A 57671-nucleotide genomic window follows, 5' to 3' on the forward strand; every position below is an offset into this window, starting at 1 on the left:
GGCCGACGTGGGCAACGAGGCCCAGTTTGTCGGAGCGCTGGAGCAGACTGCAAAAAAGCATGGCAGCCTGGACATTCTGGTCAACAACGCCATGGCCTACACCTGGGGTGGCATCGATGGCATGACCACGGCCGACTGGCATGCCAATTTTTCCACCTCGGTGGACGGCACTTTCTGGGGAACGCGTACTGCGCTGAAGCTGATGGGGCCCAAGGGTGGTTCCATCGTCAATATCAGCTCCATCTGCGGCACGCTGGGCACACCTTTTATGTCGGGTTACTCGGCAGCCAAGGCGGCCATCATCAACTTTTCGCGTGCAGCGGCTGCCGAAGGTGCTGCAGCAGGCATCCGCGTGAACGTGGTGATCCCGGCGGTGGTGGAAACGCCTGCCACGGCCGGCATGCTGGCTGATGAGGCATCGCGCAAGAACACCGAAAAACTCATTCCCATGGGGCGCGTGGGTCAGTCCGGCGAGCTGGCGAATGCCGTGCTGTTTCTGGCCAGCGACGAGGCCAGCTATGTGACAGGTGCCGCCTTGCCCGTGGATGGCGGCCGTTCCGCGGTGCTGGTGACGGCACTGTAAGAAAGAGGCTGAAGAGATGAGTGAACCCGTGAATCAGTGGCCACAAACGCTGGAAGAGCGTATCGACAGGCTGGAGTCGCTGGATGCGATTCGTCAACTGGCTGGCAAGTATTCCCTGTCGCTGGACATGCGTGACATGGACGCCCATGTGAACCTGTTCGCTCCCGATATCAAGGTGGGCAAGGAAAAAGTGGGGCGTGCGCACTTCATGGCCTGGCAGGACAGCACGCTGCGTGACCAGTTCACGGGCACCTCGCACCATCTGGGGCAGCACATCATCGAGTTCGTGGACAAGGATCACGCCACCGGCGTGGTCTACTCAAAGAACGAGCATGAGTGCGGTGCCGAGTGGGTCATCATGCAGATGCTGTACTGGGACGACTACGAGCGCATTGACGGCCAGTGGTTCTTCCGTCGCCGTCTGCCCTGTTACTGGTATGCCACCGACCTGAACAAGCCGCCGATTGGCGACATGAAGATGCGCTGGCCCGGCCGCGAGCCTTATCACGGAGCCTTTCACGACCTGTTCCCGAGCTGGAAGGAATTCTGGGCCAACCGCCCCGAAAAGGACGAGCTGCCCCAGGTGGCTGCACCCGCGCCGCTGGAGCAGTTCCTCAAGACCATGCGCCGTGGTACCCCCGCGCCGCGCATGCGTGTGCGCTAAGGAGCCGGAATGAGTCAAACGCTTTTCACGCCCACACAGCTGGGCAAGATCGTCCTGCAAAACCGCGTGGTCATGGCCCCCATGACGCGTAATCGCGCCGATGCCGATGGCACGCCCACCGACATCATGGCCGAGCACTATGGCCAGCGCGCTGATGCCGGCCTGATCGTGGCTGAAGGGGCCTGGCCCGAGGTCACGGGTCAAGCCTACTGTCGTCAGCCCGGCATCGAAACTGCTGCTCATGTGCGCGGCTGGCGCCGTGTGACGGACGCCGTGCATGCGCGTGGCGGATCCATTGTGCTGCAGATCATGCACTCCGGTCGTATCGGCAGCAGCCATATCAAACCCGCTGGTGTGCGTTCCGTATCGGCGTCCGCCATTCAGGCTCAGGGCAAGATCTGGACCGATGCGGCAGGCATGCAGGATTTCGACCAGCCCCAGGCATTGACCACCGAAGAAGTGCGCACGGCGATTGCCGAGCATGCTGCAGCTGCTCGGCGCGCCATGGATGCGGGCTTTGACGGCGTCGAGCTGCATGGCACCAGCGGTTATCTGAGTCTGCAGTTCCTGCACTCCAGTACCAATCAGCGTACCGATGAATATGGTGGCAACGCCAGCAGTCGCTCACGTTTCGCTGTGGAATGCCTGGGCGCCATGGGGGAGGCCATCGGCATCGATCGCGTGGGGCTGCGCCTGAACCCCGGCAACACCTTCAATGACACGGCGGATGAAAACTCCGCGGCAACCCATGCCGAGCTGATGCGTCAGGCCGCCAAGCTGGGCATTGCCTATCTGCATGTGATGCGTGCGGTCTTCGATCCTTCAATCGATGCCTTCAAGCTGGCGCGTGAGAACTTTGGCGAGAACCTGATTCTCAACGATGGCTTTGATGCGCAAAGCGCCGAAGCCGCGTTGCAGGCAGGCGAGGGCAAGGCGGTATCTTTTGCGCGGCATTTCATCGCCAACCCCGATCTTGTGCAGCGCATGCGCCAGGGCCTGCCTCTGGCCAGATTTGACCGCAACACGCTCTACACCCCCGGTGCCAGGGGCTACAACGACTATGCGTCTGCAGAAGAAGTGCAGACCGTCTGATCCATCAAGAAACTGAGTTCATCGTGTTGGCCGCATTCCCGTATGGGGGTGCGGCCTTTTTTTGTACTGCGGGTTTTCACGGCTGTCGCAAGGGTGTCGGATCGGCCTGTTTCAAAAGGCTGAAAGCAATCTAGTCTATTCCGCTGAACTACATGCTGATTCTTGTATGAGTGCTATTAAATTTGGGTAGTGAAGCGGCAAATCGTTAGTCTCAATGGACGATGTTTGCAAAGGCTCTCCTCTTCAGAATCCTCTGCATCACTAAAGGATTTGGGTTGGAGGCCCCGACATCATGATGGAAATACGTGGACTAGCGTACGTTGTTGCCGAGAGCTCTGATTTGGATCGCTGGGTCAACTACGCACGTGACGTGCTTGGCATGATGCCGAGCACCACTGCCGATGGCGATCTGCTGATCAAGATGGATGAGCGTCAGTTTCGCTTCCAGGTTCAGCCTGGCAGCAATGACAAATACTCCGCATCCGGTTGGGAAGTGGCCAACAAGCAAGCCTTCGAGCAGGCGCTCAAGGTGCTGCAGGCCGCTGATGTGCACTACGAAATGGGCAGCTCCGAACTGTGTGCCAAGCGCCATGTGCAGGAGTTGGCCATCGTGATGGATCCGTCTGGAAACCGTCATGAGATCGTCTGGGGCTTCAAGTCCGACTTCAGCCATTTCGCATCGCCCCAGGGTGTTTCGCGCTTCATCACCGGTGACTATGGTCTGGGCCACACCGTGCTGCCTGCTCCCGACTTTGACAAGACCGTGGCCTTTGTGCGCAATGTGTTGGGCTTTGGCCTCTCGGATATTTACAACTTCAAGCCCGCAGGCGATGCCGGTCCCACGGTCCGAATCCACTTCTTCCACTGCGCCAACGCTCGTCACCACAGCCTGGCGCTGGCCGAATTTCCTTCTCCCTCGGGTTGCGTGCACGTGATGGTGGAGGTGGACAACATGCCCGAAGTGGGCCGTGCCATGGACCGCATGCAAAAGAGCCAGGTCAAGCTCTCGGCCACTCTGGGTCAGCACACCAACGACAAGATGATCTCGTTCTACATGAAGACGCCCTCCAACTTCGACCTGGAGTTCGGCTATGGCGGCGCCATCATCGACTGGGAACATCACATCACGCACGAGTTCACGACCGTAAGCCTCTGGGGGCACGACTTCAGCGTGGGCCGCCCTGAAAACAACTGATAGGAGGCTTGGAGACATGGCCAATAAATTGATGACAGCGAAGGACGTTGTGGCATCCATCAAGGACGGCATGACGATCGGAATTGGTGGCTGGGGGCCCCGGCGCAAGCCCATGGCCCTGGTGCGCGAGCTGCTGCGCAGCCCCGTCAAGGACCTGACCGTGGTGGCCTATGGCGGTGCCGATGTGGGCATGCTGTGTGCGGCAGGCAAGGTCAAGAAGTTGATCTTCGCCTTCGTGTCGCTGGACTTCATCCCGCTGGAGCCGTACTTTCGCAAGGCCCGCCAGAGTGGTGAGATCGAGGTCATGGAAATTGACGAAGGTCATATGGTGCTGGGCCTGAAGGCTGCCGGCATGCGTATTCCCTACATTCCCACCCGAGTCGGTCTGGGCACCGATGTGCTCAAGCACAACAGCTCCATTCGCCTTATCGAATCGCCCTACGACGGCAAGGAGTGGGTGGCGATGCCCGCCATCAATCTGGATGTGGCCCTGCTGCACGTGGATCGCGCGGACTCTCGCGGTGTCTGCCAGATTGCCGGGCCCGATATCTATATGGACGACCTGTTTGCGCGAGCCGCAACCAATACGTTTGTGAGCTGCGACGAACTGGTCGAGTCCAGCAGCTTCGATTCGGAGCAAGCCGCGCGCCTGGTGTTCTGGGAGCGCTCTGAAACCACGGGTGTCGTGCATCTGCCCGGCGGTGCTCACCCATCGTCTTGTGCTCCTCTGTATGGCTTTGATGTCAAGCACTTCAAGGAATACGCGGCCAGCAGCAAGGAAGAGGGCGGCTGGAGCAGCTACCAGCAGAAATACGTGCAGTGCACGGAGCAGGAATATCTGGAAAAAGTGGGTGGCATGGAAGCAATCAAGCGCCTGCCCTTGCCCGTGTTCTGAGGAGGCACAGAGATGAGTGAAATTGCATTGGTAGATCGCGTCATCTGCGCCGCGGCACGTGCCTGGGAAAACGACGGCGAGGTGTTGGCCACCGGCATTGGCCTGGTGCCACGTCTGGCGGCTTCGCTGTGCATGCGTTCCATCAACACCGATCTGATGATGACGGACTCCGAAGCCTGGGTGGTCAATGAGCCCGTGCCCGTAGGTCCACGAGGTGAATACAAGATCAAGCGTGAAAGCTGGATGGGTTTCTCGCGCATCTTCGACAACGTCTGGGGAGGCAAGCGCCACGCCATGGTGGGCCCCGTGCAGGTGGACCGCTTCGGTCAGGGCAATATCTCCATGGTGGGCAGCGACTACGCTCGTCCCAAGTCCATGATGCTGGGGGTGCGCGGCTTCCCCGGCAACTCGATCAACCACGCGAATTCCTTCTTTGTGCCCAACCACAGCACCAAGGTGTTTGTCCCGGGTGAGGTCGATGCCGTGGGCAGCGTAGGCTACAACCCTGCGCGCTTGGCCAAGGGCTGGACGCTAGAGGAGACCACCGACATTCGCTTCATCTTCACCAATCTGTGTGTGATGGACTTTGGCGGACCCAGTCATCAAGTGCGCCTTGTGTCGCTGCATCCCGGCGTGACGGCGGTGCAGGTCAAGGAGGCCACGGGCTTTCCGATCCATGTTCCCGAGAACGTGGGAGTGACACCTGATCCCACGCCCGAGCAACTGGCCTTGCTGGCTCAGCTCGATCCGCACAATCTGCGCGCTACGGCCATGGGAGTCTGATATGGATGATGCATCCAGCGAATTTGTGACACGCGAGGACAAAGCCGTCTATGAAACGGACGAGCCCGTTCTCTACAGCGTGGACAACGGCATTGCCACGGTCACCATGAATCGGCCCACGTTCAACAACGTGCAGAACTCGCAGATGACCTATGCGCTGGATGCTGCATTCCGCAAGGCGACCGATGACGATAGCGTCAAGGTCATCGTGCTGCGCGGCGAAGGCAAGCACTTCAGTGCGGGTCACGATATCGGCACGCCCGGCCGAGACATCAACAAGTCCTTTGACCGTGCACACCTGTGGTGGGATCACACCAACAAGCCCGGCGGCGAGCAGCTGTTTGCCCGCGAGCAGGAGGTCTACCTGGGCATGTGCCGACGCTGGCGCGAGATCCCCAAACCCATGATTGCCATGGTGCAGGGGGCATGCGTGGCGGGCGGTCTGATGCTGGCCTGGGTCTGCGACCTGATCGTGGCCAGCGACGATGCGTTTTTCCAGGATCCCGTGGTGCGCATGGGAATCCCCGGTGTGGAGTACTTCGCCCACGCTCACGAACTGCATCCGCGTATTGCCAAGGAGTTCCTGCTGCTGGGCGAGCGCATGCCGGCAGAGCGCGCCTATCAGATGGGCATGGTCAACCGCGTGGTTCCGCGTGCCGAGCTCGAGGACCAGGTCTATGCCATGGCCCAGCGCATGGCGGCTCAGCCGCGTCTGGGCCTGGCACTGACCAAGATGGTCGTCAACAAGGCTGAAGAGCTGCAGGGGCTGCGTTCCACCATGGACATGGCTTTTGGCTACCACCACTTTGCTCACGCGCACAGTCAGGCGATGGGCATGGGGCAACTGGGCGGCCAGGATGCCAGGTCCATGGCAAAGGCCAATAAAGAAGAGTCAAAGGCATGAGCAATATGAACGATATGGGCAGTCTGCGCACTCCTATCTGCGACCTGCTGGGGTGCCGCTACCCCGTCATCCAGACGGCCATGGGCTATGTGGCGGGCGCTGATCTGGTGATAGGTACTACCAACGCCGGCGGCTTCGGCTTTCTGGCCGGCGCCACCATTCCCGCCGACAGGATCGAAGCCGAAATTCTGCGTGTCAAGCGCGAGACCGACGACCAACCTTTCGGGCTGAACTTTCACATGTTTCAGCCCAATGCCCAGCAACTGCTGGATCTGGCCGTGAAGTACCGTCTGCGTGCGGTGAGCTACGGCCGTGGTCCGGACAAGAAGGTGATAGGCCGTCTGCGCGATGCCGGCATCGTCTGCATGCCCACAGTGGGAGCCCTGAAGCATGCTCAGAAGGCGATCGAGATGGGCGCCAATGCCATCACTGTGCAGGGCGGTGAAGGGGGAGGCCATACCGGCAGCGTTCCCACCACGGTGCTGCTGCCTCAGGTAGTGGATGCGGTCGAGGTGCCCGTGATTGCCGCAGGCGGCTTTTATGACGGCCGTGGCCTGCTGGCTGCTCTGGCCTATGGCGCATCGGGTATTGCCATGGGCACGCGGTTTCTGATGACCAGTGATTCCAAGGTGCCCGCCGCCACGCTGCAGCGCTATCTGGCTGCAAGGGATGCGGAAAAGATCTCCATCTCGCATCTGGTCGATGGCATGCCCCAGCGCATGATTCCCAATGAATACCTGGCCATGCTCGAAAAAGCCAGCCCCATGAAGCGCTTGCGCATCGCCCTGGGTCTGGCATTGCAGTGGAAGGCCGAGACCGGCATGACCACGGGTCAGGCCTTGAGCATCTTCATGAAGGCCATGCGCGAAGACTCGTCTTCCGTCGCACAGACCGTGATGGCTGCCAACGCCCCCATGTTGCTGCAGCGCTCCATGGTCGATGGCAATCCCGCAGAGGGCGTGATGTCTGCCGGCCAGGTGGCCGCGCTGATTGGCCGGCTCGACAGCTGCGAGGAAGTGATAGGCGGCATTGTCCGCCAGGCCATGGACCGTCGCAACGCATTGAACGCATTGACTCCCGCATAACAACAAGCCAACGAGACCGGATATGTCCACTCAACAATTTCACTCCAATATTCATGACAACGGCGTGGCGGAGCTGGTGATAGACCGTGCTCCCGTGAATGCCTTGAATGCAGCCGGCTGGAATGGCCTGGCCCGGGAAATCCAGGCGCTGGGCGACAGGCCCGAGGTGCGCGTGATCGTCATCCGTGCCGAAAACCGTGGTTTCTGCGCGGGTGTGGACATCAAGGAGCTGGCGACCAACGACAAGCTCATCATCGACGTGAACGCAGGCAACTACGCCACGTTCAAGGCCGTGCACCTGAACAAGGTACCCGTCATCACCGCCGTGCACGGCTTTGTGCTGGGCGGCGGCATCGGTATCTGCGGGGCATCGGACATCGTGATCGCCGCGGAAGACGCCACTTTCGGCCTGCCTGAAGTGGACCGCGGAGCCATGGGTGGTGCCGCCCATCTGCAGCGCATGTTCGGCGTGCAGAAGACTCGCTATCTGTTCTTTACGGGCGAGATGATCGCTGCGGCAGAAGCCCTGCGCCTGGGTGCCATCGAGCGTGTTGTTCCCCGTGAGCAGCTGCGCGACGTCGCCATGGAGATCGCCAACAAGATTGCCGCCAAGAGCCCCGCCATGATCCGCATCGCCAAGGAGGCGCTGACCGGCATCGAAGACGGCAATCTCGAAGACAAATACCGCTGGGAGCAGGGATTCACCCTGCAAGCCTATATGAGTCCAGATTCCGCCGAGACGCGCAGCGCCTTTGTGGAAAAGCGCGACGCCAAATTCTGAGCATCACTAGCGCGAAGAGGAGACAACCATGGATTTGACATACACCCCAGCGCAGAAGACCTTCCGTGCCCAGGTACGTGAATGGCTCAAGAACAATGTGCCCAAGGAACGACTGCAGAGCTATGACACTCGAGAGGGTTTCGAGCAGCACCGCCAGTGGGAAGCCAAGCTGGCCAGCGCTGGCTACAGCGCCGTGACCTGGCCCAAGGACCTGGGCGGCAGCGGCTGCGACCTGACCGAATGGCTGATCTTTGAAGAAGAGTACTGGGCAGCCGATGCGCCATCCCGCGTGAACCAGAACGGCATTCTGCTGCTGGGCTCCACGCTGATGGAATTCGGCACGCCCGAGCAGAAAGCCCGCTTTCTGCCCCGTATGGCCCGCTGCGACGATATGTGGGCCCAGGGTTGGTCCGAGCCCAACGCCGGCTCGGACATGGCTGCCATCAGCAGCCGCGCCACACGCATGGGTGACAAGTTCATTCTGAACGGTCAGAAAATCTGGTCTACCCGTGCGATCTTTGCCGACTGGGTGTTCGGCCTGTTCCGCAGTGATCCGACATCAAGCCGCCATCATGGTCTGAGCTACATACTGGTGCCCTTGAATACGCCCGGCATCACCGTGCGTCCCATTCGTGCCATCAATGGCCGTGAGCACTTTGCCGAAATCTTTTTCGACGATGTCGAAGTACCCGTGGAGAACCTGCTGGGTGCAGAAGGCAAAGGCTGGCATGTGGCGATGGCGACGGCCGGCTTTGAGCGCGGCCTGCTGCTGCGCTCTCCCGCCCGCTATCAGCGCAGTGCGCAGAAGCTGGTGGACCTGTATCTGCGCAATCAGGTCGAGGCCGACCGCGATCACTCCATTCGCGATGCCGTGCTGCGTGCCTGGCAGGGGGCGGAGGCATACACGCTGTCTTCCTATCACACGGTGGGCCGCCTGAACAAGGGCGCACAGATTGGCGCCGAAGCCAGCACCAACAAGATTGTCTGGTCCGAGCTGGACATCATGATTCACGAAACCGCGATGCGCATTCTGGGCGCGCGTGCCGAGCTCATCGATGACGTCGAGGCCAACGAATGGCTGGAAGGTTTCCTGTTCTCGCAGGCAGGTCCCATCTACGCGGGCAGCAACGAGATCCAGCGCAACATCATCGCTCAGCGCATGCTGGGTCTGCCCAAATCCTGATCGGCAGGGAGACAACCATGGACTTCACCTTTACCGAAGATCAGATCGCATTCCGTGACTCGATCAGCCGCTTTTTGATGACCGAAGCAGCCCCCGAGCTGCTGCGCGACATCTGGGAAACTCCGACCGGTCGCAGCCCCGAGTTGTGGGCCAAGATTGCAGAACAAGGCCTGATGGGCCTGTCCGCTCCCGAAGCCGATGGCGGCATGGGCATGGCCGATGTGGACTGGGCACTGCTGCTGCAGGAAGTGGGCTATTACGCTCTGCCCGATTCCCTGAGCGACACCGCCTATGTGGCCGTGGGCATGCTGTGTGCATTGCCGCAAGGACATGAGAGCCGTGTCTGGCTGTCCAGGATTGCCGAAGGCAGCTGCCGCGTGGCCGTGGGCCATCCCGTCAACCTCAATGTGGCGGACGCGGCATTGGCCGATGTGCTGTTGCTGCCCCATGCCACGGCCACCGGCCTGGAGCTGCACCTGGTCAGGCCTGCACAGTGCGAGATCACGGCGCTGAACAGTATCGACTCTTCGCGCCGTCTGTCACGGGTACGCTGGACGGCATCCGATGCCACCCGTTTGCTCGACGGCACTCAGGGTCAGAAGGTCTGGGACACTGCCGGCGAGCGCGGTGCAATCGCCGCAGCTGCCCAGATGCTGGGCCAGGCTCAGCGCATGCTGGATCTCTCGGTGGACTATGTGGCGCAGCGCAAGCAGTTCGACAAGGTCATAGGCAGCTTTCAGGCCGTGCAGCACCACCTGTCGGACATCGTCACCAAGATCGAGTTTGCCAAACCTGTGCTCTACCGTGCCTTCTATGCGCTGCAGCACGGTGAACCCGATCTGGCCGTGCGTATCTCGCACGCCAAGCTCCAGTGCAGTGAAGCGAGCTGGTTTGCGGCACGCAACAGTCTGCAGGTGCATGGCGCCATGGGCTACACCTGGGAAGTCGATCTGCAGATGTTCATGAAGCGCGCCTGGGTGCTGGACGCTGCCTGGGGCGACAAGGCATACCACGCGGCCCGCCTGACTCAGGGCTTGCTGCGCAGTCCCAATGCCCCGGTGGGCCCCGGATCGACTTTTGATCGAGAAATCGATTCATGTGCCTCCTGCTCTGCGCAAGGTGCTATTAAGAACGTTGCGGAAGAGGTGACTGCATGAGCGCCCAGGCTTATATCGTTGATGCGCTGCGCTCTCCTACCGGAAAGCGCAAGGGCTCTCTTGCCACTGTGCACGGTGCCGATCTCGGCGCCCATGTGATCAAAGCGCTGGTCGAGCGCAACGACATTCCCGCAGCCGATTACGACGACGTGATCTTTGGCTGCGTGGACACCATAGGTTCTCTGGCTGGCGACATTGCCCGGACGTCCTGGCTGGCAGCCGGCATGCCCTTGAACGTGCCAGGCACCACGATTGATCGCCAGTGCGGCTCGTCCCAGCAAGCCATTCATTTTGCGGCCCAGGCCGTGATGAGTGGCACGCAGGACGTGGTGCTGGCCGGTGGCGTGCAGACCATGACCGCCATTCCCATTTCCTCGGCCATGCTCGCCGGTCAGCCCCTGGGCTTTACTACGCCGTTCGCCGAGAGCAAAGGCTGGCAGGCGCGTTTCGGTAACGCACCCGTCAATCAGTTCTATGCCGCCCAGCGTATTGCCGACCACTGGGGCGTGAGTCGTGCCGACATGGAAGTATTTGCCAAGGAAAGCCACGACCGCGCTTTGAATGCGATCGCCGAGGGCCGCTTCGACCGTGAAATCATCCCCTTTGGCGCTTTCAGGATGGATGAGACAGCTCGCCTCTCGACTCTGGAGAAGATGGCCACGCTGGAGCCGGTGGACCCCGACTATCCCTCCATCACTGCAGCCGTCTCAAGCTCCACCTGCGATGCGGCGGCTGCCGTGCTGGTGGTGTCCGAAGCAGCGCTCAAGCGCTACAACCTCAAGCCACGCGCCCGCATTCACCATATGAGCGTGCGCGCCGATGACCCCATCTGGCACCTGACCGCGCCGATTCCAGCCACGGAATATGCGCTCAAGAAGGCGGGCATGACCATGTCCGACATCGACCTGGTCGAGATCAACGAGGCCTTTGCTTCCGTGGTCATGGCGTGGCTCAAGGAGACCGGCTACGACCATGCCAGGACCAACGTCAACGGTGGTGCGATTGCGCTCGGTCATCCACTGGGAGCCTCAGGCGCCAAGCTCATGACCACGCTGCTGCACGAGCTGGAGCGCACCGGCGGGCGCTACGGCTTGCAGACCATGTGCGAAGGTGGAGGACAGGCCAATGTGACCATCATCGAGAGACTCTGACGGCAGACATGCAGGCACCCCTGGGTGCCTGTATTGCGTTGGAGATCCGGTGTTGGCAGCTTAGCAAGTCATCCACAAAAATATCAACGGAGACAAAGACATGCAAGACAAAGCGACGGATTCAGATCGCAGAGCATTCCTGACAGGAGCAACTGCCACGGCGGCAGCGCTGGGTCTGCCAGCAGCGCAAGCTCAAGTCGGCACCAGGACCGTTGCGCAGGCCGATGCCATCACCATGGCAGCGCAGATGCGCAAAGGCGATGTCACGCCGCTGGAGGCTCTTGATGCCGCCATTGCGCGCGTTGAAGCCTTGCCCAAGCTCAATGCCGTGGTCATCAAAGACTACGAACTGGCCCGCGAGCATGCCAAGAAGCTCTCGACCATGGGCCGCGATGCACGCAAACAGGCGACTGACAAAGCTCCGCTGTGGGGTCTGCCATTTGTGCTCAAGGACCTGGGTCTAAGCATGGCAGGAACCGTGACCAGCAATGGTTGCCGCTTCTTCAAGGATGCTGTCGCTTCGCAGGACTCCACGCTGGTGATGCGCTACAAGGCAGCGGGTCTCAACATCTTTGGCAAGACGGCATCTCCCGAGTTCGGCATGACGACTACCACGGAGTCAAAGCTTTACGGCGCCACGCCCAACCCCTGGAACACCGGGCATACCACGGGCGGTTCTTCCGGTGGGACTGCAGCTGTGGTGGCGGCCGGCATTCTGCCCGTGGGTCATGCCAGCGATGGTGGCGGCTCCATCCGCATACCGGCCGCACATTGCGGCCTGTTCGGACTCAAGCCCAGTCGTGGACGTGTGCCTGCAGGGCCAGGAGCGTTGGATGGCGCAACAGGTTTGTCGGTGAACCACGTCATCAGCCGCAGCGTGCGCGACACTGCCTTGCTGCTGGACTTGAGTGCTGGGCCCGAGTTCGGCTCGCGAGTGCGACCTCCCTCTGATGTTTCTCGGGGCTACCTTGAAGCGATGCACCAGCCCGAGCGCAAGCTGCGTATTGCCGTCTGGCGCAAGAACTACTTCGGGATTCCCGTGCATGCCGAATGCCTGGAGGCTGTGGACAAAGCGGCCAAGGCCTGCGAGGCCGTGGGGCATTTTGTTGAAGAGGCCATGCCGGAGCTGCCGGTGAACGAAATTTTTGGCGGTATGGGTGCAGGTATGTCGGCAGGTCTGCTCAGCGCCATTGAATACCGTGAAAAGCAGCTGGGCCGCGCTGTGCGCGAAGACGAGATGGAGCCGCTGAACTGGGCTGCGTTGCAGGCCGCGAAGAAGGCCTCGGCGCTGGATCTGTACCGTGGCCGCGCAGGCTTCGACAAGGCGGGGCAATTGATCGATGCATTCCTGTCCAGGTACGACCTGATTCTGACGCCCACCACCGTGGTGCCTGCACAGAAACTGGGTGCGCTGCGACTCGATCAGCCTTATGAAAGCTATGCCGCCGAGGCCATGAATTCCTCCGCGTTTACCTCGCTGTTCAACATCAGCGGTCATCCGGCCATGTCCGTGCCGCTGCACTGGACGGCAGACCACCTCCCTGTGGGGGCCCACTTTGTCGCACCGTTTGGTGGCGAAGGCCGCTTGCTGCGTCTGGCGGCGCAGCTGGAGCAAGCCTTGCCATGGGCACATCGCGTGCCGGACCTGTCTGCACTCAAGGCTTGAATGTCCAGCAACAAGAAGGAGGAGAGCATGGAATCAGTGAATCAAGGTGTGGATCGTCGTGGCTTTATTCAGGGCGCAGGTGCCGTGGCCGCAGCAACAGCCATGCCGGCAATGGCTGCACAGAAGAAAAATGAGGTGACGGCGGTGGATGGCTACGCCTGGGCAGAACAGATCCGCCGGGGTGATATCACGCCGCTGGAAGCGCTGGAAGCGGCGATTGCACGTACGGAGGCCTTGCCCAAGCTCAATGCAGTGGTCATCAAGGACTACGATCTGGCACGTGATCAGGCCAGGCAGATGTCGGCTCTGGGCAGCGCTGCACGTGCCGAAGCCACAGCCAGGGCGTCCATGTGGGGCGTGCCCTTTCTGCTCAAGGATCTGAACCAGTATCTGAAGGGAACGGTCACAACCAACGGCTGCCGCTTTTTCAAGGGGGCCGTGGCAGAGTACGACAGCACCCTGGTGGCACGCTACAAGGCGGCCGGTCTCAATATCTTTGGCAAGACCGCATCGCCCGAGTTCGGCCAGACGCCCACGACCGAGTCCTTGCTCTACGGCAAGTCGCCCAATCCATGGAATGCTGCCCACACGACGGGCGGTTCCTCGGGTGGTGCGGCATCGGTGGTTGCCGCAGGCATTGTGCCCGTGGCCCATGCCAGCGATGGAGGCGGCTCCATTCGCATTCCCGCTTCGCACTGCGGCCTGTTTGGCCTCAAGCCCAGCCGCGGCCGTCTGCCCGCCGGTCCGGCCTATATGGAAGGCTGGATGGGCTTGTCCATGAACCATGTCATCAGTCGCAGCGTGCGCGACAGCGCTCACCTGCTCGATCTGACGCAGGGGCGCGAGCCGGGCTCGCGCACCGTGCCGCCGCGCGACGTGGAGGGCAGCTATCTGGACGCCCTCAAGCAGGCACCCAGGAAGCTCAGGATCGCCGTCTGGTCCAGGAACTACTTTGGCATTCCCGTGCATGCGGACTGTCAGGCTGCGGTGGACAAGGCCATCAAGGCCTGCCTGGCGCTGGGACATGAAATCGTGGAGGACATGCCGGAGTTGCCTGTGGCTGAGGTGTTCTCGGGCCTGGGCGTGGTGACATCCGTGGGCATGATGGCCAGCATCCGCGCCCGCGAAAAGCTGCTGGGTCGCGTCGTGCGCCAGGATGAGGTAGAGCAGATGGACTGGCTGTATCTGGAAAAGGCCAAGTCCTATACCGCCGAGCAGATGCTGATGGCGCGTACCAACTTCGATACGGCCGGCCAGATTCTGGACCGATTCTTTCTGAAGTACGACCTGATTCTGACCCCGGTGATGGCTGTGCCGCCACCGCTGTTGGGCGTGCTGACGCTGGACCAGCCTTATGACTCATTCGCGCGCGAAGCCGTCAAGGCTTCGCCCTATACCGCGCTTTTCAATATGACAGGCCAGCCTGCCATGTCCGTGCCCATGCACTGGACCAGGGACAACTTGCCTGTGGGCGCGCACTTTGCTGCACCGTTCGGCCGCGAAGGGCGTTTGTTGGCGCTGGCCGCGCAGCTGGAGCAAGCCGTTCCCTGGGCACATCGTCAGCCTGATCTGTCGGTTTTCAAAGCGTAATTTCAAAAAGGCAGACGGCCATGAGGTTGTCTGCATTGCAAGCAAAAGGGGAAAGAAATGGGTATTTGCAACCAGAGAACCGTCGTCATCACCGGTGCAGGCGGTGGCCTGGGCCGCGCTTATGCGCTGGCCTTCGCACAAGAAGGTGCAAATGTGGTGATCAACGACATCCGTGCCGAAGCCGCCCAGGCCGTGGCCGAGGAAGTCAAGGCCGCTGGTGGCAAGGCGCTGGCCAACACCGGTGACATCACCACTGTGGCCGGAGCGCAATCGATTCTCGATGCGGCACTGGCCGCCTTTGGCGATGTGCAGGTCATCGTCAACAACGCGGGCGTGTTGCGCGACCGCATGTTCCTGAGCCTGTCCGAAGAGGACTGGGATATGGTCATGCGCGTGCATCTGCGCGGACATTTCTGCATGGCCAAGGTGTTTGGCGGCTACTGGCGCGATCAGAAGAAGGCCGGCAAGGACGTGGATGCACGCATCATCAACACCAGCTCGGGCGCGGGCCTGCAAGGCTCCATAGGCCAGAGCAACTATGCCGCAGCCAAGGCCGGCATCGCCGGTCTGACACTGGTGCAGGCCGCGGAGCTGGCGCGCTACGGCATCACCGCCAACTGTCTGGCACCTGCTGCGCGCACCTCCATGACCGAAGGCGCCATGCCCGATATGGTCAAGAAGCCCGAATCAGGTTTCGACGTCTGGGACCCCATGAACGTGGCCTCCATCGTCGTCTGGCTGGGCAGCGCGCAGTCCAGGCATGTGACGGGCCGCTGCTTTGAAGCCAAGGGCGGCGAGCTGTCCGTGGCCGACGGCTGGTTCACCGGCAAGATTAATGACAAGCAGGCGCGCTGGGAGCCTGCCGAGCTGTCAGGTGTGGTCGATCAGCTGATCGCCGAGGGCAAGGCCCCTCAGAAGGTCTACGGGACCTAAGCAGAAGAATCAGCCGGGGCATGGGCCCGGCCTTCCCATTCGATGAAGAACTCAGGACGCGAGCCATCATGGATTTAAGTCTGAACGAAGAACAAAAAATGATCGCCGAGAGCGCCGCGGTGTTTCTGCAGGAAAAATGCAGCACGGCGCAGGTGCGCAAGGTTTCTGAAACCGAGGGCGGGCTGGACCGTGCCCTGTGGCAGGAAGTGCTGGACATGGGCTGGTGCAGCGTGGCCCTGCCCGAAGCCGCAGGTGGCATGGGTCTGGGCTGGCGCGAGCTGGTTCTGCTTCAGGAGCAGATGGGTTATCACCTGGCCTGCGTGCCGTTTTTTGACGCTGTCGTCGCAGTGACGCCGTTGTGGCAAGCGTTGAGCCAGACCGGGCAGAGCCTGGGTGTGGTGGAGCGCCTGGCGGCCTCGGGCCGGATCTGCGTGCTGGGCATGACGGTGCGTGGCGAACTGACCGCGACCGCGACCGTGAAGCTCGAAGGCGATGAGCTGGTGCTCAATGGCCAGTGGAGTCAGGTGGGATCAGGAGCACATGCCGATGTGTTCCTGCTGCCCGCTACCCTGCCTTGCGGCTCGCTGGGCCTGCTGGAGGTGCACGCCAAGGAAGAAGGTTTGAGCGTGCAGGCGCTGACTACGGTGGACGCCACACGCAGCAGTGCCGATGTCATGGCCGTTAATGTGAGATTGACTGGCGCTGCCGTGCTGATGCATGGCGAGGCGCTCAGGAGCCTGTGGGCGCAGACCCGCAATCTGGCGGCCATCGGTTTGGCGGCTGAACAAGTCGGTGTGGCCGAGCGCGCGCTGAACCTGGCCGTGGAATACACCAAGGAGCGTCAGCAGTTCGGCAAGGCCGTGGGCAGTTTTCAGGGCGTCAAGCACCGGGCAGCGCAGATGCTGGTGAAGGTGGAGACCGCTCGTTCTGCTGTCTATGCAGCAGCTTTCATAGCTGATAGCGCCGATGTCACAAGCGATCTGAGCTACTTCGCGGCTCAAGCTCGCACAGATGCAACGGAGGCTGCTCTCTTTTCCACGCGCGAAAGCATTCAGTTGCACGGCGGAGTGGGATTCACCTGGGAGTTTGATCCGCATCTGTTCTTCCGCCGCGCGCAGGCATCCAGCCAGCGCATGGGCACGGTGGAGCAGTGGCGCGAGCTGGTGGCTGCGCGTTTGTTGGACGAGAGCGTGACGGAGGCAGCATGAAGATGCAGGAGTCGGAAATCAATGAAGCCTTTCGCGCTGAAGTGCGTGAATGGATGGCGCAACATCTGACAGGGCGGTTCGCCCCGCTCAAACATTCCAGCGGTCTGGGTGCCGAAGGTTATGACGCGCAACTGGCCAAGGAATGGGAGCAGGAGCTGGCCAAGGGCGGCTGGACCGGCCTGGGCTGGGGGACCCGGTACGGCGGCCGCAACGTCCCGCTGGCCCAGCAGGTCATCTTCCACGAGGAGTATGTGCGCTGCGGCGGTCCCGGCCGCATCGGTCATATCGGCGAGACCCTGCTGGCCCCCACGCTGATGGCTTTTGGCACGCCAGAGCAGAAACAGCGTTTTCTGCCCGGCATTCTGGCCGGTACCGACTATTGGGCTCAGGGCTACTCCGAGCCCGGTGCGGGCTCCGACCTGGCGGGCATTCGTACCAAAGCCCATCGTGATGCGGCCACGGGCGAGTGGGTGATCAACGGTCAGAAGGTCTGGACTTCCTGGGCTCATGAGTCCGAATGGGTGTTTGTGCTGGCTCGCACCGACGAGGTCGGGGCGAGCACTGCCAGCCCCCGCCATGCGGGCATGGTGCTGCTGCTGGTGCCCATCAAGCAGGCCGGCGTGGAGGTGCGTCCGATTCGCCAGATCACCGGCACTTCGGAGTTCAACGAAGTTTTCTTTGACGGCGCACGCACCGAAGGCGCGCTGCATCTGGGCCCCGTGGGCGATGGCTGGAAGGTCGCCATGTATCTGCTGGGCTGCGAGCGCGGTGCGTCCACTCTGGGCCAGCAGGCACATTTCCGCTATGAGCTGGACCTGATCATCGACCTGGCCAGGCGCAATGGCGCTGCCCGCGACCCGCTGATCCGTCAGCGCCTGGCCAAGGCCGATATGGGCCTGCAGACTCTGCGCGCCCATGCGCTGCGCTCCAGCGATGAGAGCACGCCCTTCCGTGTGGCTTCCGTATCCAAATACGCATGGTCCAACTGGCACCGTGATCTGGGCGAGCTGGCCATGGATGTGCTGGGCGAGCAGGGCGAACTGGTGCTCAAGGATCCCGCGTTCAGCGCTTTGCAGCAGCTATGGCTGGTCAGCCGTGCCGACACCATCTACGCAGGCACCAACGAGATTCAGATGAACCTCATGGCCGAACGTGCACTGGGCATGCCGCGCTGATCGAGCGCGCCTGCTCCTTTGGTCATTGGAGTAGGTGAATACGCTGAGTGGCTCCAAAGAAGATGCTGTGAACCGCGGGTTCTCCCTGGTGGTTTGCAGCATTTTCTCCTTTGAAATGTCCTCCCAGCGACATTAGGGAATGACCTATCGTCCAAAGTGACGATGCTGCAGCGCAGCGGCGATCGGAAGATCGAGGCAACTACTTTTGAATGACAAATGACTAGCGCTCCCTCTTACGTTGCTCCCCACGGCCTGCTCAAAGACAAAACTGTGCTCGTTACCGCTGCTGCTGGCGCCGGTATCGGCTTTTCAGCTGCAAAACGGGCAGCAGAGGAGGGCTGCAAGGCCTTGTTTATCTCCGACGTGCATGAGCGTCGGCTGGCCGAAGCCGTGGAGCAGATCAAAAAGGATACGGGTTTACACCAGGTCTTTGGCAAGCTCTGCGACGTGAGCAAGGAAGAACAGGTTCAGGCGCTGATCTCCGAAGCCGACAGCGCCATGGGCGGTATCGATGTGCTGATCAATAACGCGGGTCTGGGCACCAGTTGCAAGGTCGTCGACATGAGCGACGACGAGTGGAGCAAGGTCATCGACATCACATTGACCGGCACCTTCCGCATGACGCGCGCAGCGCTCAGGCTGATGCAGCCACGCGGCAAGGGGGTGATCGTCAACAACGCGTCGGTGCTGGGCTGGCGCGCTCAGACCGAGCAGGCTCACTACGCGGCCGCCAAGGCGGGCGTGATGGCCCTCACACGCTGTTCGGCGCTGGAAGCGGCCGAATTCGGCATTCGCATCAACGCCGTGGCACCTTCCATCGCCATCCACGCCTTTCTCAAGAAGTCCGCCTCTGAAGAGCTGCTGGCCAAGCTGTCCGAAAAGGAAGCCTTTGGTCGGGGGGCCGAGCCCTGGGAAGTAGCCAATGTGATGATCTTCCTGGCCAGCGACTACTCCTCGTACATGACGGGTGAAGTGGTGTCCGTCAGTTCGCAGAGGGCCTGAGCATGAATGCAGTCGCAGACAAGATGCTGTTTGACTCGGCAGCCTCGGTGCAGTCATCGGTGGGGCGTCAGCTGGGTGAGACCGAATGGGTGCAGATCACGCAGGAGCGCATCAATCAGTTTGCCGATGCCACGGGCGATCACCAATGGATTCATGTGGATCCCGAGCAGGCCAGGAACGGCCCGTTCGGCGCCTGCGTGGCCCATGGATATCTGACGCTTTCTCTGGCCAATCTGTTTTTGCCTCAGCTGGTCAGCTATCAGGGGCTGAAGATGGGCGTCAACTATGGTTGCGAGAAGGTGCGTTTTCCGGCTCCGGTGCTGGTGAACAGCTTCGTGCGTGGCAGCGGCGAGGTGGTGGCGGCGACGCCTATCGGAGAAGACGGCGTACAGGTCACGATCCGAATCACCGTACAGGTCAGGAATCAGGATAAACCCGGCTGTGTGGTTGAAACCATCAGCAGGCTGTTCTTTATCCGGGAAAATTGAGTGTGTGCAAGTGCCTGCTTCGGCGGGCGATTGCATTTTTTGTGAAGAGGGATGAGCTGCCGACAGAGTGGCCGACCTCGATACGGCAGCAAAAGCTGCCCAGGGCGCGACGACAAGAAAGTTAGGAGACAAAGACATGAAAGACGCAGTCATCGTTTCGACGGCACGTACCCCCATAGGCAAGGCTTACCGTGGTGCCTTCAACGACACCGAAGCTCCGGTGCTGGGCGGACACGTCATTCGCGCGGCGCTCAACAAGGCGAACGTGGCTGGTGCGGATGTGGATGACGTCATTTTGGGCATTGCCGCGCAGCAGGGCACGCAGGGCTACAACCTGGGGCGTCTGTGCGGCTATACCGCCGGGCTGCCGGAATCCGTGGGCGGAATGGTGATCGATCGCATGTGCGCATCGGGCCTGATGAGCATTGCCACGGCTGCCAAGGGTGTCATGACCGGCGAGATGAATATCGCTGTGGCCGGCGGCCTGGAGTCCATTTCCCTGGTTCAGAACAAGTACAAGAACTCGTACCGCGCCCAATCGAAGGCTGTGCTGGCCGCAGAGCCCACAGCCTACATCCAGATGATAGAGACGGCCGAGCTGGTCAGCCAGCGTTACGGCATCAGTCGTGAAGCCCAGGACGAGTACTCGCTGCGCAGCCAGCAGCGCGTGGCCGCCGCACAGGCTCGTGGCCTGTTCGACGATGAAATCGTGCCGCTGACCACGGTCAAGCAGCTGTTTGACAAGGAAGGCAATGTCACCGGCAGCGAGGAAGTCACGCTGACCCGCGACGAGGGCAACCGTGCCGACACCACGCTTGAGAGTCTGGCCAAGCTCAAGCCTGTATGGAAGAACGGCCAGTGGGTGGAGCAAGGCCAGTTCATCACGGCCGGCAATGCATCCCAGCTGTCCGACGGTGCCAGCGCCTGTGTGGTGATGAGTGCCGACGAAGCCCGCAGTCGCGGCCTCGCGCCTCTGGGCATCTATCGCGGCGTGGCCGTGGCAGGTTGCCGTGCCGATGAAATGGGGATCGGCCCCGTCTATGCCATCCCCAAGCTGCTCAAGCAGCATGGGCTGACGGTTGGCGACATCGGCCTGTGGGAAATCAACGAGGCATTTGCCTGCCAGGTGATCTACAGCCGCGACAAACTCGGCATTCCCGATGAGCGCCTGAACGTCAACGGCGGCGCGATCTCCATCGGCCACCCCTTCGGCATGTCGGGCGCACGCCTGGTTGGTCACGCCCTGCTGGAGGGGCGTCGCCGCGGCGTGCGTTTTGTGGTGGTGAGCATGTGTATTGGCGGCGGCATGGGCGCTGCCGGCCTGTTTGAGCTGAGCTGATCCGATCTGTCTGCAACCAACCTTCAACCAAGGAGTTGAACATGATGGACAGCGCTTTCGCCAAGATGGGTTTTTCCACCTACACGCCAAGCTCCATCGCTTGCGTGATCAAGGATGTGCCCATATTCGACACCCCGGCCCCCGTGCGCGCATCGGCCGATGCTCCCTTCGTGAGCGCCGAGCAGTTCAGTGCGCTGATCAGTCAGCTCTATGAAGCTGCCATGGACCCGGAAGGCTGGAAGCCTTTTCTGGAGACTCTGCGTCTGCAACTGGGAGGCAATTACGCCTCGCTCATAGTGCGCCCAGGCTCCGCCGATGATGTGGGGCTGATCGTCTCGGCCGCAGGCGACCGCCGCGATCTGATGCCGAACTGCCCCAAGATCAGCATGAGCCCGTTTCGCAGCATGCCTACCGATCGTATCGTGACCGTGGGGGATGTGATGCCCGAGTCCGAGTGGCGCGCTTCAAGCTACTACAACGACTGGTGCAAGCAGCTGCAGGTGTTCCACGTGATGGCTGCCGACATCGTCACCAAGGACAGCTGCGTCTACGGTCTGCGCATCACGCGGCCCGAAGGTGCCCCGGCTTTCAACAAGCAGGAGCGTGCCTTTGGCGCCATGATGCTGCCGCATATCAAGCGCGCGCTGAACCTGCATCTTTCGGTGAACCAGGACCGTCAGGTCATCTCCCTCTACAGCAAGGCCACGGCCCAACTGATGGTGGGGGTGGTCATCCTCGATCAGAACGGCAATGTGCTGGAGTGCAATCCCGCCGCTGCCAGCATTCTGGACATGCAGGACGGTCTCAAGATCTCCGGCGGCATGCTGGAGGCCAACTACGCCAATGACAACCGCAAGCTGCAGCGCCTGATCAAGGATGCGCTCATGCATACACAGGTCTCGCGCCTGTCCATGACCGAAGGCATGTCGGTCAGCCGGCAGTCCGGCCAGCTCAACTGGGGCGTGGTGGTGCAAAGCATTTCTCCCGACGAGTGGACCGAGGGCAAGCAGCGCCCCAGTGTCGCCGTCTTTGTACGCGACACCGGTGGCAAGGCAGACCCTCCCGTGAAGCTGGCTCAGCAGCTGTTCCAGCTGACGCCGGCCGAGACTTCGCTGGCCATTCAACTGGCCAATGGCCTGTCGCTTGAAGAGGCCGCCGAAGCGCTCAACATCCGCCGCAACACGGCGCGAGCCCATCTGCGCTCCATCTTCTCCAAGACGGGGGTGCGCCGTCAGACCGAGCTGGTGCGCATCTTCCTCAACAGCGTGGCATGGCTGGGGAACAAGTGACGACGGTTGGTGGAAATAAAAAGCGGGCTTCGGCCCGCTTTTTTGTATATGGAGCAGAGCCGGGCAGTCTGCTTTCAATCCTGACCGTGGAAAATTCCTCGCGACAGCATGTCGATGGGAGGCCCGGATTCAGGCCGCTTGTGATCGGGCGTGGAGCAGCCTCGACTCATTGAAGGCCAGGTCAGGCCAGGTCAGGCCAGGTCGAAATGGCGCCTGTGCAGAAATGACTTTACGGTTGCAGGCAAGCCCAGCGATTGTGGTCCATGCATTCCTTGGCGAAATCAATCTCCAGGCCCTGGAGTTTGCTTGCGCACAGCTTGTCCGCGCAGCATGGCCACATGGTCTCCCTGGCTTGCTTCTCATATATTCCATCCGCGCAAGTTCAATCGTTTGAAAACAAGCTGGCGGTCGCGGTGCGAATGCCTTCCAGAGCAAGATAACCCCCGCCCCTCACTAGAGAAACCAAGGCAGAATGACGTGCGCGAGGGTGAGTATCCGGTGTTCCTACGGAAGAAAGCACTTGCATGGCTAAACAGAAGAAATGTGACCGGCTCGCTCAAATACAGCAACGACATGAAACTATTTCGCAAGCCTGCTCTTGATCACTTCAACTTCATTTCTGGTGCGCCCTATGCAATGCTCTTGGTGGGTGGGATTATTGCGCTGTCGATGACAGTGATCTGTACCGTCGTCCTCTATCAGAGTCGGCTGGATGCAATGGAGCATGCGATAGAAACATCACGCAATGTTGCCCTTCTTGCTGAAAATGACGTGGTTCGGAACTTCGAGCTCTATGCACTGTCGTTGCAAGCCGTGGTCGATGGACTCAACGACTCCGAGGTGATGGCCGCCTCGCCGCATTTGCGTAATGCGGCCTTGTTCGACAAGGCCGCGACCGCGACCTATCTGGGATCCATCCTGGTTCTTGACGCAGACGGAAAAATTGCCCTCAATGCAGGGGTCGAGAATGCGGTGAATGGGCATTACTCGGATCATGACTTTTTCAAGGTGCACAAAGAAAGCCCGAGCATCGGTCTCTACGTGGGGGACCCTTATTCATCCGCGCTGCATGGCGGCTCCCTGAGCATTCCTCTGAGTCGTCGGATTTCCCATGCGGACGGCTCTTTTGCCGGCATTGTGCTGATAGATGTTCAGCTGGAGTACTTTCAGAAACTGTTTTCTGCGCTTTCGCTAGGTAAACACGGATCGCTGGCCTTGATAAGGAAAGACGGAGCCATGATGATGCGGCAGCCCTTCGATGCAAAGGTCATCGGGCGCAATATCCGCAATGCAAGCACGTTCCAGCAGTTCATGTCGGCACCCGAAGGCAGCTTTTCGGATACGTCGTACCTTGATGGGGCCCAGCGGGCGTATTACTTCAAGAATCTGCCCAGCTTGCCATTCATCATCATGGTGGCCAAGGCGCATTCCGATATTTACGCGGTCTGGCGACAGAGAGCCTTGCTGATTACCTCTGTCATGGGGATGCTCACCATGGCTTTCATTGGCCTGTCCTTCGCTTTCGGAGTGCAGCTCAAACGCCGCATGTGCGCAGAGTCCGAATTGGCGATGCTGGCACGTACCGACGGCCTGACTGGCTTGAGCAACCGCCGCAAACTCGATGAAATCATCGATCACGAATGGCGCAGGGCAAAAAGGAATCACAGCGCTTTTTCGCTGTTGTTCGTGGATATCGATTGGTTCAAGGCCTATAACGACACTTATGGGCATCAGGCCGGGGATGCTGTTCTGGCGACCGTGGCGAAATGCATTGGAGAGAATATTCGGCGCCCGGAAGACAGTGCGGCACGCTATGGAGGTGAGGAATTCATTGTGGTGTTGCCGGACACGTCCCTGGATGGAGGGGCGCTCATTGCCGAGAATATTCGTGCGGCGATCGCACAGCTTGCCATTGCGCACACTGGAAGCGAATTCGGGTGCGTCACGGTCAGCATAGGTTGTGCTGCCTGGGTGCCGGCAAGAGATCTGGATATGCCGACGATTTTGCGTTCGGCCGACAAGGCGCTGTACAGCGCCAAGATGACGGGCCGTAACAAGGTCGCTTTGTCAAGCGCGTATTCATAATAGTGCTCCGCAAACCCTTGCCTGGCTTACCGGCGTGGCGCAAGGGGCCTGGTGCCTACCGGACTTGCCTTGCGTTGAAGCATGCACCCGGTTCTCGGCCAACGGCATTTGCCCGGCAAGGAGAACTGCATACAAAACTAATAGCTGCAAGCGCTTGATATCAATAGATAGCAGCATTGAAGGTATCTGAATTCCATTGATATATTTTGCTGGCAGCTTTTATTTTGATAGCGGCTGTCTCAGGCAGTTGCTCGGGCGCATGCCTTGCTCAGGCGCATGCCTTGCTGGCGCGCAGCGCCGCAATATCTGCCCTGGCATAACCCAGGGATGCGAGCACGGCATCGGTGTCCTGCCCGATCCTGGTTCCCGGTGTGGGGCGGCGCGCTGGGGTGCGTGAAAAGCGTGGGGCCGGTGAGGGTTGGCGCTGGGTACTGCCGTCCACTTCCAGATCGACGAACAGATTGCGCTGGGCGTTGTGTGGATGAGCGGGTGCCTCGGCCAGGCTCAGTACCGGGGCAAAGCAGACATCGCTGCCTTCGAGCTCTTCGCTCCACTGTGCCTGCGTCTTCCTGAGCACGATTTCGGCCACGCGGGCCTTGACTTCGGGCCAGTCGGAGCTCTGGTACTGGCGCCTGGGGTCCACATCGCTCAGGCCCAGCTTTTGCAGCTGCAAGGCATAGAACTGCGGCTCGATGGCGCCCAGGGTGATGTGCTTGCCATCTGCGCACTCGAACACTTCATAGAAGGGTGAAGTGTTGAGAAAGTGATTCTGCGCGGGATCGTCCTTCCAGTAGCCCATGCCGCTGCGCATCTGGTGCATCAGACCACTCATGGCGCTCACTCCGTCGATCATGGCCGCGTCCACCACCTGACCCCTGCCGGATTGACCTGCCTCGTGCATGGCGCACATGATGCCGAACAGCAAGAACATGGCACCGCCCGCCATATCGCCCACGATGGTGGGCGGTAGCACAGGAGCTTGGCCGGGGCGCATGGAGGTGGACATCACGCCCGTCAGCGCCACATAGTTGATGTCATGGCCTGCGGCCTGGGACAGGGGGCCGGTCTGGCCCCAGCCGGTGACGCGGCCAAAGACCAGGCGCGGCGCGCGGCGAGCGACTTCCTCGGGACTGAAGCCCAGGCGCTCCATCACGCCGGGTCTGAAGCCCTCGATGAGCGCGTCGGCAGACTCGATCAGCTTCCAGGCGGCGGCGCGTCCGCCCTCGGACTTGAGGTCCAGCGCGATGGACTTCTTGCCCCGGTTCTGCGCCATGCGCGGGTAGCGGGATGCCGCAGCATGGTCTGCGCTGCGCTCGATGAGAATCACTTCGGCACCCATATCGGCCAGCATCATGCCGGCAAAGGGGGCAGGGCCTATGCCTGCAAATTCGATGACGCGCATTCCGGTCAAAGGCCCCGGGCTCTGGCCTTGAAAAGGGTGTTCTGTACTCAAGTCGGTCTCCTGTTTTTGTCTGCGACTTTTCTATCTTGTGGATCCTGCCGGTTTTGGACCCGTCCGTTTGGAGTATGTCCGGGGTGAAAGCCAGGCCAACACTGGACATTCCATAAAAAAAGGAGAGCAATACATGTTCAGGCTGGATGGGAAAGTGGCGCTGGTCAGCGGTGCCGGGCGCGGCATGGGGTTCGGCATCGCGCAGGCGCTGGCCGCGCAGGGCGCGCATGTGGTGGTGAACGACTTTCATCAGGACCGCGCCGAGAGTGCGGCAAGTCAGCTGCGCGAAGCGGGATTGAAGGCATCGGCACAGGCGGCGGATCTGACGGATCGCGACGCTATTTTTGCCATGGCGCAGCGCATTCGGGACGAGGTCGGTGTGGTCGATATCTTTGTGCACAACGCCGGTATCCCGGCTCAGGGCTGGGGCTACACGCCGTTTCTGCAGTCGCCCGAGTCCGAATGGAACGCCTGGCTGCAGCTCAATCTGCATGGGTTGATGCATGCCTGCCAGGCTCTGCTGCCCTCCATGCAGGAGCAGGGCTGGGGGCGCATTGTGGCCATCAACTCCGACGCGGCGCGCACGGCCACGGGCATGGGGCTGTGCGCCTATGGTGCAGCCAAGGCGGCAGCGATTGGCTTCATTCGCAATCTCTCGGGCGAAGTGGGCCCGCACGGGGTGACGGCCAACGCTCTGTCGCTGGGCACCATGAACAACTGGGAAGGCTCGGAGAAGATTGCCAGAAAGGGTACGTCCGTGGGCCGGGCAGGATCGCCCCAGGATGTGGGTGCGGCCGTGAGCTATCTGGCATCGACCGAGGCTGAGTGGGTCAACGGCCAGGTGCTGCCGGTCAACGGCGGTGGTCTGGTGGCCTGAGTTCAGCAGCCGTCCTCAACAGCCTTCCGGTGCAAGCCGGAAGGCTTTTTTGTCACTCATGGGACCGCGAGTTGTGGCGGCGAAGGCGACAGAGCCTCCGGTGCGGGCATTCTGGCGGCACAAACCGGCTTTCGCGCCCGGAGGTGCAAGCCATCCGCCACCAGGGGCGGTTGCGGCCGATTTTTCTCATAGTCTGCCCCTAGTCCGAATCAGGTAGGTTTGGGCAAAAGCCGTATGGCAATCTGAAAAAGAACTCGATAACAACCTGGTGATGTGAGGAAAGCAGATGGAGGCATTGATCTTCGACCATGTCCGAACCCCCCGAGGCAAGGGCAAGCCGGATGGAGCACTGCATGAGGTGACGCCGGTCTGGCTGGCCGCGCAGCCGCTGGTGGCGCTGCGTGAGCGCAATCGGCTCGATACGGCGGTGGTGGACGACGTGATCATGGGCTGCGTGGTGCCCGTGGGCGAGCAGGGTGGCAATGTGGGCCGCATGGCGGTGCTGCAGGCCGACTATGCGCAGAGCGTGGCCGGCGTGCAGCTCAATCGCTACTGCGGCTCGGGCCTGGAGGCGGTGAGCTTTGCCGCGGCCAAGGTGATGGCCGGCCAGGCCGACATGACGATTGGCGCCGGCGTGGAGATGATGTCCCGCGTACCCATGGGCTCCGATGGCGGCGCCTGGGCGCAGGACCCGCAGCTGGCCAGCAAGACCTATTTCGTGATGCAGGGCATCTCGGCAGACTTGCTGGCATCGCTGCGCGGCCACAGCCGCCGTGATCTGGACGAGTACTCGGCCGAAAGCCACCGCCGCGCGGCCAAGGCCTGGACGGAAGGTCGCTTTGACCAGTCTGTCGTTCCCGTCAAAGACTTCCTGGGCATGACGCTGCTGGAAAAGGACGAGACCATTCGAGCCGAGACCACCGCCGATTCGCTGGCCGCCCTCAAGCCCGCTTTTACCGAGATGGGTCAGAAATACGGTTATGACAGCGTGGCGCTGCAGCGCTATCCGCAGGTCGAGCAGATTCACCATCATCACCATGCAGGCAACAGCTCGGGCATTGTCGACGGTGCGGCTGCCGTGCTGATCGGCACGGCCGAGGCCGGTGCCAGGCAGGGCATGAAGCCCAGGGCCCGCATCCGCGCCTTTGCCAGCATCGGCTCCGAGCCGACCTTGATGCTGGACGGCCCGGCCCATGCCGCGCGCAAGGCTTTGGCCAGGGCGCGCATGCAGGCTTCGGACATTGATCTGTGGGAGCTCAACGAGGCCTTTGCCACGGTGGTGCTGACCATGATGGAAGAGCTGGACATTTCCCATGAGCGCATGAACGTCAACGGCGGAGCGATCGCGATGGGCCACCCGCTGGGGGCCACCGGCGCCATGATTCTGGGCACGGTGCTGGACGAGCTGGAGCGCACCGGCAAGCGCACGGCGCTGATCAGTCTGTGCGTGGCTGCTGGCATGGGCTCGGCCATGATCATCGAACGCGTGTGAGTGAGGGAGCACAAGTCATGACAACGGAAATCATTCGCTACGCCGTAGATGAGGACGGCATTGCCACGCTGACGCTGGATTACCCCGGCAAGACCATGAATGTGATCGACCAGGCCTTCATGGACAGCCTGGAAGCCTGTATTGCACGCATGCACGGCGACGACCGGGTGCGCGGCGGCATCATCACCTCGGGCAAGGACAGCTTTGTCGCGGGGGCCGACCTGATGGGCATGGAGGCCAATATCGACGCCATGGCGGACATGCCCATCGAGGAGCTGTTCGCCTCCTGCGCATCGCTGTCCCGGCTGCTGCGCAAACTGGAGACCCTGGGCAAGCCGCTGGTGGCGGCCATCAACGGCATGGCATTGGGCGGCGGCTATGAAATCTGCCTGGCCTGCCACCACCGCATTGCAGCCGATGCACCCACGGTCATGGTCGGTCTGCCCGAGGCTCAAGTGGGCTTGCTGCCCGGTGCCGGCGGCACCCAGCGCCTGCCGCGCATGATCGGTATTCTGGCTGCCATGCCTTTTCTGATGGAGGGCAAGCAGCTGCAGGCCGTGAAGGCCAGGGAGGCCGGACTGGTGGACGAGGTGGTGGCTCCCGAGCAGTTGCTCGGCGCTGCCAAGACCTGGCTGCTGGCCAGTCCCACGGCGGTGCAGCCCTGGGATGTGAAAGGCTTTCGCATCCCCGGTGGCGGCCCGCTGGATGCGCGCGTGGCCCCGGCTTTCGTTGTGGGCAACACCATGCTGCAGGCCAGGACCTTGCACAATATGCCGGCGCCGCTGTGCATTCAAAGCTGCATCTATGAAGGTTGCCAGCTGCCCATCGACAAGGGCCTGCGCATCGAGAGCAAGTACATGGCCACGCTGTCGCGCAATCCCGTGGCGCGCGGCATGATTCGCACGCTCTTTGTCAACAAGACCAAGGCCGAGAAAGGTATGCACCGTCCTGCAGGCTTGGAGCCCTTCCAATGCCGCAAGCTGGGTCTGATAGGCGCAGGCATGATGGGCGCGGGCATTGCCTTGGTGGCCGCCCAGCGCGGTATTCAGGTGGTGCTGATAGACCGGGATCAGGCAGCGGCGGACAAGGGCAAGCAGTACTCCGAGAAGACACTGTCCAAGCAGGTGGACAAGGGCCGCCAGAGCCGCGAGAAGGCCGATGCCATCCTCGCTCGCATCACGCCCGGCACTGATTACGAGTTGCTGCGAGATGCCGATATGGTGGTCGAAGCCGTGTTCGAAGACCGTGCCATCAAGGCTGAAGTGACCCGCAAGCTGGACGCCGTGCTGCCGCCTGGCTGCGTGCTGGCCAGCAACACCTCGGCCCTGCCCATCAGTCTGCTGGCGCAGGCGAGCGACAGGCCCGATCGCTTCATCGGTCTGCACTTCTTCTCGCCGGCCGACAAGATGCCGCTGGTGGAAGTCATTCGCGGCAAGCAGACATCGGATGCCACGCTGGCGCAGGCACTGGATTTCGTGGCTCAGCTCAAGAAGACGCCCATTGTCGTCAACGACAAGCGCGGCTTTTTCACCAGCCGCTTCATCGGCGCGTTTGTGGATGACGCCATCGGCATGGTGTCAGAAGGCATTGCCCCTGCATTGATAGAGAACTGTGCAAAGCATGCGGGCATGCCCGTGGGGCCGCTGGCGATTACCGACGAGCTGTCGATTGATCTGTCCAAGCATGCGGGCGAATCCCAGGCCAAAGAGTTCCCAGGGGAATACAAGCCCGGTCGCTCCGTGCCGGTGATCGGCAAGCTGTTCGAGCTGGGCCGTCTGGGCCGCAAGGTGGGCAAGGGCTTCTATGACTACGATGAAAGCGGCAAGCGCATCTGGCCGGGCCTGGCCGAGCATTACCCGCTGAAAGACCTGCAGCCCAGCGCGCACGACCTCAGGCAGCGCATTCTCTATGTGCAGGCCGTCGAAGGAGCGCGTGCCATGGAAGAAGGCGTGCTGCTGGCGCCGGCCGATGGCGACATCGGCTCGATTCTGGGAGTGGGCTTTCCCGCCTATACCGGCGGCCCCTTCTGCTTTATCGACGGCATAGGTCTGCCGCAGTTCGTGGCCGAGGCCGATCGCCTGGCAGATCTGTTTGGCGAGCAACTGCGCCCGCCACAGCTGCTGCGCGATATGGCGGCCAGGGGGCAGACCTTCTACGGAAAGACTGCCAGGGCCTGAGCAGGCCGCAAAGGGTGGGCGGGCGCGCTCACCCGGTATCGGCTCGACACAGTCACTCATCCAATAACAATCAATGGAGACAAGCCATGGATGAAGTCTTCGATTACATCGTCATAGGCGCGGGCTCGGCGGGCGGCACACTGGCCGCACGGCTGAGCGAGAACCGACAGCACAAGGTCCTGCTGCTGGAAGGTGGCGCAAGCCACAAGGATTTGCTGGTCTCCATGCCTTCTGGCTGGGGCCAGATGATCAACAGCTCCCGTTATTCCTGGGGGCACGAAACAGAGCCCGAGCAGTACGCAGCCAGGCGCCGCATCAGCCTGCCGCGAGGCAAGCGCCTGGGGGGCTCATCTTCCATCAACGGCATGATTTATGTGCGCGGGGATCGCGCGGACTTCGACAGTTGGGCTGAGCAAGGGGCGACGGGCTGGAGCTATGACGAGTTGCTGCCCTACTTTGTGCGCACCGAAGACCAGCAGCGCAGCGAACAAGAATTCACCCGGCCCTGGCATGGGCGCGGCGGGCCGCTGACGGCCAACAATCTGCACAATCCCCATCCCGTATCGCTGGCCATGGTACAGGCTGCCATTCAAGCCGGCATGCCCGCATGCAAGGATTTCAACAACGGCCATCCTGACGGGGCAGGGCTGTTTCAGGTCAATCTCAAGAATGGTCAGCGCTCGTCGGTGGCCAAAAACGCCATCGAGCCCGCCATGCGGCGGCTCAATCTGGATGTGCGCATGCAGGTGTTGGTCACCCGCATAGGTCTGGACGGGCTGCGCGCCAGCACGGTGCACTGGAAGGACAAGGCCGGCGCAAGCCATGCAGCTCGCGCAAGCAAGGAAGTCCTGCTGTGTGCAGGGGCCCTGCAGTCGCCCCAGTTGCTGATGCTTTCGGGCATCGGCCCGGCAGCGCACCTGCAGGAGATGGGGATCGAGGTCAAGGTGGATCTGCCCGGGGTGGGCGCCAATCTGCAGGACCATGCGATTGTCCCCATGTCCTGGCGCATGAAGGCCGGAACGCCCAGCCTCAACCGCTCGCTGCGCGGCCTGGGGATTGGCGCTTCGCTCATTCAGTACCTGTTGACCAGGCAGGGAGCCATGGCCATGCCGGCCTCGGAGTTTGCCGCATGGTTCCGCAGTGACTCCAGCCTGCCCTACAACGACATCCAGATTCACGGCCTGCCCGTGACCGGCGATATCGAGGGCTATATGCAGGGCGGCAAGAACTACCGCACCGAGGCCTTCCCCGGCATGACGATGGCGCCCTATCAGGTGCGGCCCTATTCACGCGGCCAGCTCAGGCTCAGGAGCAGCAAGCCCGAGGAGCTGGCCAGCATTCGCATGAACTTTCTGCACGACGAGCGTGACCGCAAGGCGCTGCTCCATGGAGTACGCATGGCCAGCAGGATTGCCCAGCAGCCCGCGCTGGCCGGCCTGATCGAAGCGCAGACGCGCCCGGCACCTGGCCTGCAAAGCGACGAGGAGCTGCTGGACTGGATCTCCATGCACATGGGATCGGGCCACCACGCCAGCGGCAGCTGCCGCATGGGCCATGCGGCCGATCCGCGAAGCGTGGTCACCCCCGACCTCCGGGTCAAGGGCGTGCAGGGTCTGCGCGTGATTGATGCCTCGGTCATGCCGCATCTGGTGTCGGGAAACACGAATGCGGCATCGGTGGTGATTGGCGACAAGGGTGCAGATCTGGTGCTGGGCCTGGAACCGCCTGCTGCAAGGCGGTGGAATGTGGCAGCCGTGCTGCCGGATGGCGCATGCGCCGCCGCCGTGGTTTGAGCTTTGGAAGATTGGGTGGAGACAAAAAGATGAACTTCGATTTCAGTGACGACCAGAATGCATTGCGCAACGAAATACGAAAATTCCTGACCAGGGAATCGCCGCTGACGCAGGCGCGTGCCTTGCTCGAGGGCGAGGGTCACCATGCCCAGGACGTATGGAGCGGCATGGCCCAGCTGGGTGTGAGCAGCCTGATGCTGCCGGAGGACTGTGGCGGTATCGGCCTCGGTGCCATGGAGATGTGCGTGGTGGCCGAAGAAGTGGGCCGCCAGCTCAGTCCCGTGCCTCTGGCATCGACCATGTATCTGGCGGTGCAGGCCGTCCTGCTATCTACACAGGAGCAGTCCGCGCAACGAAGGCAATGGCTGCTGCCGGTTTCGGGTGGAAGCATTGGCTGTCTGGCAGCGCCGACGGACGGGCAGGAGCCGCCATACGCTCTGCCCCTGTTTGACGGCAAGACCTTGAAGGGGGAGTGTCTGCTGGTGGCCGATGGCATGGCCGCGCAATGGGGGGTGGCGCTGGCGCGCAATGCGATGGGGGCGGATGTGCTGGTGGTCTTCAGGTGTGACGGCTCGGTGCAGCGCAAGAAGCTCAAGACGCTGGATCCTTCCAAGCCCTATGCCTTGTTGCGCTTTGACGGCACGGCGGCCGAGCAACTTGACGGAGCCAGCAGCGCTGCCCAGGTGCTGGCACGCGTGCGCAATCGTGCTGCCGTCATGCTGGCCTTTGAACAGCTGGGAGCAGCCGACGCCGCGCTGGAGATGGCCTGCCACTACGCCAGGGAGCGCAAGGCCTTTGGCCGGCCCATTGGGTCCTATCAGGGCATCAAGCACAAGCTGGCCAATCTCTACACCAACAACCAACTGGCCCGTGCGCATTGCTACTACGGAGCCTGGGCGCTGACGGCAGACATGGCTCTGGCTGATGGTGCGTCCGAGCTGCCCGGCGCAGCCGCCGCAGCACGCGTGAGCAGCACTCAGGCGCTGTCGGATGCTGCACAGGAAAACCTGCACACCCACGGCGGCATGGGCTATACATGGGAGCTGGATTGCCATCTGTTCTACCGCCGTGCGCGCCAGCAGGCCGTGGAGCTGGGCAGTATCCACGCCTGGCGCGAGCAGGTGGCGGCCGAGTTGCAAAAGCGGTTGCTTGCTCCTGCGAAAGAGACGATTGTGCAGAGCTCGACCGCGGCTGACCGTCAGTCCATGGACTTTGAGGACACGCCCGAGGAAGCCGCCTTCCGCGCCGAATGCCGCGCCTGGCTGCAAGCCAATGCCGAGCCCAAGGCAAGTGCCGACGACTACTTCGGTCGTGACATGACTGCCGAGCAGCGCATGGAGGCAGCCCGGCTCTGGCAGGGCAAGAAGGCTGCAGCAGGTTTTGGTGCGATTACCTGGCCCAAGGTGCTGGGTGGCCGGGGCGGTACACCCATGCAGGAGCTGATCTGGCGCCAGGAGGAGGGGCGGGTCAAGGTGCCCACGGGCATGTTCAACGTCAGCCTGGGCATGGTTTTGCCATCGGTGATGGCGCACGCCAGCGCCGAAGTGCTGGCCCTGCATGTGGCCCCGGCACTGGGCGGAAAAAACCTCTGGTGCCAGTTGCTGAGTGAACCCGGCGCAGGCTCTGACCTGGGCATGGTGCGTACCCGTGCCGAGCGTGCGACCGATGGCCGCGAGGGATGGATCGTCAACGGCCAGAAGGTCTGGACCTCTCTCGCGCAGTTTGCCCAGTTTGGTCTGGTATTGGCTCGTACCAATCCCCAAACCAGCAAGTTTGAAGGCTTGACCACTTTCTTCCTGGACATGAAGTCGCCCGGCATTACCGTGCGCCCGATTCGCCAGGCAGGGGGAGAGTCCGAGTTCAACGAAGTCTTCTTCGAGGACGTGTTCGTGCCCGATAGTCAGATGGTGGGCAAGCTGGGCGGTGGCTGGAAGGTCACGTTGACAGGCTTGATGGCAGAGCGCCTGGCCATTGGCGGAGTGATGCCCGCCGAGCTGTGGCGCACCACGGCTGGCTTGCTGGCCGATCATCGATTTGACGGCAGGCCGGCGCTGCAGGACGGTCGCCTGCGCGAGCGCTGGGCCGACCTCTATCTGAAGGAGCAGGCGCTATGGCTGCTGCAGTGCCGCGCTCTGACGGCGCTGAGCAAGGGTCGTCAGCCCGGCCCCGAAATGAGCGGCGCCAAGAACGTGGCCGCTGCCGCACTGCAGTCCTTTAGCTATTTCGCCATCGACTTGCTGGGCGAGCGAGGTGTGCTGGCCGCCAGCGAACTTGGAGAGCGTTTTGCCATGGTGGAGCGCCTGTGGTTCGGCTCTGCCGGTATGCGCATTGCGGGCGGTACCGACGAGGTGGTGCTCAACAGCATTGGCGAACGCGTGCTGGGGCTGGCTGCCGAGCCCCGTGCGGACAAGGACCTGCCCTTCTGCGAACTGCTTGCCTAGTGACTTGGCGCGGCACACCGCAATGTGCCGCGTCCTTTTTACTGGGCATACAAGACTCCATTCAATCCACGTGGCGGAGATCACGTTTTTCAGGAGACAGGAAATGAGTGCATCTGCTGTGGCCCGTGTGCCGCAAGCCGCTTCGGCCAGGGTGATGCCGGCCAGCAATGTGACGGGCTGGCGTCGTCACTATCTGCTGCTGGTGCTGTTGCTCGTCTATGGCGTGAGCATGATAGACCGTCAGATCATGGGGGTGCTGATTCAGCCCATCAAGCAGGAGATGGGGGTTTCGGACAGTGCCATGGGCCTGCTCACGGGTCTGGCCTTTGCTCTGTTCTACAGCATTCTGGCAGTGCCATTTGGCCGCTTTGCCGACCGTACCAACCGCCGCAACCTGATTGCCTGGTGCTGCGCCGGCTGGAGCGTTGCCACGGGTCTTTGCGGCATGGCGGTGGGCTTCTGGAGCCTGACGGCTGCTCGTGTGGGCGTGGCTGTGGGCGAGGCGGGCAGCACGGCGGCATCGACCACCATGATCGCCGACGTCTACCCGCCCGAACAGCGCAGCCGAGCCATGAGCGTGTTCAGCCTGGGCCCGCATCTGGGCTCGCTGGTGGGCCTGGGCGTGGGAGCCTGGATTGCCCAGCACCATGGTTGGCGTGCGGCCTTTCTGTGGCTGTCTGTGCCCGGCGTGCTGATCGCTTTGGTGCTGCGCATGACTTGCCGTGAGCCTGTGCGCGGCGCGCAGGAGGGGCGTGCCGTGGTGCAGGCAGCAACCGAGAAGTTCAGCGAGGTGATGTCAGCCCTGGTGCGCAACAAGGCGTTTGTGGGCCTGGGGCTGGCCAGCATGCTGATGGCGTTCTCGGGCTATGCGATCGGCATGTGGAATACCGCGTTCCTGGTGCGCTCCCACGGTCTTCAGCTCAAGGACGCGGGCGCCATCATGGGATTCATCGGCGGGCCGGGGGCGATTTTTGGGGCTTTGCTCAGTGGCTGGGTCACCGATCTGATGGCAAGGAGGGATGTGCGCTGGCAGATTGGCGTTCCGGTTCTGGGGACGCTGATTTCGATTCCGCTGGGGCTGGCTTTCTATCTGAATGACTCTGCGGGACAGTGGACGCTGGCCGGCCTGCAGATTCCGCATGCGATTGCCTACTATGGCCTGTTCTCCATCTTCTCCAGCTTCTGGGCCGCGCCGGTGTTTGCTGCACTGACCAATGTGATTGCCTCCAGCCGTCTGGCGACTTCTCTGTCCATCTACAACCTGCTGCTGACTGCAGTTGGCGGTGGTCTGGGACCTCTGACGGTGGGTCTGCTCAGCGATGCATTCATCGTTCGGGCGGGCAGTGAATCGCTGCGCTGGGCGCTGGTCTGCATGCTCGCCTTTTATGCACTGGCGCTGCTGATCTATGCCTGGACCATCAAGCCCTATGCATCGATGGTGACTGCGAAAAAGATCGCTTGAAGCGATCTGGAAACAGACGATGGAGAGAGTTTCCACTGAGATTGTGCTTTCTTCGACTAAGTCTCGGGAAATGCCATGGCGGAAGTTTTTTAAGGGTAGGTGCTGTTGGGTGCGGCTTGCCTATCTGCGAGCATGCACCCTCGAAACCACAAGGGTCTGCACCAGGTTCAAGCGGACGATGAATGTGGACAGACCGTCGTCGAGCATTGCAGCACCTGCGGGACAAGTGGATTCGTAAAAACGGGAAGACAGACGGAGACAAGAGATGACACGGACCTTCAATCTGGCGGATATTTTTGAGTTGGTGGTGCAAGCTGTGCCGGATCGCATTGCCTTTGGCTGCGGCAGCCAGAAGCTCAGCTTCAAACAGCTCGATGAGCGAGCCAATCAGCTGGGCAATGCGCTGCGTGCGCGTGGCATAGGACGGGGCGACAACGTCGGCATCCAGCTCTACAACTGCGCCGAGTATCTGGAGGCCTTTTTCGCCTGCTGCAAGATCGGTGCCGTGCCGGTCAACGTCAACTACCGCTACGTGGCCGATGAGCTTCAGGGGCTGTTCAACAGCCTGGACCTGCGCGGCCTGGTCTATGGTGCGGACTTCGATGCGTCGGTGCTGGAAGTCATTGCCCTGGTGCCCACTTTGCGTCTGGCGCTGCGGGTTGGCGAGGAGCGCCATGGCCTGCCCAGGACAGTGCAACCCTACGAGCGCGTGTTGGCCGAAGGTGGACGGGAACTCACGGACGCCGAGCGCAGCGATGACGATATCTTCATGCTCTGCACCGGCGGCACCACGGGGTTGCCCAAGGGGGTGATGTGGCCGCATAAATCCTTGTTCATGGGGGCCTTGGGCGGTGGCGGCTATTACTTCCGCAGACCTCCCATCGAAAGGCCGGAGGAGCTGCTGCAACTGGTACCCAACGGCCCGGCACTGGCCTATCTGGCTGCGGCACCGCTCATGCATGGCGCAGCCATGTGGGCCACCCTGATCAGCCTGTTTTCCGGACATCCGGTCTATGTGAATGATCGCAAGAACTTTGATCCCGTACACATGCTGGATCTGATCGAGCATCACCAGATCAATGTGATGGCCGTGGTTGGCGATGCCATGGCCTTGCCCATCATCCAGACGCTGGAGAACAACCCCGGGCGCTGGCCTCTCAAGTCACTGATGATCTTCGGCAACGGCGGTGCCGTGTTCTCGCGTCATCTGCAGGAGCGGCTGCTGGTGCAGGTGCCTCATCTGGTGCTCAACAACGGCATGGCCAGCTCCGAATCCGGTGTCTTGGGCGGAGGGGAGAAAACGCCCGAGGGCGAAGGCTTTATGCGCATCTCGCCGCGTCCCGACCTCAGCGTGATCTCCGAAGATCTGCGCATTCTGACGCAGCCAGGTGAGGAAGGCATTCTTTCGCGCCGTGGTCACATGCCCCTGGGCTATTACGGAGATCCCAAGAAAACGGCCGAGACCTTTGTGATGGTCGAGGGCAGCCGCTGGGTGTTGACAGGGGACAGGGCCCGCATCGACACCACGGGTGAATATGTGGTGCTGGGCCGTGGTTCGCAGTGCATCAACACAGGAGGCGAGAAGGTTTACCCCGAAGAGGTAGAGGAAACCGCGCGCCGCTACCCGCCGGTTCAGGATGTGGTGGTCGTGGGCCTTCCTGACGAACGCTGGGGCAGCAAGGTGGTGGCCGTGGTGCAGGTGCAGCAGGGCCACGAGTTTGATCTGCAGGAGTTCGAAAAGATCTGCCGCAGCAATCTGTCGGGCTACAAGCTGCCGCGCGCCGTGTATCTGGCCACTGAAGTCAAGCGCAGCCCGGCAGGCAAGGCGGATTACCGCTGGGCCAAGGCCTATGCGGCGGAGCATGAACCGCTGAGCGCCGTAGCGGCCTGAACCGGAGGGAAGAACAGTTACAGACAGCACAAGGGATACCCTGTTCGTCGCGCCTGACGACGGGATTTAAAGGAGGCTCCGGCCTCCTTCTTTTTTTTATCTTCAGCGTGGCGCAGCGCAGATCCGGCGCGCAGTCTTCTCGGACTTCAGCGCCACAAAGGCTTTGGCTTGCGTGTCATAGCGGTGTGCAATCACATACCGGCTGCAGCGATCCGAATAGCGCGCGCAGGTCTGCATGGCAATGCAAAGATGGGGCCCGTTCCCCCAGACCTTGGCGGGCGGCCGGTCGTAAATGCCTTCGTACAGCGTCTGCTCCTGCGCTCCCCCGTCATTCCATCTGGCCACGATTTCAGAAGAGAAATGGTCAAAGCCTGCGCTGCTGTAGCCCACCTCGTAGTCAATCGTGCCCAGCAGGGTGATGGAAGTGCGGCCCGTGACCTGCTTTTCCCAGGCCGCAGCTTCCTGCGCGCTGCAAGGCATGACGCAAAAGCTCAGCAGCATGAGCCAGATCTGAGGCGGGATACGGAACTTGCGCAAATGCATGGGGTATGGACGTGGAAGATGACGGGGTCACTATATCGCTGGCATCCACATGGCGTGAACACGATCTGCTCGATGTGCCTGCTCAAGGCGCTTGGTCGAGGCGCCCTATTTCTGCGAAGGAGGCCAGGGAGGATGATTGCTCGCAAGCAGGGCGGGTCTGACGGATCTGGTCCGTTTTTGGATGAGGAGGGGATGAAAAACGAGCGCAGGCCTCAAGAGCCGGGCTTGCTTCGAGGCCTGGTGGGGAGGATCGGCAGCGCTCAGCTGACCCTGTGCTCGCTGCGCTTGAGCAAGCGGCCCGGCAATGCATCGGTGGCCATGCTGTCGCGGTAGGTGATCTGGCCGGACTTGATGGTGTAGCGATAGCCCTGCGCGCCTTGCAGGAAGCGCTTGCCGCCGGCGGGCAGGTCGCGAGCTATGTGCGGCGGCAGAATTTTGAGCGCCTGCAGATCGATGAGGTTGAGATCCGCCAGTTTGCCGACCTGCAGGACTCCTCGGTCGGCAAAGCCGTAGAGCGAAGCCGGCCGCTGCGTCAGCATATGGACGGCCTGCTCGATGCTGAACAGGCCGCGCTCGCGCACCCATTCGGTGAGCAGAAAGGTCGTGGCGCTGCCGTCGCAGATGGTGCCCACATGGGCGCCGCCATCGCCCAAGGCGGGTACGGTGTGGGGATGGCCGAGCAGCTCGTGCAGGGCGCTGCAGTCATGGTCCAGATAGTTGGCCATGGGCAGATAGACCAGTGCCTGACCTTCATTGCCCAGCATGAAGTCATACATCCAATCCAGCGGTGGCTGGCCGGCTGCGTCGGCCAGAGCCTGAACCGAATCGCCTTCTTGCGGCAGATAGTTGGGCTCTTGGCCGCTCCAGGGGTACATGCCCGCAAAGTTCTGGCCGAAGTACTCCATGAACAGGTGGGGATTGCGGTCCTTCTCGCCGAGGATGGCGCTGCGCGTGCCTGGTCGGGACAGCTCTTTGATGCGTTCTGCCGGGCTGAGCTGTGCCAGCGCTTCATAGCTGGGCTTGCTGGAAAAGGGGTTCAGGCTGCATTCAAACCCCATGAGTACGCCCACAGGGCGGTTGAGCACCTGGCCCATGATGCGCAGCCCGCCGGCATTGGCTGTTTCAATATGCTGCAGCAGCTCTCGGTGCAGCTGCGGGCGGTGCGGATACTGAAGCACGGTGAGAGTGCCGGCGCAGCCCGTGCCCTGACTGACGCGTGTGAGGATGCCGAATTCGTCCTCGATGTGCTCGAAGTCCGAGATCATCTGGAAGACGCTGTTCGGATAGCTCTTGAGCGAGAGTCCCAGCTCCAGCAACTCGTCGCTCACGGCCTGGTACATGGGGGTGAAGTCCCCCGACTTGGAGCGGTGGGCCATGGTGCGCGAGGTTGACAGACCAACGGCACCGGCGGCCAGACCTTGCTTGATCAGCTCCTGCATGGTGCCGATGTCCTCGGCATTGGCCTGCTCGCGCCGTATGGCGCGCTCGCCCATGGCATAGACGCGCAGCGGACCGTGAGGCAGCAGGGCTGCAATATCGATGTCGTAGTGCCGCCCTGCCAAGGCTTGCAGATACTCAGGAAAGCTTTCCCAGTTCCAGGGCAGGCCTTCATGCAGCGCGGTGTCGGGGATGTCTTCCACGCCCTCCATGAGCGCAATCAGCGTGTCGCGGTCCTCGGGCCGGCAGGGGGCAAAGCCCACGCCGCAGTTGCCAATCACTGCGGTGGTCACGCCCTGCTGGGAACTTGGCCAAAGCCTTTCATCCCAGGTCGCCTGACCGTCAAAGTGGGTATGCACATCCACAAAGCCCGGTGTCACCAGCAATCCGTCGGCATCGATTTGCTGCGCGGCGGCTCCCAGGTCTTGGCCGATGGCGGCGATGCGCCCGTTGCGCACGCCAAGGTCTGCGCGGTAAGCAGGGGCGCCGGTGCCGTCCACGATGCGGCCGTTGCGGATCAGCAAGTCGAAATGCGGCATGTGTCAGTCTCCTTGAGGTTCTGGCATGCGGTCGAGCCCGCAGCCGCATTCCATTAAGAGGCAATCCGCACCCAAGGCCAATCAGGGTTAGGGAATCGTCCGTTGGGACGATGTGAGGGCGGCTGCTCATGACCACGATGCTCAAGGCGGCGCCATCGGACTGGACATGGATGCGGCCGCGATGCGAGACGTGCGCAAAGACCTGCTCCCGCGCTCCTTCCGTCCGAGGGCAGACAGCGCTGCTGAGGCGTGAACAGCGGTGGGAATAGCGGCGAGAGCCATGACGTGCTGCAAAAAACCAAGAAAACAATGACAAACAAAAATCATCAAAGCTCATCAAGAGTGTATGTGCTGGCGCTGCTGACGGCCTTGTCTGCCCTGACCTTCATGGACCGGCAGATCCTGGCTGTGCTGCTGCAGCCCATCAAGCAGGAGTTCGGCTTCTCGGACTTGCAGATCGGCCTGATCACCGGACTCGGTTTTGCGCTGACGTTCGCAGTGCTGGGCATTCCTCTGGGACGACTGGCAGACAGAAAAGAGCGCCGCAGCCTGATTGCCTGGTGCCGTGGCGTTGGTGGCAGCGTGGCGGCGCTGGGCGCGCTGGCCACTGGCTCGGGTGGACTGACTGCATCGCGCGCCGGTGCCGCATTGGGGGATGCCGGTGGCGGCGCTGCGTCCATGTCCATACTGGCCGATCTGTACAAGCCCCATGAGCGCTCGCGTGCCATGAGTGTTTTTGGTGTCGGCAATGCGATGGGCGCCTTGCTGGCTTTGCTTCTGGGGCCGTTGTTTGCCGAGTGGTGGGGGTGGCGTGTGACCATGGTCATCATCGGTGTGGCCATCATGGTCTTGTCCCTGGTGCTGCGCCTGAGCATCAGCGAACCCGTTCGGGCCATCGCGCAGGTGATCTCCGAGCCGCAGGACGGCCGGCAGCAGGCCAAATCTGCCGTCGCCTTGATATGGAGAGAGCCCGTGACCCGATTTCTAATCGTGGGCGCTGCTTGTGTCCTGATCGCGGGAATCTCGATCGGCGCCTGGAATGTGGCTTTGCTTGCGCGGCGTTTCGATCTCAGTCTCAAACAGGCGGGGACGATTTCTGCAGGGGCCGCTGTGCTCTCGGTCTCGGGCAGCCTCTTTTCTGGCTGGTTGACGGACCGGCTGGCGCGCAGCGATGTGCGCTGGCAGATTCGCATCCCCGTGATCGGCACCAGCCTGGCCATGGTGCTGGGTTTCGGCTATCTGCTGGTGGGCTCGGACATGTTCATGCTGTCCATGGCCTGCATGTTGATCTATTCGTTCTTCACATCCTGGTGGGCTCCGGCCACCTACGCTGCCTTGAGCCTGGTCGTGCCGACCGAGCGGCGCGCCACGGCCAGCGCCATGGTGCTGATGGCCGGAGCCCTGCTGGGCAACGGAGTGGGGCCTATTGTGGCCGGCTGGCTCAGTGATGTGCTCAACACCGTTGCGCCCGGCGAAGGCCTGCGCTATGCCATGGCGATCATGATGTGCACGCTGCTGCCCGCGGTATGGGCGTTTTACCGTGCTCTGCAGCATTACCCCGGCGCCTATCGCAAGGCCCACGCGCCCGTGGTCGCTGCCGCATGAAGGCGGAAAAAGTGACCGAGAAGGATTCTTGCGTCGTCTGGAAGATGATCTATCTGGCGCGGCGCAACCCGGCGCTGCGCCCAGAGGAGTTCGCGCAGGCATGGCGCGAGCATTCCGCGCTGGGCCGCCAGTGTCGCAACGTGGGCCAGCGCGTCAAGGCCGTGGCCCAGTGCTCACGACATCTGCAGGCAGATGCCGCAGAGCTGAACAAGGACTATGACGGCGTCAACCTCATGGTGCTGGCCGAGCGCGAAGCAGGCTCTGCGATCTGGAGCGACCCCGAAACCCTGGCCGTCATGCGCCCCGACGAGCCGCGCGTGTTTGCCGACTATGTTCGCAATTTCTCGCTGCTATGCCGTCAGCAGGTGTTGCGTGGCAACCTGTGCACAGATGTCTTGCCGCAGCATAAACAAGTCATGTTGATCGGCTTTTTGCAGCGCAGCGACGTCTGGCGGGGTGCTGCGGCCTTGCCGGAGATTTGTCCACCGCAGTGGCAAAGCCTTGCTCTGGACCTGGCCAGCCGCATTGTCTGCAACACCATCGATGAGCAGCCTCCTTCCGGCTACGGCTACCGCCATGTGGTCGAGTGGTGGTTTGACACGGTGGAGCAGGCGCAGGCGGCAGTGGCTTCACTCGATGTCTCGGCCCGTGCGCAGGACGGCGAGTTCGGCTGGGGCGAGCATGTCTTCATGCTGACGGAGGTGACACATGCCAGACCTTGAGGGATTGAAAAGATAGTAGCTGCTTGCGCTTTATGAATAAGGATTTCAATATGTTTTGTATTGAATTTCCATGGAGATAAAGCGCTGGAAGCTATGGTTTTAAAGGGCAGACCTTCACCCCGACAAAAAAAGGCCCATGCAAGCGCATGGGCCTTTGGCCTTGGAGATTCTCGGGATCAGGCCGTCGCTTCCTCGGCTTCCTGGGTATAGGCCACCATTCCGCGAGGAATGTACCTGCCTTCGCACTGGTCCAGATACTCGGCCGCCTTGGCGCGGGGGTTGTAGAACTGCTTGTACCAGATGCGGGCCTTGAGGAAGGCGCCGTCACTGGGGATGAACAGCGGGTTCAGGCAGGGCGCCTTCTGAGACCAGACTTCGAAGTCCTGAGCAAAGGCCAGGCGGCTGGCCTCCTGGTACTGTTTGGCCGCGATTTCGTCCGCCTTGGTGGGCAGGCCGCCGTGTGCAGTCTTGACCAGCAGGTTGTGCCAGACCTTGATCCTGCCGTCCTCGATGGGGGTGTGCATGATCATCATGAAGGAGTTGAACATGCCGCTGACCTTGGAGACCAGGATGGAGGGGCCGTGGTACCAGGTGTCGGTGTGCAGATCGGCGCTGGCGCCGCCTTCGCCCACCAGGGTGCGGTGACCGCCGCACTGGCGCTGGATGGCGTTGTGGCCCTTGAACTCGTTCTCGAAGCGTGCCACGGTGGAGCCGTGGATGGGGCTCAGATGACCATAGTCGGCAATATTGTCCACGACCTCCATGGGGTGCTGGTTCAGCTCGCCCAGGTAGTCCCACTGGCCGTTGACATAGGTCTCGTCATGCCAGTCGCCAAAAGTGGGCAGATCGTAGTCGGGCTCGCCGCCTTCGGGATCGAACCAGACCCAGATGGCTCCGTACTGCTCGACAACCTTCCAGCTCTTGACCGCAGCCGCTGCCGGAATGGCTCCGTCGTGATAGGGGATGTGGTTGCACTTGCCGTCCGCGCCGAAGCGCCAGCCGTGATAGGGGCAGCGGATGCCGTCGCCTTCCACATTGCTGCCGCCGCCGTCGATCACCACATAGCTGGTGGCATTGGGCGCTGCCAGATGGGTCTTCATATGGGGGCAGTAAGCGTCCAGCAGCACGACCTTGCCGCTTTCGCGGCCACGGTACAGCGCGAAATCCTGGCCGAAGAAGCGCACGGCCACGGGCTTGTGGGTGTCGAGCGCCTTGGCCTCGGAAATCATGAACCAGCCACGTGGGTAGGTGAATTCACCGAGGCGGTAGTCCTTCGTGGTTGCCATTGCAGAGGTCTCCGTATTTAGTTTTGGACGGATGAATCTTCTGGCAAGCGGCGTCGCCGCGCATACTCTGTTTGGACGAGTGAAGGCGCGGCTTTGATCTGGCGCAAACCGCACAGGGTTTTCCCTTGGTCGGGTGTTTGCGCACGCTTACCTGCGGCTCACATGGTCGCAGCCACGCGCTCTTTGTGAAGTGGTTGCAGGTCAATCATGGTGTAACTCTTGGCCAGTGGCAGAGCGTCTTTCTCAGTGCCCAGCCAGAACAGTGCCGCCGCAATTTCTTCGGGGGTGGAGGCACCATAGCGCTGAGCCAGCAGGCCATCGTCGCCCAGCGTGGCCTTGACGGCCTCGGTGCTCACCACGCCGGGGTTGACGCTGAAGGCGCGCACATTTTGCTGCTTGTATTCGGTGTTGATGCAGCCGGCCAGGCGCGCGATGGCGGCCTTGGAGGCTCCATAGGCAAAGCCCCAGCCGCCCTGGTCGGCGGGCACGGGCGGGTTGTACTGGCCCGCAGCCGAGCACACATTGATGATGCGGCCGCCGCCTTGTGACGCCATGGCCGGCAGCAGGCGCTGAGCCAGATGGAAAGGGGCGATGACATTGCCCAGCATGGAGCGCTGCAGCGACTCAGCCGTTATCTCGGGGATCAGGTGGTTGATTTCGCGGTTTTGGTAGACGGCGTTGTTGATCAGCAGATCGACACGGCCAAAGCGTGTCAGTACGGCGTCGGCGGCCTTGTCCAGGCTGCTCAGGTCCATCAGGTCCATGACATGCGGAAACACCTCGCCCCCAGCGGCCTCAATGGCCTTGGCTGTGGACTCCAGACTGCCGGACAGAAGCTGGCCGTTGGGCAGGCGCAGCTGGTTTTCCATCTGCGCACCTTCGGTCAGCGTGCGGGCGGTGATGGCCACGCGCCATCCCTTGGTGGCAAAGAAGACGGCGGTTGCAGCGCCAATGCCGCGGCTGGCACCGGTGATGAGAACTACGGGTCGGCTCATGAGAGTCTCCAATTTTTGATGATCAGGCGGCATTCATCTGCAACTGCTGCAGGCGCTGCTTATAGGGGCGGATGGCCAAGGCGAAGAAAAGCGAAGTGATGACTAGCAGCGAGGTCACACCCATCAGCGCCCAGCGCAGGCCTTCGGAGCCATGGGTCCGGGCAAAGTAGTCCGACAGAATGCCGGTTACCAGTGGACCCAGGCCCACGCCCAGCAAGGTCATGAAAAGATTGAGAAGTGCCGAGGCGACGCTGCGTTCGGCTGCAGTCACCATCTGGCTGACGGCGCTGTATGAGAGCGTGGCAAACCAGCTCGCAAAAAAGCCGAACAGCAGGGCGAATGCCATGGCATAGGGGACCTTGATGCCGGCAACCGTCCAGAAGTCGGATACAGGCCAGAAAAACACGGCGACGCCTGCAGGCACGGCGCAGAAGGTGCCCATGGCGGCCAGACGCAGCTGCCAGCGCGAGTCGCGCTGGGTCAATCTGTCGCTGAGCCAGCCGCAGAACATGGCGCCGAACACGGCCCCCAGGCCGCTGGCCAGGCCGAACACCAGGCCGGCGTGAGAGATGCTCATGCCGTGAATGCGCATGAAAAAGCTCGGCGCCCAGACACCGTAGCCATAACCTGCAATACCGGCCACGCCGCAGGCGATGCAGATATAACGCAGCGGCGCCATGCCCAGCAGGCGCCTTATCTGGCGAAACATGGATTCGCGCGGAGCACTGTCTTGAGCTGCGGGCTTGATGCTTTCATAGGCGCCACGTGCCGGCTCCTTGACAAAGAAATACACCAGCAGCGCAAGAATGACGCCCGGAATGCCGAAGGCGAGAAACACGGAGCGCCAGCCGTAATGCTGGGCCACCATGCCGCCTATGACCAGTCCCAGCAGCGTTCCCAGGTTGGGGCCCATCATGAACAGACTGATGGCAAACGAACGCATCTTGGGAGGATACAGATCCGAGACTATGGACACCGAGGGCGCCATGCCGCCGGCTTCGCCCACGGCCACGCTCATGCGGGCCAGCAGCATGTGCCAGTACTGGGTGGCCATGCCGCAGACAGCGGTGGCAAGGCTCCAGATCCCGCAGCACAGGGCCACGATGTTGCGGCGGTTGCGTGTGTCGGCCAGACGCCCCACAGGCACACCCAGCATGGCATAGATCAGACCGAAGGCCAGCCCCGTGAGCAAACCCATCTCGGTATCTGAGGCGCCGAATTCCTGTTTGACGGGCTCCAGCAAAATAGACAGAACCTGTCGGTCAATGAAGGAGAAAATATAGACCAGCGCCAGCAGGGCGAGGCTGAGATGAGTGCGCCAGCTGACGGCGGGAGGCGGAGTTTGAGGGGTGTGCATGCGCTGCATCGTGCGAGGGGCTTAGGGTTATGCCATCGTCTTTTTGGACGACGACCGCGAAATCCGGAGGTCTGAGCATGTGCCTTCCGTTCATGGCTTTCAAGAGAAATATCGAGGAGACAAAATGACCCAGACGAATTCGTCCATCGGCATTCGCCAGTTGCTGGACATGCAAAAACAGGCCTTTATCGAAGAGGCTGCGGTCAGCGCCGATGTGCGCATGCAGCGCATTCAGCAAGTCATCGATATGCTGGTGGAGCACAAGGAGGAACTTTGCCAGGCCATGGGCGAAGACTTTGGTGGCCGCCCCGCCGTGTTCTCGCTGGCCAATGACATTCTTGGCTCGCTCTCCTCGCTCAAGCATGCACGCGATCACCTCAGGGACTGGCTGGGTGACTCCGAACGTCCCAGCGTCAAACCCTTTGACATGTTTGGCGCCACGGCCTGGGTCAAGTACCAGCCCAAGGGCGTGATCGGCATCATCGGCACCTGGAATGCACCGCTGTTCACCTTGCTGTCGCCGCTGGCCTGCGCGTTCGCGGCTGGCAACCGGGCCGTGCTCAAGCCCTCCGAAATTGCGCCGCGTACGGCCCAGGTGCTGGCCGAGGCCGTGGCCAGGCGCTTTGATCCCCAGGTGCTGGCCGTGGTGCAGGGAGGCCCCGAAGTGGCTGCGGCGTTTGCCGAGCAGCCCTGGAACCATATGGTCTTCACGGGCTCCACCAGCGTGGGCAAGCTCATCATGGCTGCTGCCGCCAGGAACCTGGTGCCCGTGACGCTGGAGCTGGGTGGCAAGTCTCCCGTGCTGGTGGGCGATTCCGCCGACATCGCCAATGCGGCCGAGCGCATCGCCGTAGGCAAATCGCTCAACTCCGGCCAGCTCTGCGTGTCACCCGACGTGGTCTGGGTCCATGAATCCCGCCTGCAGGCGCTGGCCGATGGCATTGTCTCGCAATACCAGGCGCTGTATCCCTCGGTGACAGGCAACGCAGACATGACGCCCGTGATCAACGAGCGCCACCACGCACGTGTGAAAGCCTATGTCGATGATGCCAAGGCGCGCGGTCTGACCGTGCTGGAAGTCGGTGCCGCGCAAGCCGGCGCAGACCGCCGCCTGCCGCTGGCGCTGGTTATCAACCCGCCAGCCGAAGCCGAAATCTCTCAGCACGAGATCTTTGGCCCGGCCGTGGTGCTGCGCAGCTTCCAGAACATCCGCGACGCCGTGGCCGCGATCAATGCCGGTGAGCGCCCGCTGGCTCTGTACTACTTCGGCAGCGACGAGACGGAGCAGAACTGGGTGCTGGACAACACGCTGTCCGGCGGTGTCTCCATCAATGATGTGGTCATGCATCCGGCGCTGGAGGATGCGCCGTTTGGCGGCGTGGGTGCTTCGGGCATGGGCCACTATCATGGCCGCGAGGGTTTTCTCGAGTTCAGCCATGCCCGCTCCGTCTACAAGGCCGGCAACCACGACCCGCGTCGCGAGTGGGGCATGCTGCCGCCCTATAACGAGCAGTTCGCGCAGATGCTGCAGGCAGCAGTCACCCCCTGAGCCGTTGCGCGGCGGCGGGGCTGTCTAGATCCTTGCTCGCAGTCCCTGATCTGGACTTTGCCTGATTCGCGGCTCTGCCCTGGTGCAGCGCTATCAATTTCAAGGGCTCAATGCTCGCGTGTTGACGCAGGCTGCAGGGGCAGGCCATGGGACTTGTCCCATGGTCCGTTTGGCTGATGTCCTGAACGCGTTTCGTGCAGAGCATGGGCGGGTCTGAACGCAATCATAGGAAGAGACATGAACGAGATTTTTCGCCAGTTTTCGCTGGAGGGGAAGGTGGCCGTGGTGACCGGCGCGGGCAAGGGTATCGGTCGTGCATGCGCTGTCACGCTGGCGAAGGCCGGCGCCGATGTGGCGCTGTTTGCGCGCACCGAGGCGGATCTGAAGGCAGTCAAGGCCGAAATTGAAGCGCTGGGCCGCCGCGCCATTGCCGTGCAGGGCGATGTGAACAAGGAAGAAGATCTGGACAAGCTCATCGTCCGCACTGTGGAGGAGCTGGGCAAGATCAATGTGCTCATCAACAATGTGGGCGGTGGCGGCCCCAACGACCCGCGCAAGGTGGCGGGCAAGGCCGTGGGCGACATGCTGGCCTTCAATGTGGTGCCTGCATACACGCTGATCCAGAAGGCGGCTGCGGCCATGGAAGCTGCGGGCGGCGGAGCCGTGGTCAATATCTCGTCGACGGCGGCACGCTACTCGCAAAAGTACTTCAGCGCCTATGGTGCGGCCAAGGCCGCTCTCAACCAGATGACACGCTGCCTGGCGCAGGACTTCGGTCCCAGGGTGCGTATCAACGCCATCGAGCCCGGCACCATCATGACCGATGCACTGGCACCGTTTCTCACGCCGGATCGCAAGGAGCGCATGGAAAAGACCACACCCATGGCACGCATGGGCCAGCCCGAAGACATTGCCAGTGCCGCGCTGTTTCTGGCCAGCCCCGCATCGAGCTGGGTGACCGGCAAAGTGCTGGGGGTGGACGGAGGTGTGGAGGCGCCCAACTTCTGAGTCTGATGGCATCGCTCGGGCGGGAGCGACCGCCTCGCACAGGAAAAGGGGGCTTGGGCTCCCTTTTTCTATGCACTCTTGACGATGTCGCTTGAACTCGATCCGCAGCAGGAATCGAGCCGCTGCGTTCCCGGTCAAGCGCAATTGCAAGGTCTGCAAGCTGCTGCCCGGATGGCGTGGCTGCTGTGCGGTGGAGGTCCGATGTGGCTTCAGCATGCCATCGCCTGAGCCGCTTGTCAGCTGTCTGATGGCCGACCTTGGTCATGCTCTGGAGCGGATTTGCTCCTGCATCAGGTCCACGAAGGCTTTGACCTTTGCCGGTCGGAATCGTGCGGTCGGGAACACGGCATGAACGCCCCCCGATGGCAGCGACCAACTGGGCAGCACCTGTATCAGCGCGCCGCTTTTCAAATCATCGGCCACGGCAAAGTCGGGCAGCACCGACAAGCCCGCCCCATGACGCACGGCTTCGCGCACGGCCAGTGTCGCATCGAGCGAGATCACAGGGTGCACTGTCACGCTCTGGCGCTCCAACTCGCTGCGCGAGAAGCTCCAGTTGCAGGGTTCACGCAAGGCCGTGTTCGCGACAAAGGGAAGCTCGCTGATGTGCTGTGGCTGTTTGAGCTGCGTCACTTGCCGGCGCAATGAGGGAGCGGCGACCAGCAATTGCCTGAAGCTCCCGATCTGACGGGCCTGCACATTCAAGTGGGAAAGCCAGCCGACGCGGATTGCCAGCTCGACCTGCCCCGACATCAGATCAAGCGGCTGGTCGCTGAACACGGCGTCCACCTTGCATTGGGGGTAGTGCCGCGTGAACTCGGTGATGGCTGGCACCACTGCCGTGATGCCATAGTCCAGCGGGGCGGTCAGACGCAAGGTTCCCGAAGGCTCGGCCGCAACTTCCCCCAGCTCGTCGAAAGCATCGCCCGCTTCCTTGAGGATGGATGCGCAGCGTTGATAAAAGATCCGGCCTGCATCGGTGGGAACGACCTTGCGGGTGGTGCGGGTCAGAAGCGTCGTGTGGAATTCGCGCTCCAGCCTTGCGACCTGCTGGCTGACCACGGCCTTGGTGATGCCCAGACGGTCCGCGGCCGCCGTGAAACTGCCGGTTTCCACCACGGCCGCGAAGTAGGCCAGGCGCTTGAGATTGGCAAGCCTGCCGGCGACGGATTCTTCTGAATTGTTTGCTATTGACATACAGTTTATCTATTCGATCAGGCTTTTTCTGTCAATGCTTTGTTCCTACGATCACGGTATTGAAGCAACGGAGCCCTCGGTGACCAAGACCCTGCATTACGTATTCGATCCCCTGTGCGGCTGGTGCTACGGTGCCGCCGCAGCGGTGGCGGCCTTGGGCAAAGTGCCTGAGGTCGAACTGCGCCTGCTGCCCAGCGGCCTTTTCGCAGGCGCGGGTGCACGTCTCATGGACGATGGCTTTGCCGCCTATGCCTGGAGCAACGATCAGCGCATCGAGCGCCTGACGGGGCAGCGCTTTAGCGAGCGCTACCGCAGCCATGTGCTGTCGGATCGTCAGCAACTGTTCGACAGCGGCCCGGCCACCCTGGCGCTGAGCGCTGTCAGTCTGTGCACCCCAGAGCGTGAGCTTGACGCCCTTGAGTCCATTCAGCATGCCCGCTACGTCAATGGCGAGGACATCACGCAACCGGACACATTGATGGCCGTTCTGCAGGCCCTGGGGCTGGAGCAGGCTGCTGCAAGCCTGCGCCGGTCCGATGGTGAACTGCTGGCTGCCAATCGAGCCCGCATCGAGAGTGCAAAGGCGCTGCAGAGCCAGCTTGGTGCGCGTGGAGTTCCAAGCTTTATTCTGGAAACCAATGGCCAGCGCCAATTGCTGAACTCCAGTGCCGCTTACTCCAACCCGCAGGCCTTTGCCGAGCAGCTCAGCGCGGCCTGAGCCTTTCGCGTCTGACCCCCGCCATTTTTGAAATTCACTGAAGGACCATCATGATGAATCGCCGAGACTTTGTTCAAACCGCTGCCGCTGTCGGCATTGCCACAGGCCTGGCTGGTTGCGCCGCAGCTGTGAGCGGCCATTCCAGGCTGCAATGGAAGCACTTTCCCGCAGGCGACAAAGGCTTCTTCCGTGCGCCCGTGCTGCTCTCGGGCGATAGGGAGGCCATTCTCATCGACGGCGGCTTTTCCCTGCCCGATGGACGCGCCGTGGCCGAAGCCATCAAGGCATCGGGCAAGCAGCTGACCACCATCTACGTCAGCCAGAGCGACCCGGACTATTACTTCAGCCTGGGCTCGATCAAGGCCGCCTTCCCCGATGCCAGGGTGCTGGCCGCCTCCGACACCATTGCCGCCATCCGTGCCAATGTGCAAAAGAAGATAGCTACCTGGGCGCCCCAGCTCAAGGAGAACGGTCCGCAGAAGCTCGCCGACATCGTCTTTCCTGAAGCCTATGACGGCCCTGCACTGATGCTGGAAGGCAACACCATCGAAATCGTCAAGGCACAAGGACTGGAGAACCGCCGCTACCTGTGGGTCCCCTCGCTGAATGCAGTCTTCGGTGGCGTGCTGATCTTCTCCGGGTTGCATGTGTGGACGGCCGATACCCCGACGGCTGCCTCTCGCGCGGCCTGGGTAAAGAACCTGGAAGCCATCGCCGCCCGCAATCCGGCCGTGGTCGTGCCGGGCCACCTGGGCGCCCATGAAGCGCTGGATGTTTCGGCCGTGAACTACACCCGCGAGTACCTGCTGGCCTTCGAACAGGAGCTGGCCAGGGCGGCCAATGGCGACGCGCTGATCGCAGCAATGAACAAGCGCTACCCTGACGCCGGCCTGGCCGCCGCGCTGCAGATCGGCGCAAAGGTGGCCATGGGTGAGATGAAGTGGGGCTGAAGCCCGGGATGCACACCATGACCACCAATCTGGATATCATCCGCGCGACCTACGAAGGTTCGTCCGAAGAGAACGGCAGGAATCTGCTGGCAGCACTGGCGCCCGATGCCCAATGGACCGAGGCCGCCGGTTTCCCCTATGCAGGAACCTACGTCGGCCCGCAGCAGATCGTCGCGGGCGTGTTCCAGCGGCTGGCGACGGAGTGGGACGGCTACAGCGCCAAGGTCCACACCTACCTGGCCGATGGCGACCGTGTGGCAGCTTTCGGCGTCTATTCGGGAACCTACCGCAAGACGGGCAAGGCGATGATGGCGGGCTTCGCTCACCTGTACCGGCTCAAGGAGGGCAGGATCACGAGCATGGAGCAGTATGTGGACAGCCACCTGGTGCAGCAGGCGCTGCTGGCCTGAGCGCGACGGAGTCCTGTCATGAGCGAAGTCAATGCGCAGCTGCAAGCCATTCTGTCGCTGATGCGAGCCGGGCAATGGAATGCCGCGCACGATGCCGTGCAGCGACATGAAGGCCTGCTCGCGGCCTGGCTGCACGGACTGCTGCATCTGCAGGAAGGCGATCTGGAGGACGCCGAGAACTGGTATGAGCGGGCAGGCCTGCGCTTCAGGCAGCGCGGCACGCTGCAGCAGGAGCTGGCCCGGTTCGAAGCGGCGCTGCGCGCTCGGTCCGGCGCGTGAACCCGAGGCCGGCCGTCCGAGAGCCGGCTTTTTGGCGGCAGAGCTGGAAGCCTCATCCCAGTGCCTGTCGGGCGAGATGCGCAACGGCCAGTTGCCTGTTGGCCCTGGTGCGCTCTCCGTCTTCCAGGAACCAGGCTGCCGACAAAGCGGCGTGAGCCATAACCCATTTGAGTAAACGCCAACGTTCCAGCCCCGTGACATTGATGACTACTGCAAGCTGCCGCGCAAAGCGCCCCGGGTCGGTGCAAGTCTCCAGGTCGGGGTTGCACAGCACGCTAACGTAGTCGTAGTACCGCTCACCTGTGACGCGCTTTGGATCTATCGCCAGCCATCCACGTCTGTCGAAATCGAGTATGTTGCCATGGTGCGCGTCGCCATGCAGGACGACAGGCTCGCGCTGCTCATGCAGCAGCTCAGCTGCCACCGTTGCGCATTCGGCCATCAAGCCGCCTTCCTGCTGCGCCATCAACGCGAGTGACCTAAAAAAATCCGTCAGCGGCAGCAGTTCTTCGGGTGGTGCCGAGGACCTCTTTGAATGCAGTTGCTCGATGGTGCGGCAGATACAGCTTGTCGCTGCATCATCTTCGCCTTCTCTAGCCATGTGCAGCAAATGCCTGGAGCCGGTTGCGCGCTCCATCAGCAGCGCTCCTGAATCTTGGTCGCAAGCATAGACTCGCGCTGCTCCATTGCCGTCCCACCATTGAAGCACTCTGCCTCCGATGCGCTCGTCAAGGTTTCGCGTGATCTTGATCATCGCAGGAAGATCTGCCCAGTTCCTTGCAAGGATGACTGGCAGAAGGTCACTTGTATGAGTTGTGAAGGGGTCACCAGCCGCCTTCGCACTCCAACGGTGGAGATGGATATCAAACAGGTCGAGGTTGGGCATCTGGCTGATTTTCGAGCGAACTCATGCAGTCCGAAGATGTGGTGCGATAGCCAATGTCCGCTGACGGCTGTGGTTTCAACAGGTCAATGCAGCTCCTTGACCGAGGCTCCGCAATGTCGGGCATGCCTGGGAAGGTCGGCTGGGTGGTGTGCTCAATTTCTCCGGCATTACTTTCTTCCGGTGCTCAAGCCAGCTTCCACAAGCAGCCAAGGCCATGCTACGGACATTGGTCGCCCTGAAAGGGCCCCCCGACTTCTGAGCAAGGGTCTTGTCCGGAGGTTCAGTCCTCGCTCTCACGCGGGTAGCCTGCGTCTGCCCAGCCCTGTGCAGAAGCACGGGTGAGACTATGGTCCGGCCTGACTCGTACCTTGGCCAATTCGCTGTCGTCCGCCGCGGTGGCAGTGAGCGTCGCCGTGGGATTGTCCTCATCGGGCTCAATATCGAGAGCCACCGTCACGCGCAATCCGCGAACTTCAATCTGTATGGCTTTGTGCAGCAGCGCTGCCTGGTGTTGCTCATGGCGACGTATCACCTCGCTGGCAGTCTTTACCAGCGTGTTGAAGGCCGACACGTCAAGAGGCTTGGGATTCTTCTTGTCGCGCCCCATGGTCCATGGGCCGACCAGAGCTGGTTCCGCCTGGCCGTCCTGAGTCATTGACACCGCCCATCCATCGTCGTCTTCATTCTTGATGACGCGGGCTTCCCAGCCCTTGTGGTGCCAAAGGCGGTCTTCGAAGATGGAGACGTCTTCTGGTTCGAGTTCTGCTGGCATGTCTGGACTTTTCCTGGAGCAATCAAGTCCAAAGTCTACTGTTTTTTTATACAGCTTGTGAGGCTGGGTCTATCTCGAGCTGGGCGTTGTGGGCCATGCATGCCCTGACCAGGTCGATGCGGAGACCGGCATTGGGCAAGAGCGTCCAGGTTGAAAGCAGCGGCTGCATTCGAGCATCGAGTCAACCCAAAGCCAGCATCAATTGACGAGCTTCATTCGTCCATCTGGAGTGAGAGACTACAGTTCATGGCTATACACGATGAAACCGCCATGTTTGGCTAACTTGTCGTAGAGCGCTCGGCCGGCTTCATTGGTTGCTTGTGTTTGCCAATAGACGCGATTTGAGCCAGCCAGCATTGCTTGCTTATAGACCTTGCTGATCAGGGCCTTGCCAACTCCAAGCTGACGCCTTTTCGGGGCCGTGAAAAGATCCTGCAGATAGCAGACCGGACCAAGTCTCGTAGTACTACGGTGAAATATGTAATGCGCTAGACCAACCACTTCTCCTGCATCTTCAGCGACCAGCGCAAATACAGGTTCGATGGGATTGAAGAATCGCTCCCAGGTCTTTTGGGTAATTTCCTTCGCCAGTCCGGTAGCTCCGGCCCTTCCATAGAAAGCGTTATAGCCATCCCAGAGTGAAAGCCAGGCTTCAAAGTCATGTGGTTGGACTTCTCTTACTACGACAGTTGTTGCAGCGTCACTTTTAGACATGGGAAAGACTTTTCATAGTGTGAGCCGTGAGTAAATTGAACGGTCTGCACCGAAGTGTAAGGTCTGCTCGTGGCCGGTAGGCCACCGTCCCAGCACGACCCAGGGCGGACATGCATGCACCCATCAGCAGCGTGCATCAATTCTCTGAGGCTGATGGCCGTGGGCAACGATTCGCAGCCATGGCCAACGCGCTTGGTAAGACTCGGCCTTTTGCTGGAAAAGCTCACGATGCGGGGTCAATGGATTGAGTGCCAAAACTCCGTCATAGATCAGATCCAGGCTGTTCGGTGCATAGAGGCCGCCTGGGCGAAGACCCACGCAGGTAGCTGGGATCAGGAATCGGTCTATTCCCTCGCAAGAGCTTCGCAGTGCCTTATATGGGCGACCGAAATATGACTCGTACCACAAGTGAACCCGAGCTTGGTTCGTGACTTCAATCCTGATGCCCAGGTCGCGTAAGACGCGATCGGCATGTGCTTGCATCTTCTGCTCCGCACCGTCAGTGGTGCTCGATGGATCAAAGTAGAAGAGATCGTAGTCTTTGATGGAATCCTCTGGATTCCGCTGCGCCTGCAAATTCCACACTGTCTGAAATAAGCAGCCTGCAACAAGCCAGCCATCTGGAAGATTCAAATCATCCCAGCGTTCAAGAATCGTACGATTGTTGATATTTTGGAGGACATCCGCAACGAAGCGCTCAGGCGTAGGCATCGGGACAGTCAATCCTTGGTGGAGCAAAAGTGAGAGGCAGGTTCGAGCCTATTTTGCTGCAGTTGCGAAGACCCGCTTCCGGCCAGATTAAGCCTCTTGCTCCGTTCTACCGAAATGCGATGACTCCAATAGAAAACAGCCTGCGAGCTCCATGCTCGCAGGCTGTTTCAGCTATCAAGGAGTATCTTCAGACTTCGCGTCCGGCCTGATGGCCTGAATGCATGGCGCCCTCGATATAGCCCAGGTCCTGGCAGTCGCCGATGCGGCGCACGGGAGTCCGGGTAAGGGATTGCAGCTGGTCGGCAACGGCGGAGTCAGCCTCGGCTCCAATGGCCAGCACCACGGAGTCGGCTGGCGTGCGGTATTCCTCGCCTTTTTTGTCCATCCAGACGACTTCCTTGCGATCGATGCGCGTGACGTTGGACTGCATCAGCAGCTTGCCGTGCTTCTTCACGGCGTCGTACACGCGCCAGCGGCGCACGATGGCCAGCTCGGTACCGGGATGGGTGCCGGGGTCCAGTACGGTGACTTCGCGGCCGCGATCGAGCAGGAACTCGGCCAGTTCCAGGCCGACCAGGCCTGCGCCGATGATGACCACGCGCTTGCCCAGGGGCATCCACAGCTTGGACAGATTCTGGATCGCTGCCGTGCTGTCCGTCACCTTGAACATGCCGCCGGCCTTGAACAGCGCGCGCTCGGCCAGATTCAGCTTGGCCTTGGCAATTTCTTCAGCGCGATCGCCCGTCATCAGACGGCGCAGTTCGTCGCCGCTCCAGACATGGCTTTGCTGCGCGCCTTCGATGGCGGGCGCGGCACGCCTGGCGCCGGTGCCCACCAGAATTTCGTCAGGCTGCAGCTCGGCCAGCAGCCCGGCGTCGACCGTGGTGTTCAAGCGCAGCTGGATGTTCGGGTGGTCCATCTGCCGCACCAGATAGTCGAGCAGGCGGCCGTTCTCGGGATAGGCCAGTGCGGCAAAGAACAGCGTGCCGCCCAGGCGGTCGCTGCGCTCGACCAGCGTCACGCGATGGCCGCGAAGGGCGGCGACGCGGGCGGCCTCCATGCCCGAAGGGCCGCCACCGACGATCAGTACATGCTTGGGCTTTTCGGCAAAGGTGATGGTCCTGCTCGCCTCGTGGCCGGTCTGTGCGTTGACCGCGCACTTGATGCCCTTGTTGATGAAAATCTCGCTTACGCAGGCATAGCAATAAATGCAGGGGCGCACGCTCTGGGCGGCGTTGGCTTGCAGTTTGTTGGCCAGGTCGGGGTCGGCCAGCAGCTTGCGGCCCATGGCCACAAAGTCAATCTCGCCATTGCTGATGGCGGCGGCGGCGGCATCCAGCTCCCAGCGGCCGGCCGAGATGATGGGAATGCCGACAGCCTTTTTGATGCCGGTGGCAAATTCGCGATAGGCATTCTGCTTTTGCGGAATCGGTGCATCGGTGAAGGCCGTGCCTGTGGGCAGGCGCGCATAGGCCGAGACATTGATGGCATCCACGCCCAGCTCTTCGCAGAGCTTGGCGGTCTTGAGCGCCTCGTCCATGGTGATGCCGCCGGGCGTGTGCATTTCCTCGGCGTCGATACGCACCCAGATGGGGAAGTCGGCGCCCACGCGCTCGCGCACGGCAGTCAGCACTTCGCGCAGCAGGCGGCTGCGGTTTTCATAGCTGCCACCGTATTCGTCGGTACGGCTGTTGAAAAAGGGAGAGAGGAAGTTGGCGATCATGTAGTTGTGCGCGCAGTGCACTTCCACAGCATCGAAGTTGGCCTGCTTGGCGCGCAGGGCGGCCGCAGCAAACCATTCCACCATCTGTGCAATATCGGCCTTGTCCATCACGCGGTAGCGGTCGGGGTAGGGGCCAACTCCCACAAAGGTCGAGAACTCCTTGGGCGTGACGGTGCGCATGGCTTCGGCCACAGGGCCGTCGGGCGGAATCGAGGACACCCACATCTCGCGCCCGTGGGTGCGGTCATTGGCAGCGACCTTGCCGCTGTGATTGATCTGGATGGCGACTTTGCCGCCGTGCGAGTGAACGCGGCGCGTGACTTCAGCCAGACCGGGGATGAAGCTGTCGTTGGAGATGCCCAGTTGGTGCGGCTCGCTGGTGCCGGTGGGCCAGGAGATGGCGGCCGTGCCCATGATGATGAGGCCGGTGCCGCCC

The 57671-nt window shown here is 61.6% G+C and carries 49 protein-coding genes (2 of these 49 running past the window's edge); 37 read left to right on the forward strand and 12 right to left on the reverse strand.

From position 1 onward, the window contains the following. From MPZ60_RS06765 to MPZ60_RS06870, 22 genes are all read left to right on the forward strand, one after another. On the forward strand, window positions 1-583 hold the 3' portion of the coding sequence (locus MPZ60_RS06765) for an SDR family NAD(P)-dependent oxidoreductase (protein WP_004341345.1). 185 nt of this gene lie to the left of the window's left edge; 583 of the gene's 768 nt are visible here — the last part of the coding sequence; its start codon lies beyond the left edge, outside the window; its stop codon occupies window positions 581-583. A gap of 16 nt (window positions 584-599) precedes the next feature. Then, window positions 600-1247 carry a nuclear transport factor 2 family protein gene (locus tag MPZ60_RS06770; RefSeq protein ID WP_034360163.1) on the forward strand — a complete coding sequence of 216 codons (648 nt, stop codon included), beginning with the start codon at window positions 600-602 and terminating at the stop codon, window positions 1245-1247. Between the two features lie 9 nt (window positions 1248-1256). Next, window positions 1257-2339: an alkene reductase gene (locus tag MPZ60_RS06775; protein ID WP_034360165.1), complete on the forward strand. Its 1083-nt coding sequence runs from the start codon at window positions 1257-1259 to the stop codon at window positions 2337-2339. A gap of 292 nt (window positions 2340-2631) precedes the next feature. After that, complete coding sequence (locus tag MPZ60_RS06780) at window positions 2632-3534, forward strand: VOC family protein (RefSeq protein ID WP_034360167.1); 903 nt, start codon at window positions 2632-2634, stop codon at window positions 3532-3534. A 16-nt stretch (window positions 3535-3550) separates the two neighbouring features. After that, the gene (locus tag MPZ60_RS06785) at window positions 3551-4429 is read left to right on the forward strand and encodes a CoA transferase subunit A (protein ID WP_034360169.1); all 879 of its coding nucleotides are present in this window, start codon (window positions 3551-3553) and stop codon (window positions 4427-4429) included. A gap of 12 nt (window positions 4430-4441) precedes the next feature. After that, a complete protein-coding gene (locus MPZ60_RS06790; RefSeq protein ID WP_034360171.1) occupies window positions 4442-5212 on the forward strand; it encodes a CoA-transferase subunit beta in 771 nt (256 codons plus the stop codon). A gap of 1 nt (window position 5213) precedes the next feature. Then, complete coding sequence (locus MPZ60_RS06795; RefSeq protein WP_034360173.1) at window positions 5214-6116, forward strand: enoyl-CoA hydratase; 903 nt, start codon at window positions 5214-5216, stop codon at window positions 6114-6116. Next, window positions 6113-7201 (forward strand): nitronate monooxygenase family protein, encoded by a 1089-nt coding sequence (locus MPZ60_RS06800; protein ID WP_034360176.1) that lies wholly within the window; start codon window positions 6113-6115, stop codon window positions 7199-7201. Before MPZ60_RS06795 ends, MPZ60_RS06800 begins: the two co-directional genes overlap by 4 nt. Window positions 7202-7223: 22 nt before the next feature. Then, on the forward strand, window positions 7224-7982 hold the full coding sequence (locus MPZ60_RS06805) for an enoyl-CoA hydratase family protein (RefSeq protein WP_034360178.1): 759 nt from the start codon (window positions 7224-7226) through the stop codon (window positions 7980-7982). A gap of 28 nt (window positions 7983-8010) precedes the next feature. Further along, window positions 8011-9165 (forward strand): acyl-CoA dehydrogenase family protein, encoded by a 1155-nt coding sequence (locus MPZ60_RS06810; protein WP_034360180.1) that lies wholly within the window; start codon window positions 8011-8013, stop codon window positions 9163-9165. 17 nt (window positions 9166-9182) lie between these two features. Then, a complete protein-coding gene (locus tag MPZ60_RS06815; protein ID WP_034360182.1) occupies window positions 9183-10322 on the forward strand; it encodes an acyl-CoA dehydrogenase family protein in 1140 nt (379 codons plus the stop codon). Beyond that, window positions 10319-11473: an acetyl-CoA C-acetyltransferase gene (locus MPZ60_RS06820; RefSeq protein ID WP_034360184.1), complete on the forward strand. Its 1155-nt coding sequence runs from the start codon at window positions 10319-10321 to the stop codon at window positions 11471-11473. Before MPZ60_RS06815 ends, MPZ60_RS06820 begins: the two co-directional genes overlap by 4 nt. Window positions 11474-11573: 100 nt before the next feature. Beyond that, window positions 11574-13139 carry an amidase gene (locus MPZ60_RS06825; protein WP_034360186.1) on the forward strand — a complete coding sequence of 522 codons (1566 nt, stop codon included), beginning with the start codon at window positions 11574-11576 and terminating at the stop codon, window positions 13137-13139. Continuing rightward, complete coding sequence (locus tag MPZ60_RS06830; protein ID WP_080746221.1) at window positions 13140-14729, forward strand: amidase; 1590 nt, start codon at window positions 13140-13142, stop codon at window positions 14727-14729. It abuts the gene before it with no gap. Window positions 14730-14786: 57 nt separating this feature from the next. Next, window positions 14787-15662, forward strand: coding sequence for an SDR family oxidoreductase (locus tag MPZ60_RS06835; protein ID WP_034360188.1), 876 nt, complete (start codon window positions 14787-14789; stop codon window positions 15660-15662). Window positions 15663-15730: 68 nt separating this feature from the next. Continuing rightward, complete coding sequence (locus MPZ60_RS06840; protein WP_242607422.1) at window positions 15731-16870, forward strand: acyl-CoA dehydrogenase family protein; 1140 nt, start codon at window positions 15731-15733, stop codon at window positions 16868-16870. Next, window positions 16867-18045, forward strand: coding sequence for an acyl-CoA dehydrogenase family protein (locus MPZ60_RS06845; protein WP_034360195.1), 1179 nt, complete (start codon window positions 16867-16869; stop codon window positions 18043-18045). The genes MPZ60_RS06840 and MPZ60_RS06845 overlap by 4 nt, the downstream gene beginning before the upstream one ends. 216 nt (window positions 18046-18261) lie before the next feature. After that, on the forward strand, window positions 18262-19047 hold the full coding sequence (locus MPZ60_RS06850) for an SDR family oxidoreductase (protein ID WP_034360199.1): 786 nt from the start codon (window positions 18262-18264) through the stop codon (window positions 19045-19047). 2 nt (window positions 19048-19049) lie between these two features. Further along, window positions 19050-19535, forward strand: a complete 486-nt coding sequence (locus MPZ60_RS06855) for a MaoC family dehydratase (RefSeq protein WP_034360202.1) — start codon at window positions 19050-19052, stop codon at window positions 19533-19535. 136 nt (window positions 19536-19671) lie between these two features. Further along, window positions 19672-20874, forward strand: a complete 1203-nt coding sequence (locus MPZ60_RS06860) for an acetyl-CoA C-acyltransferase (protein ID WP_034360206.1) — start codon at window positions 19672-19674, stop codon at window positions 20872-20874. A 41-nt stretch (window positions 20875-20915) separates the two neighbouring features. Then, entirely contained in the window at window positions 20916-22163 is a 1248-nt protein-coding gene (locus MPZ60_RS06865; protein WP_034360209.1) for a LuxR C-terminal-related transcriptional regulator, read from the forward strand. Window positions 22164-22799: 636 nt separating this feature from the next. Beyond that, window positions 22800-24248 (forward strand): sensor domain-containing diguanylate cyclase, encoded by a 1449-nt coding sequence (locus tag MPZ60_RS06870; protein ID WP_187771858.1) that lies wholly within the window; start codon window positions 22800-22802, stop codon window positions 24246-24248. Window positions 24249-24516: 268 nt separating this feature from the next. On the opposite strand, the gene MPZ60_RS06875 is transcribed toward MPZ60_RS06870, so the two are convergent. After that, a complete protein-coding gene (locus MPZ60_RS06875) occupies window positions 24517-25650 on the reverse strand; it encodes a CaiB/BaiF CoA-transferase family protein (RefSeq protein WP_034360215.1) in 1134 nt (377 codons plus the stop codon). A 184-nt stretch (window positions 25651-25834) separates the two neighbouring features. Between MPZ60_RS06875 and MPZ60_RS06880 the strand changes: the two genes are divergently transcribed. The 7 genes from MPZ60_RS06880 to MPZ60_RS06910 all read left to right on the forward strand — a co-directional run bounded on the left by MPZ60_RS06880 (window position 25835) and on the right by MPZ60_RS06910 (window position 37834). Then, entirely contained in the window at window positions 25835-26578 is a 744-nt protein-coding gene (locus MPZ60_RS06880) for an SDR family NAD(P)-dependent oxidoreductase (RefSeq protein ID WP_034360218.1), read from the forward strand. A 286-nt stretch (window positions 26579-26864) separates the two neighbouring features. Beyond that, window positions 26865-28070, forward strand: coding sequence for an acetyl-CoA C-acetyltransferase (locus MPZ60_RS06885; protein ID WP_034360221.1), 1206 nt, complete (start codon window positions 26865-26867; stop codon window positions 28068-28070). A 17-nt stretch (window positions 28071-28087) separates the two neighbouring features. After that, window positions 28088-30247, forward strand: coding sequence for a 3-hydroxyacyl-CoA dehydrogenase NAD-binding domain-containing protein (locus tag MPZ60_RS06890; RefSeq protein WP_034360224.1), 2160 nt, complete (start codon window positions 28088-28090; stop codon window positions 30245-30247). A gap of 86 nt (window positions 30248-30333) precedes the next feature. Continuing rightward, a complete protein-coding gene (locus MPZ60_RS06895; RefSeq protein ID WP_034360227.1) occupies window positions 30334-32040 on the forward strand; it encodes a GMC family oxidoreductase in 1707 nt (568 codons plus the stop codon). A 29-nt stretch (window positions 32041-32069) separates the two neighbouring features. Then, window positions 32070-34481 carry an acyl-CoA dehydrogenase gene (locus MPZ60_RS06900; protein ID WP_052057724.1) on the forward strand — a complete coding sequence of 804 codons (2412 nt, stop codon included), beginning with the start codon at window positions 32070-32072 and terminating at the stop codon, window positions 34479-34481. Between the two features lie 103 nt (window positions 34482-34584). Continuing rightward, window positions 34585-35943 (forward strand): MFS transporter, encoded by a 1359-nt coding sequence (locus MPZ60_RS06905; protein ID WP_034360230.1) that lies wholly within the window; start codon window positions 34585-34587, stop codon window positions 35941-35943. Window positions 35944-36208: 265 nt separating this feature from the next. Beyond that, entirely contained in the window at window positions 36209-37834 is a 1626-nt protein-coding gene (locus tag MPZ60_RS06910; RefSeq protein WP_034360234.1) for an AMP-binding protein, read from the forward strand. 102 nt (window positions 37835-37936) lie between these two features. Here MPZ60_RS06910 and MPZ60_RS06915 read toward each other — a convergent pair whose 3' ends face one another. Then, the gene (locus MPZ60_RS06915) at window positions 37937-38377 is read right to left on the reverse strand and encodes a hypothetical protein (RefSeq protein ID WP_034360237.1); all 441 of its coding nucleotides are present in this window, start codon (window positions 38375-38377) and stop codon (window positions 37937-37939) included. A 260-nt stretch (window positions 38378-38637) separates the two neighbouring features. Next, window positions 38638-40353, reverse strand: a complete 1716-nt coding sequence (locus MPZ60_RS06920) for an amidohydrolase family protein (RefSeq protein WP_034360240.1) — start codon at window positions 40351-40353, stop codon at window positions 38638-38640. Window positions 40354-40662: 309 nt separating this feature from the next. Here MPZ60_RS06920 and MPZ60_RS06925 point away from each other — a divergent pair, with 309 nt between their 5' ends. After that, window positions 40663-41958, forward strand: a complete 1296-nt coding sequence (locus MPZ60_RS06925) for an MFS transporter (RefSeq protein ID WP_233425230.1) — start codon at window positions 40663-40665, stop codon at window positions 41956-41958. Beyond that, window positions 41955-42680: an EthD domain-containing protein gene (locus MPZ60_RS06930; protein ID WP_034360246.1), complete on the forward strand. Its 726-nt coding sequence runs from the start codon at window positions 41955-41957 to the stop codon at window positions 42678-42680. The genes MPZ60_RS06925 and MPZ60_RS06930 overlap by 4 nt, the downstream gene beginning before the upstream one ends. A 176-nt stretch (window positions 42681-42856) precedes the next feature. Here MPZ60_RS06930 and MPZ60_RS06935 read toward each other — a convergent pair whose 3' ends face one another. The 3 genes from MPZ60_RS06935 to MPZ60_RS06945 form a co-directional block, all read right to left on the reverse strand. Continuing rightward, window positions 42857-43966 carry a Rieske 2Fe-2S domain-containing protein gene (locus tag MPZ60_RS06935; RefSeq protein WP_034360249.1) on the reverse strand — a complete coding sequence of 370 codons (1110 nt, stop codon included), beginning with the start codon at window positions 43964-43966 and terminating at the stop codon, window positions 42857-42859. 158 nt (window positions 43967-44124) lie between these two features. Continuing rightward, window positions 44125-44961 (reverse strand): SDR family NAD(P)-dependent oxidoreductase, encoded by an 837-nt coding sequence (locus MPZ60_RS06940; RefSeq protein WP_034360252.1) that lies wholly within the window; start codon window positions 44959-44961, stop codon window positions 44125-44127. A gap of 22 nt (window positions 44962-44983) precedes the next feature. Continuing rightward, window positions 44984-46318 carry an MFS transporter gene (locus MPZ60_RS06945; protein WP_242607115.1) on the reverse strand — a complete coding sequence of 445 codons (1335 nt, stop codon included), beginning with the start codon at window positions 46316-46318 and terminating at the stop codon, window positions 44984-44986. Between the two features lie 124 nt (window positions 46319-46442). On the opposite strand from MPZ60_RS06945, the gene MPZ60_RS06950 reads away from it, so the two are divergent. After that, window positions 46443-47867, forward strand: a complete 1425-nt coding sequence (locus MPZ60_RS06950; RefSeq protein WP_034360258.1) for a coniferyl aldehyde dehydrogenase — start codon at window positions 46443-46445, stop codon at window positions 47865-47867. Window positions 47868-48104: 237 nt separating this feature from the next. Then, complete coding sequence (locus tag MPZ60_RS06955) at window positions 48105-48875, forward strand: glucose 1-dehydrogenase (protein WP_034360265.1); 771 nt, start codon at window positions 48105-48107, stop codon at window positions 48873-48875. A 261-nt stretch (window positions 48876-49136) separates the two neighbouring features. Here MPZ60_RS06955 and MPZ60_RS06960 read toward each other — a convergent pair whose 3' ends face one another. Continuing rightward, window positions 49137-50072 (reverse strand): LysR family transcriptional regulator, encoded by a 936-nt coding sequence (locus tag MPZ60_RS06960; protein WP_034360268.1) that lies wholly within the window; start codon window positions 50070-50072, stop codon window positions 49137-49139. Between the two features lie 79 nt (window positions 50073-50151). Here MPZ60_RS06960 and MPZ60_RS06965 point away from each other — a divergent pair, with 79 nt between their 5' ends. From MPZ60_RS06965 to MPZ60_RS06980, 4 genes are read left to right on the forward strand one after another with little or no spacing between them, the layout of a single operon-like run. Then, on the forward strand, window positions 50152-50790 hold the full coding sequence (locus MPZ60_RS06965) for a DsbA family protein (RefSeq protein WP_034360271.1): 639 nt from the start codon (window positions 50152-50154) through the stop codon (window positions 50788-50790). Between the two features lie 50 nt (window positions 50791-50840). Beyond that, a complete protein-coding gene (locus tag MPZ60_RS06970; protein ID WP_034360274.1) occupies window positions 50841-51740 on the forward strand; it encodes a twin-arginine translocation signal domain-containing protein in 900 nt (299 codons plus the stop codon). Between the two features lie 17 nt (window positions 51741-51757). Beyond that, complete coding sequence (locus MPZ60_RS06975; protein ID WP_034360523.1) at window positions 51758-52150, forward strand: nuclear transport factor 2 family protein; 393 nt, start codon at window positions 51758-51760, stop codon at window positions 52148-52150. Between the two features lie 18 nt (window positions 52151-52168). Continuing rightward, the gene (locus tag MPZ60_RS06980; RefSeq protein WP_034360276.1) at window positions 52169-52429 is read left to right on the forward strand and encodes a hypothetical protein; all 261 of its coding nucleotides are present in this window, start codon (window positions 52169-52171) and stop codon (window positions 52427-52429) included. A 52-nt stretch (window positions 52430-52481) separates the two neighbouring features. Here MPZ60_RS06980 and MPZ60_RS06985 read toward each other — a convergent pair whose 3' ends face one another. The 5 genes from MPZ60_RS06985 to MPZ60_RS07005 all read right to left on the reverse strand — a co-directional run. Continuing rightward, window positions 52482-53315, reverse strand: coding sequence for an aminoglycoside phosphotransferase family protein (locus MPZ60_RS06985; protein WP_034360279.1), 834 nt, complete (start codon window positions 53313-53315; stop codon window positions 52482-52484). 280 nt (window positions 53316-53595) lie between these two features. Next, a complete protein-coding gene (locus MPZ60_RS06990; RefSeq protein WP_034360282.1) occupies window positions 53596-54087 on the reverse strand; it encodes a hypothetical protein in 492 nt (163 codons plus the stop codon). Between the two features lie 237 nt (window positions 54088-54324). Next, complete coding sequence (locus MPZ60_RS06995; protein ID WP_034360285.1) at window positions 54325-54801, reverse strand: GNAT family N-acetyltransferase; 477 nt, start codon at window positions 54799-54801, stop codon at window positions 54325-54327. Window positions 54802-54924: 123 nt separating this feature from the next. Next, window positions 54925-55512, reverse strand: a complete 588-nt coding sequence (locus MPZ60_RS07000; RefSeq protein WP_034360288.1) for a nucleotidyltransferase family protein — start codon at window positions 55510-55512, stop codon at window positions 54925-54927. Between the two features lie 187 nt (window positions 55513-55699). After that, on the reverse strand, window positions 55700-57671 hold the 3' portion of the coding sequence (locus MPZ60_RS07005) for an NAD(P)/FAD-dependent oxidoreductase (RefSeq protein WP_034360291.1). The gene runs 155 nt beyond the window's last position; only the last 1972 of its 2127 coding nucleotides appear in the window; its start codon lies off the right edge, out of view; its stop codon occupies window positions 55700-55702.

This window comes from Comamonas sp. 7D-2 (assembly GCF_022749555.1).
GTDB lineage: Bacteria > Pseudomonadota > Gammaproteobacteria > Burkholderiales > Burkholderiaceae_C > Comamonas > Comamonas thiooxydans.

Coding starts and splice junctions, on each gene's coding strand:
- MPZ60_RS06770 (WP_034360163.1), top strand. CDS start 600: ATGAGTGAACCCGTGAATCAGTGGCCACAAACGCTGGAAGAGCGTATC.
- MPZ60_RS06775 (WP_034360165.1), top strand. CDS start 1,257: ATGAGTCAAACGCTTTTCACGCCCACACAGCTGGGCAAGATCGTCCTG.
- MPZ60_RS06780 (WP_034360167.1), top strand. CDS start 2,632: ATGATGGAAATACGTGGACTAGCGTACGTTGTTGCCGAGAGCTCTGAT.
- MPZ60_RS06785 (WP_034360169.1), top strand. CDS start 3,551: ATGGCCAATAAATTGATGACAGCGAAGGACGTTGTGGCATCCATCAAG.
- MPZ60_RS06790 (WP_034360171.1), top strand. CDS start 4,442: ATGAGTGAAATTGCATTGGTAGATCGCGTCATCTGCGCCGCGGCACGT.
- MPZ60_RS06795 (WP_034360173.1), top strand. CDS start 5,214: ATGGATGATGCATCCAGCGAATTTGTGACACGCGAGGACAAAGCCGTC.
- MPZ60_RS06800 (WP_034360176.1), top strand. CDS start 6,113: ATGAGCAATATGAACGATATGGGCAGTCTGCGCACTCCTATCTGCGAC.
- MPZ60_RS06805 (WP_034360178.1), top strand. CDS start 7,224: ATGTCCACTCAACAATTTCACTCCAATATTCATGACAACGGCGTGGCG.
- MPZ60_RS06810 (WP_034360180.1), top strand. CDS start 8,011: ATGGATTTGACATACACCCCAGCGCAGAAGACCTTCCGTGCCCAGGTA.
- MPZ60_RS06815 (WP_034360182.1), top strand. CDS start 9,183: ATGGACTTCACCTTTACCGAAGATCAGATCGCATTCCGTGACTCGATC.
- MPZ60_RS06820 (WP_034360184.1), top strand. CDS start 10,319: ATGAGCGCCCAGGCTTATATCGTTGATGCGCTGCGCTCTCCTACCGGA.
- MPZ60_RS06825 (WP_034360186.1), top strand. CDS start 11,574: ATGCAAGACAAAGCGACGGATTCAGATCGCAGAGCATTCCTGACAGGA.
- MPZ60_RS06830 (WP_080746221.1), top strand. CDS start 13,140: ATGTCCAGCAACAAGAAGGAGGAGAGCATGGAATCAGTGAATCAAGGT.
- MPZ60_RS06835 (WP_034360188.1), top strand. CDS start 14,787: ATGGGTATTTGCAACCAGAGAACCGTCGTCATCACCGGTGCAGGCGGT.
- MPZ60_RS06840 (WP_242607422.1), top strand. CDS start 15,731: ATGGATTTAAGTCTGAACGAAGAACAAAAAATGATCGCCGAGAGCGCC.
- MPZ60_RS06845 (WP_034360195.1), top strand. CDS start 16,867: ATGAAGATGCAGGAGTCGGAAATCAATGAAGCCTTTCGCGCTGAAGTG.
- MPZ60_RS06850 (WP_034360199.1), top strand. CDS start 18,262: ATGACTAGCGCTCCCTCTTACGTTGCTCCCCACGGCCTGCTCAAAGAC.
- MPZ60_RS06855 (WP_034360202.1), top strand. CDS start 19,050: ATGAATGCAGTCGCAGACAAGATGCTGTTTGACTCGGCAGCCTCGGTG.
- MPZ60_RS06860 (WP_034360206.1), top strand. CDS start 19,672: ATGAAAGACGCAGTCATCGTTTCGACGGCACGTACCCCCATAGGCAAG.
- MPZ60_RS06865 (WP_034360209.1), top strand. CDS start 20,916: ATGATGGACAGCGCTTTCGCCAAGATGGGTTTTTCCACCTACACGCCA.
- MPZ60_RS06870 (WP_187771858.1), top strand. CDS start 22,800: ATGCTCTTGGTGGGTGGGATTATTGCGCTGTCGATGACAGTGATCTGT.
- MPZ60_RS06875 (WP_034360215.1), bottom strand. CDS start 25,650: ATGCGCGTCATCGAATTTGCAGGCATAGGCCCTGCCCCCTTTGCCGGC.
- MPZ60_RS06880 (WP_034360218.1), top strand. CDS start 25,835: ATGTTCAGGCTGGATGGGAAAGTGGCGCTGGTCAGCGGTGCCGGGCGC.
- MPZ60_RS06885 (WP_034360221.1), top strand. CDS start 26,865: ATGGAGGCATTGATCTTCGACCATGTCCGAACCCCCCGAGGCAAGGGC.
- MPZ60_RS06890 (WP_034360224.1), top strand. CDS start 28,088: ATGACAACGGAAATCATTCGCTACGCCGTAGATGAGGACGGCATTGCC.
- MPZ60_RS06895 (WP_034360227.1), top strand. CDS start 30,334: ATGGATGAAGTCTTCGATTACATCGTCATAGGCGCGGGCTCGGCGGGC.
- MPZ60_RS06900 (WP_052057724.1), top strand. CDS start 32,070: ATGAACTTCGATTTCAGTGACGACCAGAATGCATTGCGCAACGAAATA.
- MPZ60_RS06905 (WP_034360230.1), top strand. CDS start 34,585: ATGAGTGCATCTGCTGTGGCCCGTGTGCCGCAAGCCGCTTCGGCCAGG.
- MPZ60_RS06910 (WP_034360234.1), top strand. CDS start 36,209: ATGACACGGACCTTCAATCTGGCGGATATTTTTGAGTTGGTGGTGCAA.
- MPZ60_RS06915 (WP_034360237.1), bottom strand. CDS start 38,377: ATGCATTTGCGCAAGTTCCGTATCCCGCCTCAGATCTGGCTCATGCTG.
- MPZ60_RS06920 (WP_034360240.1), bottom strand. CDS start 40,353: ATGCCGCATTTCGACTTGCTGATCCGCAACGGCCGCATCGTGGACGGC.
- MPZ60_RS06925 (WP_233425230.1), top strand. CDS start 40,663: ATGACAAACAAAAATCATCAAAGCTCATCAAGAGTGTATGTGCTGGCG.
- MPZ60_RS06930 (WP_034360246.1), top strand. CDS start 41,955: ATGAAGGCGGAAAAAGTGACCGAGAAGGATTCTTGCGTCGTCTGGAAG.
- MPZ60_RS06935 (WP_034360249.1), bottom strand. CDS start 43,966: ATGGCAACCACGAAGGACTACCGCCTCGGTGAATTCACCTACCCACGT.
- MPZ60_RS06940 (WP_034360252.1), bottom strand. CDS start 44,961: ATGAGCCGACCCGTAGTTCTCATCACCGGTGCCAGCCGCGGCATTGGC.
- MPZ60_RS06945 (WP_242607115.1), bottom strand. CDS start 46,318: ATGCACACCCCTCAAACTCCGCCTCCCGCCGTCAGCTGGCGCACTCAT.
- MPZ60_RS06950 (WP_034360258.1), top strand. CDS start 46,443: ATGACCCAGACGAATTCGTCCATCGGCATTCGCCAGTTGCTGGACATG.
- MPZ60_RS06955 (WP_034360265.1), top strand. CDS start 48,105: ATGAACGAGATTTTTCGCCAGTTTTCGCTGGAGGGGAAGGTGGCCGTG.
- MPZ60_RS06960 (WP_034360268.1), bottom strand. CDS start 50,072: ATGTCAATAGCAAACAATTCAGAAGAATCCGTCGCCGGCAGGCTTGCC.
- MPZ60_RS06970 (WP_034360274.1), top strand. CDS start 50,841: ATGATGAATCGCCGAGACTTTGTTCAAACCGCTGCCGCTGTCGGCATT.
- MPZ60_RS06975 (WP_034360523.1), top strand. CDS start 51,758: ATGACCACCAATCTGGATATCATCCGCGCGACCTACGAAGGTTCGTCC.
- MPZ60_RS06980 (WP_034360276.1), top strand. CDS start 52,169: ATGAGCGAAGTCAATGCGCAGCTGCAAGCCATTCTGTCGCTGATGCGA.
- MPZ60_RS06985 (WP_034360279.1), bottom strand. CDS start 53,315: ATGCCCAACCTCGACCTGTTTGATATCCATCTCCACCGTTGGAGTGCG.
- MPZ60_RS06990 (WP_034360282.1), bottom strand. CDS start 54,087: ATGCCAGCAGAACTCGAACCAGAAGACGTCTCCATCTTCGAAGACCGC.
- MPZ60_RS06995 (WP_034360285.1), bottom strand. CDS start 54,801: ATGTCTAAAAGTGACGCTGCAACAACTGTCGTAGTAAGAGAAGTCCAA.
- MPZ60_RS07000 (WP_034360288.1), bottom strand. CDS start 55,512: ATGCCTACGCCTGAGCGCTTCGTTGCGGATGTCCTCCAAAATATCAAC.